The 57,671-nt window shown below is 73.2% G+C and carries 37 protein-coding genes and 2 pseudogenes (1 of these 39 running past the window's edge); 13 read left to right on the top strand and 26 right to left on the bottom strand.

From position 1 onward, the window contains the following. The 5 genes from yjfF to V6U77_RS10095 form a co-directional block, all read left to right on the top strand. A protein-coding gene (gene yjfF / locus V6U77_RS10115) for a galactofuranose ABC transporter, permease protein YjfF (protein ID WP_334605994.1) crosses the window boundary here: on the top strand, nucleotides 1-269 show its final stretch. 724 nt of this gene lie to the left of the window's left edge; 269 of the gene's 993 nt are visible here — the last part of the coding sequence; the start codon falls outside the window, past its left edge; its stop codon occupies nucleotides 267-269. A gap of 23 nt (nucleotides 270-292) precedes the next feature. Continuing rightward, nucleotides 293-1,795 carry an L-arabinose isomerase gene (gene araA / locus V6U77_RS10110; protein ID WP_334605993.1) on the top strand — a complete coding sequence of 501 codons (1,503 nt, stop codon included), beginning with the start codon at nucleotides 293-295 and terminating at the stop codon, nucleotides 1,793-1,795. 273 nt (nucleotides 1,796-2,068) lie between these two features. Then, on the top strand, nucleotides 2,069-3,058 hold the full coding sequence (locus V6U77_RS10105) for a LacI family DNA-binding transcriptional regulator (protein WP_334606030.1): 990 nt from the start codon (nucleotides 2,069-2,071) through the stop codon (nucleotides 3,056-3,058). Nucleotides 3,059-3,586: 528 nt separating this feature from the next. Continuing rightward, the gene (locus V6U77_RS10100; protein WP_334605992.1) at nucleotides 3,587-4,639 is read left to right on the top strand and encodes a S1 family peptidase; all 1,053 of its coding nucleotides are present in this window, start codon (nucleotides 3,587-3,589) and stop codon (nucleotides 4,637-4,639) included. A gap of 162 nt (nucleotides 4,640-4,801) precedes the next feature. Then, entirely contained in the window at nucleotides 4,802-5,695 is an 894-nt protein-coding gene (locus V6U77_RS10095; RefSeq protein WP_334605991.1) for an SGNH/GDSL hydrolase family protein, read from the top strand. Between the two features lie 247 nt (nucleotides 5,696-5,942). On the opposite strand, the gene V6U77_RS10090 is transcribed toward V6U77_RS10095, so the two are convergent. The 3 genes from V6U77_RS10090 to V6U77_RS10080 all read right to left on the bottom strand — a co-directional run bounded on the left by V6U77_RS10090 (nucleotide 5,943) and on the right by V6U77_RS10080 (nucleotide 10,035). Further along, nucleotides 5,943-6,770 carry an SDR family oxidoreductase gene (locus V6U77_RS10090; protein ID WP_334605990.1) on the bottom strand — a complete coding sequence of 276 codons (828 nt, stop codon included), beginning with the start codon at nucleotides 6,768-6,770 and terminating at the stop codon, nucleotides 5,943-5,945. 201 nt (nucleotides 6,771-6,971) lie between these two features. Then, a complete protein-coding gene (locus tag V6U77_RS10085) occupies nucleotides 6,972-7,919 on the bottom strand; it encodes a GNAT family N-acetyltransferase (protein WP_334605989.1) in 948 nt (315 codons plus the stop codon). A 124-nt stretch (nucleotides 7,920-8,043) separates the two neighbouring features. Then, nucleotides 8,044-10,035 (bottom strand): acyl-CoA dehydrogenase family protein, encoded by a 1,992-nt coding sequence (locus V6U77_RS10080; RefSeq protein ID WP_334605988.1) that lies wholly within the window; start codon nucleotides 10,033-10,035, stop codon nucleotides 8,044-8,046. A 310-nt stretch (nucleotides 10,036-10,345) separates the two neighbouring features. On the opposite strand from V6U77_RS10080, the gene V6U77_RS10075 reads away from it, so the two are divergent. Then, on the top strand, nucleotides 10,346-10,807 hold the full coding sequence (locus V6U77_RS10075) for a VOC family protein (protein ID WP_334605987.1): 462 nt from the start codon (nucleotides 10,346-10,348) through the stop codon (nucleotides 10,805-10,807). Nucleotides 10,808-10,999: 192 nt separating this feature from the next. Here V6U77_RS10075 and V6U77_RS10070 read toward each other — a convergent pair whose 3' ends face one another. The 3 genes from V6U77_RS10070 to V6U77_RS10060 all read right to left on the bottom strand — a co-directional run bounded on the left by V6U77_RS10070 (nucleotide 11,000) and on the right by V6U77_RS10060 (nucleotide 13,389). After that, a complete protein-coding gene (locus tag V6U77_RS10070) occupies nucleotides 11,000-11,587 on the bottom strand; it encodes a dihydrofolate reductase family protein (RefSeq protein ID WP_334605986.1) in 588 nt (195 codons plus the stop codon). 195 nt (nucleotides 11,588-11,782) lie between these two features. After that, the gene (locus V6U77_RS10065; protein ID WP_334605985.1) at nucleotides 11,783-12,994 is read right to left on the bottom strand and encodes an RNA polymerase sigma factor; all 1,212 of its coding nucleotides are present in this window, start codon (nucleotides 12,992-12,994) and stop codon (nucleotides 11,783-11,785) included. After that, the gene (locus V6U77_RS10060; protein WP_334605984.1) at nucleotides 12,991-13,389 is read right to left on the bottom strand and encodes a YciI family protein; all 399 of its coding nucleotides are present in this window, start codon (nucleotides 13,387-13,389) and stop codon (nucleotides 12,991-12,993) included. The genes V6U77_RS10065 and V6U77_RS10060 overlap by 4 nt, the downstream gene beginning before the upstream one ends. Before the next feature lie 402 nt (nucleotides 13,390-13,791). Here V6U77_RS10060 and V6U77_RS10055 point away from each other — a divergent pair, with 402 nt between their 5' ends. Both V6U77_RS10055 and katG read left to right on the top strand, forming a co-directional pair. After that, entirely contained in the window at nucleotides 13,792-14,220 is a 429-nt protein-coding gene (locus V6U77_RS10055) for a Fur family transcriptional regulator (protein WP_334605983.1), read from the top strand. 23 nt (nucleotides 14,221-14,243) lie between these two features. Further along, a complete protein-coding gene (gene katG / locus V6U77_RS10050) occupies nucleotides 14,244-16,520 on the top strand; it encodes a catalase/peroxidase HPI (protein ID WP_334605982.1) in 2,277 nt (758 codons plus the stop codon). Nucleotides 16,521-16,626: 106 nt separating this feature from the next. Here katG and V6U77_RS10045 read toward each other — a convergent pair whose 3' ends face one another. The 4 genes from V6U77_RS10045 to V6U77_RS10030 all read right to left on the bottom strand — a co-directional run bounded on the left by V6U77_RS10045 (nucleotide 16,627) and on the right by V6U77_RS10030 (nucleotide 18,969). Continuing rightward, nucleotides 16,627-17,325, bottom strand: coding sequence for a DUF1028 domain-containing protein (locus V6U77_RS10045; RefSeq protein WP_334605981.1), 699 nt, complete (start codon nucleotides 17,323-17,325; stop codon nucleotides 16,627-16,629). 121 nt (nucleotides 17,326-17,446) lie between these two features. Then, nucleotides 17,447-18,316, bottom strand: coding sequence for an AraC family transcriptional regulator (locus tag V6U77_RS10040; protein ID WP_334605980.1), 870 nt, complete (start codon nucleotides 18,314-18,316; stop codon nucleotides 17,447-17,449). A 96-nt stretch (nucleotides 18,317-18,412) separates the two neighbouring features. After that, nucleotides 18,413-18,547, bottom strand: a complete 135-nt coding sequence (locus V6U77_RS10035) for a hypothetical protein (protein ID WP_334605979.1) — start codon at nucleotides 18,545-18,547, stop codon at nucleotides 18,413-18,415. Nucleotides 18,548-18,696: 149 nt separating this feature from the next. Further along, nucleotides 18,697-18,969: a GlsB/YeaQ/YmgE family stress response membrane protein gene (locus V6U77_RS10030; protein WP_334605978.1), complete on the bottom strand. Its 273-nt coding sequence runs from the start codon at nucleotides 18,967-18,969 to the stop codon at nucleotides 18,697-18,699. Nucleotides 18,970-19,429: 460 nt separating this feature from the next. On the opposite strand from V6U77_RS10030, the gene V6U77_RS10025 reads away from it, so the two are divergent. Next, nucleotides 19,430-21,544, top strand: coding sequence for a cellulase family glycosylhydrolase (locus tag V6U77_RS10025; protein WP_334605977.1), 2,115 nt, complete (start codon nucleotides 19,430-19,432; stop codon nucleotides 21,542-21,544). 86 nt (nucleotides 21,545-21,630) lie between these two features. Here the strand turns inward: V6U77_RS10025 and V6U77_RS10020 are convergent, their stop codons facing one another. The 4 genes and pseudogenes from V6U77_RS10020 to V6U77_RS10005 all read right to left on the bottom strand — a co-directional run bounded on the left by V6U77_RS10020 (nucleotide 21,631) and on the right by V6U77_RS10005 (nucleotide 25,921). After that, on the bottom strand, nucleotides 21,631-22,905 hold the full coding sequence (locus V6U77_RS10020) for an MFS transporter (protein ID WP_334605976.1): 1,275 nt from the start codon (nucleotides 22,903-22,905) through the stop codon (nucleotides 21,631-21,633). A 37-nt stretch (nucleotides 22,906-22,942) separates the two neighbouring features. Then, nucleotides 22,943-24,094 (bottom strand): SagB/ThcOx family dehydrogenase, encoded by a 1,152-nt coding sequence (locus tag V6U77_RS10015; protein WP_334605975.1) that lies wholly within the window; start codon nucleotides 24,092-24,094, stop codon nucleotides 22,943-22,945. A gap of 827 nt (nucleotides 24,095-24,921) precedes the next feature. Further along, nucleotides 24,922-25,356, bottom strand: a pseudogene (locus V6U77_RS10010) (transposase); the annotation flags it as partial. Continuing rightward, a complete protein-coding gene (locus V6U77_RS10005; protein WP_334605973.1) occupies nucleotides 25,340-25,921 on the bottom strand; it encodes a DinB family protein in 582 nt (193 codons plus the stop codon). The gene V6U77_RS10005 and the pseudogene V6U77_RS10010, both read right to left, overlap by 17 nt. A 193-nt stretch (nucleotides 25,922-26,114) precedes the next feature. Between V6U77_RS10005 and V6U77_RS10000 the strand changes: the two genes are divergently transcribed. The 3 genes and pseudogenes from V6U77_RS10000 to V6U77_RS09990 all read left to right on the top strand — a co-directional run. Then, nucleotides 26,115-26,981 (top strand): aldo/keto reductase, encoded by an 867-nt coding sequence (locus V6U77_RS10000; RefSeq protein ID WP_334605972.1) that lies wholly within the window; start codon nucleotides 26,115-26,117, stop codon nucleotides 26,979-26,981. A gap of 65 nt (nucleotides 26,982-27,046) precedes the next feature. Further along, entirely contained in the window at nucleotides 27,047-28,315 is a 1,269-nt protein-coding gene (locus V6U77_RS09995) for an MFS transporter (protein ID WP_334605971.1), read from the top strand. 175 nt (nucleotides 28,316-28,490) lie between these two features. Then, a pseudogene (locus V6U77_RS09990) lies at nucleotides 28,491-28,850 on the top strand (hypothetical protein); the annotation flags it as partial. A gap of 178 nt (nucleotides 28,851-29,028) precedes the next feature. On the opposite strand, the gene V6U77_RS09985 reads toward V6U77_RS09990, so the two are convergent. The 6 genes from V6U77_RS09985 to V6U77_RS09960 are packed head-to-tail and all read right to left on the bottom strand — an operon-like array spanning nucleotide 29,029 to nucleotide 34,106. Continuing rightward, nucleotides 29,029-30,327 carry an SDR family oxidoreductase gene (locus V6U77_RS09985; protein ID WP_334605970.1) on the bottom strand — a complete coding sequence of 433 codons (1,299 nt, stop codon included), beginning with the start codon at nucleotides 30,325-30,327 and terminating at the stop codon, nucleotides 29,029-29,031. A 57-nt stretch (nucleotides 30,328-30,384) separates the two neighbouring features. Further along, nucleotides 30,385-31,908 (bottom strand): long-chain-fatty-acid--CoA ligase, encoded by a 1,524-nt coding sequence (locus tag V6U77_RS09980; RefSeq protein ID WP_334606029.1) that lies wholly within the window; start codon nucleotides 31,906-31,908, stop codon nucleotides 30,385-30,387. Between the two features lie 26 nt (nucleotides 31,909-31,934). Next, nucleotides 31,935-32,186, bottom strand: a complete 252-nt coding sequence (locus tag V6U77_RS09975; RefSeq protein ID WP_334605969.1) for an acyl carrier protein — start codon at nucleotides 32,184-32,186, stop codon at nucleotides 31,935-31,937. Nucleotides 32,187-32,188: 2 nt separating this feature from the next. After that, complete coding sequence (locus V6U77_RS09970; RefSeq protein ID WP_334605968.1) at nucleotides 32,189-32,461, bottom strand: acyl carrier protein; 273 nt, start codon at nucleotides 32,459-32,461, stop codon at nucleotides 32,189-32,191. Then, on the bottom strand, nucleotides 32,458-33,492 hold the full coding sequence (locus V6U77_RS09965; protein WP_334605967.1) for a hypothetical protein: 1,035 nt from the start codon (nucleotides 33,490-33,492) through the stop codon (nucleotides 32,458-32,460). The genes V6U77_RS09970 and V6U77_RS09965 overlap by 4 nt, the downstream gene beginning before the upstream one ends. Further along, the gene (locus V6U77_RS09960; protein WP_334605966.1) at nucleotides 33,465-34,106 is read right to left on the bottom strand and encodes a hypothetical protein; all 642 of its coding nucleotides are present in this window, start codon (nucleotides 34,104-34,106) and stop codon (nucleotides 33,465-33,467) included. The genes V6U77_RS09965 and V6U77_RS09960 overlap by 28 nt, the downstream gene beginning before the upstream one ends. A gap of 253 nt (nucleotides 34,107-34,359) precedes the next feature. On the opposite strand from V6U77_RS09960, the gene V6U77_RS09955 reads away from it, so the two are divergent. Beyond that, entirely contained in the window at nucleotides 34,360-35,415 is a 1,056-nt protein-coding gene (locus tag V6U77_RS09955) for an FAD-dependent oxidoreductase (RefSeq protein ID WP_334605965.1), read from the top strand. Between the two features lie 84 nt (nucleotides 35,416-35,499). On the opposite strand, the gene V6U77_RS09950 is transcribed toward V6U77_RS09955, so the two are convergent. The 6 genes from V6U77_RS09950 to V6U77_RS09925 form a co-directional block, all read right to left on the bottom strand. Further along, the gene (locus V6U77_RS09950; RefSeq protein ID WP_334605964.1) at nucleotides 35,500-36,375 is read right to left on the bottom strand and encodes a TauD/TfdA dioxygenase family protein; all 876 of its coding nucleotides are present in this window, start codon (nucleotides 36,373-36,375) and stop codon (nucleotides 35,500-35,502) included. Between the two features lie 22 nt (nucleotides 36,376-36,397). After that, on the bottom strand, nucleotides 36,398-37,066 hold the full coding sequence (locus tag V6U77_RS09945; protein WP_334605963.1) for a hypothetical protein: 669 nt from the start codon (nucleotides 37,064-37,066) through the stop codon (nucleotides 36,398-36,400). Next, complete coding sequence (locus tag V6U77_RS09940) at nucleotides 37,056-38,132, bottom strand: GSCFA domain-containing protein (RefSeq protein WP_334605962.1); 1,077 nt, start codon at nucleotides 38,130-38,132, stop codon at nucleotides 37,056-37,058. Before V6U77_RS09940 ends, V6U77_RS09945 begins: the two co-directional genes overlap by 11 nt. Further along, a complete protein-coding gene (locus tag V6U77_RS09935) occupies nucleotides 38,129-47,551 on the bottom strand; it encodes an amino acid adenylation domain-containing protein (protein WP_334605961.1) in 9,423 nt (3,140 codons plus the stop codon). The genes V6U77_RS09940 and V6U77_RS09935 overlap by 4 nt, the downstream gene beginning before the upstream one ends. Beyond that, nucleotides 47,551-51,606, bottom strand: coding sequence for a non-ribosomal peptide synthetase (locus V6U77_RS09930; protein ID WP_334605960.1), 4,056 nt, complete (start codon nucleotides 51,604-51,606; stop codon nucleotides 47,551-47,553). Before V6U77_RS09930 ends, V6U77_RS09935 begins: the two co-directional genes overlap by 1 nt. Next, on the bottom strand, nucleotides 51,603-57,671 hold a 6,069-nt coding region (locus V6U77_RS09925), incomplete at its 5' end, for an amino acid adenylation domain-containing protein (RefSeq protein ID WP_334605959.1). The genes V6U77_RS09925 and V6U77_RS09930, both read right to left, overlap by 4 nt.

Below are 57,671 nucleotides of genomic sequence, written 5' to 3'. Positions count from 1 at the left end.
TGTCGTTCTACACGCTCTCCGGGGCGCCGCTGATCGCCGTCGGCATGGAACTCGACGTGATCGCGGCCGTGGTCATCGGCGGCACCGTGCTCACCGGCGGGTCCGGCTACGTGTTCGGCACCGTGCTCGGTGTGCTGGTGCTCGGCGTGATCCAGACCCTGATCACCTTCGACGGGAGCCTCAACTCCTGGTGGACGAGGATCGTGATCGGTGGCCTGCTCTTCGCCTTCATCCTCCTGCAGCGCCTCATCGGCATCCGCTTCAAGTGACCGCCCTCCCGGAAGGCAATTGCATGGCAACCCAACCTGAACCCGAGGTCTGGTTCCTCACCGGCAGCCAGGGCCTCTACGGCGCGGACACCCTCCGGCAGGTCGCCGACCAGTCCCGGCAGATCGCCGCGCAGCTCGACGGCTCGCCGGGGATCCCCGTCCGCGTGGTCTGGAAGCCGGTCCTGACCTCCAGCAGCGACATTCTCAACGCGTGTCGGGACGCCGCCGTGCAGGGCGCAGTCGGGGTGATCGCCTGGATGCACACCTTCTCACCGGCCAAGATGTGGATCGCCGGCCTGGACGCCCTGCGGACGCCGCTGCTGCACCTGCACACCCAGGCCAACGTCCTGCTGCCCTGGGACGAGATCGACATGGACTTCATGAACCTGAACCAGGCCGCGCACGGCGACCGCGAGTTCGGCTTCATCCAGACCCGCCTCGGCGTGGCCCGCAAGACCGTCGCCGGGCACGTCAGCGACCCCCGGGTGACCGCCCGGATCGGCGCGTGGGCCCGGGCCGCGCTCGGGTACTCGGCGCTGCGGTCGCTGCGGCTGGCGCGTTTCGGTGACAACATGCGCGACGTCGCGGTGACCGAGGGCGACAAGGTCGAGGCGGAGCTTCGCTTCGGCGTCTCGGTGAACACCTACGGCGTCAACGACCTCGTCGCGGTCGTCGACCAGGTCGCTGAGGCGCAGGTCGACGACCTGGTCAAGGAGTACGACGACACCTTCCGGATCGACCCGCAGCTGCGCCAGGGCGGAGCGCGGCACCTCTCGCTGCGCTACGCCGCGCGTCTCGAACTGGGCCTGCGTGCGTTCCTCGACGAGGGCGGCTTCCGGGCCTTCACCACGAACTTCGAGGACCTCGGCGGCCTGCGCCAGCTCCCGGGCATCGCCGTGCAGCGCCTCATGGCCGACGGCTACGGCTTCGGCGGGGAGGGCGACTGGAAGACCTCGGCGCTGCTCCATTCGCTCAAGTCGATGACGGTCGGGGTCGAGGGTGGGACGTCCTTCATGGAGGACTACACCTACGACCTGACGCCCGGCGACGAGCTGGTGCTCGGCGCCCACATGCTCGAGGTGTGCCCGACGATCGCCGGCGACACCCCCAGGGTGGAGATCCACCCGTTGAGCATCGGCGGGCGCGAGGACCCCGTCCGGTTGGTGTTCGACGCCGCGCCCGGTCCGGCGGTGGTCCTCGGCCTCGCCGACATGGGGGACCGCTTCCGTCTGGTGGCCAACGAGGTCGACGTGGTGGCGCCGCCGTACCCACTGCGTCGGCTGCCGGTCGCGCGGGCCGTGTGGCGGCCCCGCCCGCACCTGGCCGGCTCGGCGGAGGCCTGGATCACCGCCGGCGCCCCCCACCACACCGTGCTGTCCCAGGCGGTGGGCGTCGAGGAGCTGCACGACCTGGCCGAGATGACGCGGACCGAACTGCTCGTCATCGACGAGCACACCGACCCGCGCCGCTTCGCCGACGAGATCCGGTGGAACCAGGCCTACTACCGGCTGGCCCGGGGGTTCTGACCCGCCCATGCGTCGCTGGTCCCGGTGATCCTCGCCGTACCCCGGGGGAGGCGGTCCGGCGACGCCGTGCCGGACCGGTGGGCTCAGCCGTGCTCTGGGCGACCGGACGGCTGGCGTAGACTGCTGACGTTCCAACCTCGGTCACCCGGCACACGTCGCCGTGGCGGATGGGAGGGCGGATTCAGCACCACGAAGGCCGCTCCCGTCGACGTCGACGTGCGCGATCGCCGACGGGCAGGCGGGGAAGGTGAGGCGGCCGTGCGTAGTCCCGCGATGACGGACGTGGCCCGCCTCGCCGGCGTCTCCCACCAGACGGTCTCCCGGGTTCTCAACGGGCACCCCAACGTGCGCGAGCAGACGCGGCTTCGGGTCCAGGCGGCGATCGCCGAGCTGGGCTACCGGCCCAACCGGGCCGCGCGGGCACTGGTGACCGGCCGGTCCCAGGTGATCGGTGTGGTCGCGCAGAACACCACCCTCTACGGCCCGGCGTCGCTGCTGGCCGCGCTGGAACAGGCGGCCGCCGAGGCGGGCTTCGCGGTCAGCGTCGGCAGCGTGAGCGACCTGGACCACCGGTCCATCTCCGCGGCGGTGGAGCGGCATCTCGCGCACCGGGTCGCCGGCATCGTCGTGATCGCGCCGGTGGAGTCGGCCGGGGAGGCCCTCGAACGACTTCCCCAGGACGTGCCCCTGGTCACCGTCGACGGTGACCCGCGCCGGCCGATTCCGCTGGTGACGGTCGACCAGGCCGCCGGTGCCCGGGCCGCCACGCAGCACCTCCTCGACGCGGGGCACCGCACGGTCTGGCACGTCTCCGGCCCGCCGGACTGGTTCGACAGCGCGGGCCGGATCGAAGGATGGCGGGAGGCCCTGCAACTGGCCGGCGCCGAGGTGCCGCCGCTGGTCCCGGCGGACTGGTCCGCGGCGGCCGGCTACCGGTGCGGGCAGATGCTCGCCCGGATGCCGGAGGTCACGGCGGTCTTCACCGCCAACGACCACCTGGCGCTCGGCGTGCTGCGGGCGTTGCACGAGCACGGCCGGCGGGTGCCCGACGACATCAGTGTGGTCGGCTTCGACGACGTGCCGGAGGCGGCGTACTTCATTCCGCCGCTGACCACCGTGCGGCCCGACTTCGCCGCGGTCGCCCGGGCGAGCCTGGACATGCTGCTCGCCCAGATCGAGTCGCCCGTCGCCGGCCCGTTGCGGCAGACGGTCGCACCGAGCCTGGTCGCCCGCCGCAGCGTCGCAGCACCACCGCGCCGCTAGGACTCCACCCCGGCCCGGAGACCGTCGCCCGCTCCGGTCGCGGCGGGCGAGGCTCTCAACCCTGACGCGCTCTGGGCCCTGACGCCGTGACCGACGGGCGCTCTCTCGCGCCGCGGTGGTCCCGACGTCGAGTGTGCGCTCGTGCGGTCCCGCCGGGGCCCGACGGCGTCCGTCGGCGGTGCCGGTCGGAGGACCGCCGGACCGGCGTCGGCAGCCTCGGCTCCTCGAAATCTGCCTTGTCCCGCCATGCGGTCGTCGGGGTGACCGGAGTTGGTCCGGCGGGTCGCGGGCCGGACTTGCTGACCTGCGAATGGTCGACGAATACCCCCTAATCGCCGCAGGCGCCACTCGTCGGGCTGTCCGGACCCAAGGTATGAGAAGCGGCTTAGTCCGGCCAACCATCACTCTTGCAATCAATATGAGACCTATGAATACTTCGACGCCTCCGGTCGGGTGGCCCCCACCAACCGATCGGGTGCCCGGGGCTACCTGAAAGGCAGCCCGTGCTCAGCTCCATGGAGGTACCACATGCGACTCTCCGGGTCTCCGCTGCGCCGCGTCACCGCACTGTCGGTGGCCGGGGCGCTGGTCGTCGGCACGCTGACCAGCAGTCCCGCTCAGGCAGCACCCGCTACGCCCGCCTCGCCAGGTCAAGCCACCGCGCTCGCCGCCGCACTCGGCGACCGCTCCGGTGGGGCGTACGCCGGGGCCGACGGCGCCATGGTCGTCACGGTGACCGACGACGCCGCTGCCCGCAAGGTCCGCGCGGCCGGCGCCACCCCGAAGCTCGTCACCCGCGGTGCCGACGACCTCGCCCGGGCCACCGCCGCCCTGGACAGCGCCGCGCGGGTGCCGGGCACCGCATGGTGGACCGACCCGGCGACCAACCAGGTCGTGGTCTCCGTCGACAGCACGGTGACCGGCGCGAAGCTCGAACGCGTAAAGGCCGTCGCCGAACGGCTCAACGGCACCGTCCGCATCCAGCGGGAGTCCGGCACCCTCAGCACCCGGGCCGCCGGCGGCGAGGCCATCTACGCCGAGGGCGGCGGCCGCTGCTCGTTGGGCTTCAACGTCCGCAGTGGGGACACCCACTACTTCCTCACCGCCGGGCACTGCACCGACATCACCGCCAACTGGTACGCCGACTCCGGGCAGGGCAACCTGCTCGGCACCGGCGGCACCGGCAGCTTCCCCGGTGACGACTACGGCCTCGTGCGGCACACCGACCCGGCCGCCGCCGACGGCAGCGTCTACCTGTACGACGGCACCACCCGCGACATCACCGGCGCGGCCGACGCCTTCGTCGGGCAGTCGGTGCAGCGCTCCGGCAGCACCACGGGTCTGCACGGCGGCGCCGTCGAGGCGACCGACGCCACGGTGAACTACGCCGAGGGCAGCGTCAGCGGCCTGATCCGCACCACGGTCTGCGCCGAGCCCGGCGACAGCGGCGGCGCGCTCTTCAGCGGGAGCACCGCCCTGGGCCTGACCTCGGGTGGCAGCGGCAACTGTTCCTCCGGCGGGACCACCTACTTCCAGCCGGTCACCGAGGCGCTGAGCGTCTACGGAGTGGAGATCGTCTGAGAGACGGCACAGCAGCGGGGCCGCCGGACGCACCGGCGGCCCCGCCGCCGTGTCCGCACCGACTCGCATGCGTCCGCCGCGAACAATCGCCATCGATATTGACGTTCGACGACGGCGCGGACAGAATCACGGCACCCACCATGATCCCCTCTGGGAGTTGCCATGACCCGTCCCCGCCTGCCGCTGCTCGCCGCGGCCGGCCGGCTGGCCGCGTTCGCCGCGGCCACCGCCGGTGTGCTGTTCGCCTTCGCCGTGCCGGCCAACGCCGCCGCACCCACCGGGCGCTACGTCGCGCTGGGTGACTCGTACACCTCCGCCCCGCTGGTGCCCACCCAGGTCGACCTGAACTGCCTGCGCTCCAACCGCAACTACCCGTCGCTGGTGGCCGCCTCCGCCGGCTCGTCGTCGTTCGCCGACGTGAGCTGTTCCGGGGCCACCACGGAGGACATCCTCGTCGGCGGCAACGGCGCACTGGGCATCTCGTTGCCGCCGCAGCTCAGCGCGGTCACCCCGGACACGAGCCTGGTCACCGTGCAGATCGGCGGCAACGACATCGGCTTCTCCGGCATCATCGGCGACTGCGCGGAGGCGAGCCTGAAGAGCCCGCTCGGCTCCCCGTGCAAGAACCGGTACACCGCCGGTGGCGTGGACCAGCTGCAGGCCAGGATCGCCGCCACCGCGCCGAAGGTGACCGCCGTGCTGCAGGCGGTCCGCCGGGCCGCCCCGGGTGCGCGGATCGTGGTGCTCGGGTATCCGGCGATCCTGCCGGACAGCGGCTACGGCTGCTGGCCCGTGGTCCCGATCGCCTACCAGGACGTGCCGTACCTGCGTGGCGTCCAGAAGTCGCTGAACAGGATGCTCGCCGACACCGCGGCGGCGAACAGCGCCAGCTACGCCGACGTCTACGCCCCGTCGGTCGGCCACGACACGTGCAGGAGCAGCAGCACCCGGTGGGTCGAGGGGCTGGTCCCGCAGAACGCCGCCGCCCCGTTCCACCCCAACGCCCGGGGCGAGCAGGGCATGGCCAACGCCCTGCTGGCCAACCTCAACAACTGACCGGCAACACCAACGGCGGGGAAGGAACGCGCTCTGCGCCGGGGCCGGGCGGCGGCCACGAGGGCTGCGCCCGGCCCACGCGCCGGACGCGGGTCGCACCGCTGACATAGGCGGGGCGGCGGGCGCTGCCCCGCCGGCCGGCGCGGGGGGGGGGCGGCCGCCCCCGGCCGGGCCGGCGGGCCGGACGGGAGCCGCACCGCCACCTCGCGCGCAGGGCTCCGCGAACTCGAGCGACTCCGGGCCGGTGTCACGCGAGGGTGTGGTGGCCCGCCTTGACCACCTGGTCGTACTCGCTGCGCCGGGCGTCGTAGGCGGCCTCCAGGAAGGTCTCCGAGTCCGGTCCCACCGGCAGCCGCAGCGGCGGCGACTCCATCTGGCCGAGCCGCCAGACCACGTCCGCGAAGAGCGCGGGGGAGTTCACCTCGATCTTGGTGTTCATGCCGCGCAGCGCGCCGAGCAGGCCGTCGCTGACGGGCGTGTAGTCCGCTATCCGGTGCTGCGGCATGACCAGATTGGCGCTGTAGCCGGTGGCGAAGCCGCCCGGCTGCAGGATGGTGACCTTCACCCCGAGGTGCCCGGCCTCGGCGGCCAGCGACTCGGCCGCCCCCTCCATCGCGAACTTGCTCGCCGTGTACGCGGCCAGCCCGGGGAAGGGGACCACACCGGCGACCGAGCTGACGAAGACCGCGTGCCCGCGGCGCTGCGCCCGCCACACCGGCAGTACGGCCCGGGTGAGCCGCCACGGCCCGAACACGTTGGTGTCGAACTGCGCGGCGAGTTCCGCGTCGGAGACCTCCTCGAAGGTGCCGAACTGCCCGTAGGCGGCGTTGTTGACCAGGACGTCGACCCCGCCGAAGGCGTCCACCGCCCGCTCGACCGCCGCCGCGCACTGCGCCGGATCCCGTACGTCCAGGGCGGCGGCCACCACGTTGCCGGGATGCCGGGCCACCAGTTCGTCGAGGGTCTCCGGCCGCCGGGCCGTCGCCACCACCTGTTCCCCCTCGGCGGCGAGCCGGGCCGCGAGGGCCCGACCGAGTCCGCTCGAACATCCTGTGATCAACCAACGCTTCGCCATCGCTCCTGACCTGCCCCTTCCGAAGGGTCACCCATCGGAAGCAGAGTGTCAGGAACGCCGCCGCCGGTGAAGGGACACCGACTGTCACCAACCGGATTCGTCGGGTACCCGGCGCACGGCCGGGCGCTGCTCGACCGCCCCGGCCCCGGCCCCGCCGACCTCAGCGGCGGGGGCGACGGGCGTGCCGCGCCGACGACACGGTCAGCCGGCGACGGTGCGGTGCAGCCGGAGGAAGGACTCGGTGAATCCCAGTGCCGGCCAGGTGCGCGACGCGAGCAGGTTCGTGACCCGCCAGTCGGTCACCACGCAGCCGAATCCACTGTCGACGGCCCAGTCGACGACGGCCTCGCCGAGTGCCCGGCCCACGCCCCTGCCGCGCGCCTCGGGAAAGACCGCGGCGAAGCCGAGGAATCCGGCGTCGTCCGGGCGGGCCAGGCTCAGATGCGTACTCGACCTCTCCAGAGCGCATCCGATGGCCGAACCGACCACGCGGCCGTCCGACTCGGCCACGAACGTGGCGAATCCGGTGTCGGCGATGCCCTCCTCCCACTCGGCCAGGTTCTCCTCGACGGTCGACAGCACGCCCGGGGAGAACGTCGGGGACGACCCGTGCTGCCGGGGAAGTTCGATGTCGAGTTCGGCAAGTGCCGGGATGTCCGCACGAACGGCCCGACGCACCGACAGCCCGGCGACGTCGGTCCGCGTCCGCGTCCTGACCGCAGGCCTGATGCCGTGCGCCTGCTGCTGGCCGAAACCGAGTCGGAACCAGGCCCGGACGAGGTCGGCGTCGTACGCCGGCACCAGCACGTAGTGGGCCGTCCGGCCCTCTCCGACCCATCGGGTGGCCGCCGCCGCGTACAGGTCCCGCATCACCTCCGCGTCGGTCACCGCCTGCCCCGCCGCTTCCACCCAGATGTTCGGCCCCCACACCGACGACGACTTCGGGGAGCCGAGGACGAAGCCGACCGGGGCGCCATCGCGCAGTGCCACCGCACCCGATGCCTCGGTCGTCTCGAACGCCGCGGTCAGCTCGCGCCGCGCGGCGTCGACCTCGCAGAACCGCGCGGACAACAGCGGCTCGGCCATCCTGTGCCGGCGATGCCGGTCGGCCAGCAGCACGCCGCACGCGGCCAGATCATCGGATTCCATCGGCCGTACGCTGACTCGGGACATGTCCCAGGACGGTACCCACCGGCCCGTCGGTCGGCATCGGATTTCCGGGGCGGGCAGCGACCGGACACGTCGCCGCGGATCTGCCGCGACGCGTCCCGTTCTACGCCGGCACCGCCTGCGGCTCACCGGCGGCGTCGTGCGCGGCCATGGTCTCCTGCCGGCGGGGTTCCTCGCGCAGGATGGCGCAGTGCAGCCACGCGTCGGGGATGGCGAAACCGTCCACGAGGGTCCGCATGTGCGGGCGCAGCTCCTTGAGTAGTCCGTTCACCACGCCGGTGATCGCCTTGCTGCGGGCCGGCGTGAGACGGCCGTGCTCCAGGAACCATCCCTTGTCGGCCTCGATGACGCTGAGCGCGTACAGGTCACAGACCCGGGACAGCAGCGCCTGGACCGCCGGGTCCGGGGTGTCCTCGATGCCGGCGACGAACGCCTCCAGGGTGACCCGGTCGACGTGCGCGGCCGCGACGGCGAGGACGTGGTCCTGGACGTCGTTGAAGATGTCGAAGGGGCGGTCCTTCTTCGTGGCCGCGCCGTTGCGCAGGCGGCGGACCGCGCCGTCGAGGAGGTGCCGCTCGCGGTCCTCGAAGGCCTTGAGCTGCCAGCCGCGGTCGGTGACGGCGACCTCCTCGTCGCGGCCGGGCACGGCGCTGATCAGCCGCTCGATGAGCGACCGCGCGGCGGTGCGTTCGAGCATCATCTCGCGGACCTGTTCGGCGACGAAGGAGGCGCGTCCCCAGCCGTCCAACGAGCCGAACTCGTCCCGGTAGCCGGTGAGCAGCCCCTTGGCCACCAGCTGCAGCAGCACCGTGTTGTCGCCCTCGAAGGTGGTGAAGACGTCGGTGTCGGCCTTGAGGCTGGGCAGCCGGTTCTCCGACAGGTAGCCGGCGCCGCCGCACGCCTCGCGGCACATCTGGATGGTGCGGGTCGCGTGCCAGGTCTGCGCGGCCTTGAGGCCGGCGGCCCGGGACTCCAGCTCCCGTTGCCGGTGCTCGTCGACCGGCCCGTCGCCGCCCTGCACGTCACTGAGCGCGGCGACCAGTTCGGCCTGGGCGAAGTGCAGGGCGTACGTGGTGGCCAGCGCGGGCAGCAGCTTGCGCTGGTGGGCCAGGTAGTCGTTGAGCAGCACCTCCCGGTCCGCGTCGGGCGTGTCGAACTGGCGGCGGATGTCGCCGTAGCGCACCGCGATGGTCAGCGCCGACTTGGTGGCCGCCGACGCCGCGCCGCCCACGCTCACCCGGCCCCGGACCAGGGTGCCGAGCATGGTGAAGAAGCGCCGGGAGTCGCTCTCGATCGGGCTGGAGTACGTCCCGTCCTCCGCGACCTGCCCGTAGCGGTCCAGCAGCATGTCCCGCGGCACCCGGACGTGCTCGAAGCTGAGCCGCCCGTTGTCGACGCCGAGCAGGCCGGCCTTTGGCCCGGCGTCACCGATGCTCACGCCGGGCATCGCCTCGCCCTGCGCGTCGCGGATCGGGACCAGCCACGCGTGTACGCCGTGCCGCTGTCCGTTGGTGATCAGCTGCGCGAAGACCACGGCCATCCGCCCGTCCCGGGCCGCGTTGCCGATGTAGTCCTTGCGGGCCGCCTCGTGCGGGGTGTGCAGATCGAAGGTCTGCGTCCGCGGATCGTACGTGCAGGTGGTGCGCAACTGCTGGACGTCGGAGCCGTGGCCGGTCTCGGTCATCGCGAAGCAGCCGAAGACCTCGCCCGCGACGATGTCCCGCAGGTAGGCGTCGTGGTGTCGCCGGGTGCCGAGGGCCGCGACCGCGCCGCCGAACAGGCCCCACTGCACGCCTGCCTTGACCATCAGCGACAGGTCGACCTGTGCCAGCATCTCGCTGGACACGATCGAGCCGCCGACGTCGGACCTGCCGCCGTACTCGGTGGGGAAGGCCGACGCGATACCCAGCCCGACGGGGAGCTCGGCGAGCAGCCGGGTGATCCGCTCCCGTGCCTGGTCGCCGGTCTCGCCGTACACGGGCAGGAAGCGGGCGTCGAGGTGGTCCCGGTGGGCGTTGCGTACCTCGGCCCACGGTCCGTCGAGCACCTCCCGCAGGCGGGCGAGGTCGATGGGGTCGGACGCGTGATCGGGCATGGTCACCCCTCGAAATAGCGGCATATGGGTACAGTCCGTACCCGATCAAGAGTACCGGCCCGTCACCGGGGCCCGCCGAGCAAGACCGCGGTGAGACGGAACACGCGTACCCGCGGCCCGGCGTCGTGGGCGTACGCGGCGTCGATCGGCAGTAATTGTCGTGGGGCGGATTCGCGATCCCGGGCAGGCGTCGAAGTCGCACCCGATGAGCGGATGTCGTCGCCCAGCGCGTCGAGTGCCCGCCGAAAAGGAACGTCGGTCGAAAGGGCGTTCCCGAGCCGATCGAGCCTGCGGCCCTATACTCCGGGACATGACGCTTCAGCGAATGGACCACGTCGGTATCGTCGTCGAGGACCTGGATGCCGCCGCCGCGTTCTTCGTCGAACTCGGAATGGAGCTGGAGGGGCGAGGACCGGTCGAGGGACGCTGGGTGGACCGTGTCGTCGGAATCGACGACGTGCGGGTGGAAATCGCAATGATGCGGACCCCGGACGGCCACGGGCGGCTCGAACTGACGAAATTCGAAGCGCCTGCGGCGACCAGCGCCGAGCCGGAAATCGCACCGCCGAACACGCTGGGCATACGTCGTATCATGTTCGCCGTCGACGACATCGAGGACGTCCTCGCCCGGTTGCGTACCCACGGCGCCGAACTGGTCGGCGAGGTGGCGCAGTACGAGAACCGTTACCGGCTCTGTTACGTCCGCGGCCCCGAGGGCATCATCGTCGCCCTGGCCGAGCAGCTCTCCGTCGTCGATCGAACAGCGCCGTAGTTTCCGGCAGGCAGATCCCGGTCCCGGACGCGACGGCGAGCGGGTGCCGCTCGGCGTCGCGTCCGGGGACCGGGCGAGGGGCCCGGACCGCGGCGAGGGCCGGCCGTGGGGGCCGCTGCGCGAACTCGCCGGCGACGTGGCACCCACCGGGCCGCACCGCTCGCCGAGGCGTGCGTACGTCGTCGCCCCCGCTCAGGGCGTCTGCCGCACCCCGTACCGGACGAGCACGGTGTCGAAGCCGTCGAACACGCGCACGTCCAGTCGCCGCAGCGCGACCGGGTGATCGAGCAGCGGGGTGCCACCGGCGAGAGCGGCCGGGCCGTACAGCACGTGGAGCTCATCGACCAGGCCCTGCCGGAGGAGGGCGTTCCACGTGGTGCGGCTGCCCCACGTCACGATCTCCCTGCCGTCCTGTTCCTTCAGGCTGGCGACCTCCCTGGGGGCGTCCGCCCGCGCGATGATGCGGGTGTTGTCGGCCCACGGATGACCGGCCGCCGGAGGGGACGCGTGGTCGGAGATGACCACCTTGTCGACGACGTTGTACCGCTTCGAGAACTCTCGGTCGGCCTCGAAAGCGGAACTGTCGTTCGCGACGTGGGGCCAGTGACCCGAGAACATCGCGTAGGAGTTGGCGCCGAGCAGCACCGTGTCGGCCGCCTGCATCCGCTCGAGGTTGTACGTTCCGAAGCAGTTCTCCATCGGCACGGCCATGAGGTCGCGCCCGGGGCCCTCGAAGAAGCCGTCCATCGACACGGCGCTCACCACGACGAGTTTGCGCATGCTGGTCCCTTTCGTTGATCTTGTGGGGTCGGTTCGCAGCGAGGCCGCCTCGACACGGCCCTCCCTCCGCCCGCCCGTCCTGGCTCTCGTGGGTAGGACGGAGCGGACGATCGGAATTCGACATCGTGTCCAGGGGGCGTGCCGTGCGGCCGCAGGACGGCGGCCGACACGCACTCGCGCCGCCAGCCGTGCCTGTCAACCACACAGCCGGGCGGCCTGGGCGAAGAGGTACCGCCGTTCGGGGAGACTGGTGGTGCGGTCGGCGGCTGCCCGGTAGCGCGTGCCCGCGGCGTGCGTGTCGCCGAGCATCTCCAGCAGGTGTCCGCGTACCGCGTCGAGCCGGTGATGGCCGCCCAGCTGTTCGTCCAGCGGCTCCAGGAGCGTCAGGCCGGCCGCCGGGCCGTGCACCATGGCTGCCGCGACGGCCATGTTGAGTGTGACGATCGGGTTGCCCGACAGCCGCCGCAGTGCTTCGTACACCGCCAGAATCTGCGGCCAGGCGGTCTGCCGGGCGCTCGGGGCCTGGGCGTGCAGCGCGGCGATCGACGCCTCCAGCTGGTACCTGCAGATCCGGCCGCGTGACATGGCCGCCGTCACCAGGGCGACGCCTTCGGTGATGAGCGGACGGTTCCACCGGCTGCGGTCCTGCTCGTCCAGCGGGACCAGCTCGCCGTTCGGGCCGGTGCGGGCGGGTCGACGTGCGTCGGTGAGCAGCATCAGCGCCAGCAGACCGGTGACCTCGCTGTCGTCGGGCAGTCGGGAGTGGGGCATCCGGGTCAACCGGATCGCCTCGTCGGAGAGGTCGGCGCGGTGCAGTCCGGTGCCGGTGCTGCTGGTGTGGCCCTCGTTGAACAGCAGGTAGAGCACCTGCAGCACCGAGTCCAGCCGCTGTGGGTGATCCTCGCCGGTGGGCATCGTGAACGGCACGTCCGAGGCCTTGAGTCGTTGCTTCGCCCGGCTTATCCGCTGCCCCATCGTATTCTCCGGCACCAGGAACGCCCTGGCGATCTGGGCGGTCGTGAGTCCGGCGATCGCCCGCAGCGTCAACGCGATCGCGGACGCCGGCGTCAGGGTGGGGTGACAGCACAGGAACAGCAGCGTGAGGGTGTCGTCGTGACCGGGGACCTCCGCGGCCGGCGGTTCGAGGCGGGCCACTTCCTGTTCGCGGCGGCGCCTGGCCCGGCTGCTGCGGATCTGGTCGGTCATCTTGCGCATGGCCGTCTGGATCAGCCAACTCCGCGGACTGTCCGGGATGCCGTCCCGCGGCCAGTGCAGAGCGGCTGCCAGCGACGCCTCCTGCACCGCGTCCTCGGCGGTGTCGAAGTCACCGGTCCGGTGGATGAGGACGCCCAGTACCTGTGGCGCGAGTTCGCGCAGCAGTTCTTCCAAGCGCGTGGCGTGACTCATGACCCGGCGGACACGCAACCCCGCACCTGGCGTACTTCGATCGGTTGCCGTAGCGGCCGGCCGCCCGGTCCGGGCGCTGCCGAGACCTGTTCGGCGATCTCGATGGCGCGGGCCTCGGACTCGACATCGATGATGCGGTAACCCGCGAGCAGTTCCTTGAACTCCGGAAACGGGCCGTCGGTCACCACCGTGGCGCCAACGCCGTCCGAGGTGACGAATTTGGCCAGGTCCGGGCCGGTGAGACTCTGGACGTCGATCAGCTCACCGAGTTCGGTGAGTCGCCGGTTCAGTTCGTTCTGGAACTTCAGATGGGCTTCCACGTCCTCGGCCGGCCAGTTCGCCATCGGCTCGACGTTCTCCGTGCCTGGATAGTTCTGCAGCAACAAGAATTTCATGTCTGCGCCTCCCACGGATGATCGCCACACATCCGGCAATGGTCGCCGTGACGCTACCAGCACCATCCTCTCCGGCCCCGGAACGGCGGATCGCGCCGTTCGGCACGCGTCGAGCGGTACGTCCGATCCGGTGCGGACCCGATCGAAAGTGCCAGCGTCGCCGGTCGATCGCTCGCGGATGCCCCGTCAGGGGTCGCCCATGTCGACGGCAACGGATCCGCGCGAACACCGACGGCCGTCCACGTGGTGCGCCGACCGCCGGGGACCGCCGCCAGTCAGGTGCTCGGCAACGGGCCGCCCGAACCCTGGGTCTCCCGCCGGGCCGCGGGCGGGGTCGAGTCGAGTTGAGTTGAGTTGAGCAAAAACTTGATCCATTCCAGAAGAGTGGAATAGGTTCAGCACATGACGCCCGACTTCGAGACCCAGCTGCGGGCGGTCTCGTTGCGCGTGACCCGACCCCGGTTGGCGGTGCTGGCGGCGCTGCGTGAGCACCCGCACGTCGACACCGACACCGTGATCGCGCTGGTGCGGGCGGATCAGCCCACGGTCTCCCACCAGGCGGTGTACGACGTGCTGCGGGCGCTCACCGACGCCGGTCTGGTGCGGCGTATCCAACCCGCCGGGGCGACCGCCCGGTACGAGTCCCGGGTGGGCGACAACCACCACCACGTCGTGTGCCGCTCCTGCGGCGCGATCGCCGACGTCGACTGCGCCGTCGGCGGCGCCCCCTGTCTCACCGCCTCCGAGGACCACGGCTTCACGGTCGACGAGGCGGAGGTCGTCTACTGGGGCACCTGCCCCGACTGCGCGACCGAACGCACCTCCCAGTGATCCGCCAGGTTGAAGGGAAGTAGATGAGCGACACCCAGGACAACACCCCCGCCAGTGCGCAGGGCGTGGACAAGAAGGCTGCTGCCGGTTGCCCGGTCGCACACGACTCCGTGACCGCGCACGGCAGCGAGAGCGAGAACCCGGCGATCGACTCGCCGGCCCCGAAGACCGGGGGTCGTCCGCGTACCAACCGGGACTGGTGGCCCAACCAGCTCGACCTGTCGGTGTTGCACGCCCACTCGTCCAAGGCGAACCCGCTGGGCGAGGGCTTCAGCTACGCCCGGGAGTTCGCCAAGCTCGACGTCGAGGCCCTCAAGCGGGACATCGTCGAGGTCCTCACCACGTCGCAGGACTGGTGGCCGGCCGACTTCGGCCACTACGGCGGCCTGATGATCCGGATGAGCTGGCACGCCGCGGGCACCTACCGTATCCACGACGGTCGCGGCGGCGCCGGCGACGGTGGGCAGCGGTTCGCCCCGCTCAACAGCTGGCCGGACAACGCGAACCTCGACAAGGCCCGCCGGCTGCTGTGGCCGGTCAAGCAGAAGTACGGCCAGAAGATCTCGTGGGCCGACCTGCTCGTGCTCGCCGGCAACGTCGCCCTGGAGTCGATGGGCTTCAAGACCTTCGGCTTCGCCTTCGGCCGGGAGGACGTCTGGGAGCCCGAGGAGATCTTCTGGGGCCCGGAGGACACCTGGCTCGGCGACGAGCGCTACGTCTCCGAGAAGGAGATGGCGCCGGAGGTCGGGGCGACCGAGATGGGTCTGATCTACGTCAACCCGGAGGGCCCGAACGGCAACGCCGACCCGCTCGCGGCGGCCCACTTCATCCGCGAGACCTTCGCCCGGATGGCCATGGACGACGAGGAGACCGTCGCCCTCATCGCCGGTGGCCACACCTTCGGCAAGACCCACGGCGCCGGCGTCGCCGACGACCACGTGGGCCCCGAGCCCGAGGGCGCCCCGCTGGAGGCGCAGGGCCTGGGCTGGCTGAGCACTTACGGCAGCGGCAAGGGCGCGGACACGATCACCAGCGGTCTCGAGGTGACGTGGACCGACGTGCCGACGCAGTGGAGCAACCGGTTCTTCGAGATCCTCTTCGGCCACGAGTGGGAGCTGACCACCAGCCCCGGCGGCGCGAAGCAGTGGGTCGCCAAGGACGCCGAGGCGATCATCCCGGACGCCCACGACCCGTCGAAGAAGCACAAGCCGACGATGCTCACGACCGACCTGTCGCTGCGCGTCGACCCGGCGTACGAGAAGATCTCGCGCCGTTTCCTGGAGCGTCCGGACGAGTTCGCGCTGGCGTTCGCCAAGGCCTGGTACAAGCTGCTGCACCGCGACATGGGCCCGGTCAGCCGCTTCCTCGGGCCGTGGGTCCCCGAGCCCCAGCTGTGGCAGGACCCGGTGCCGGCCGTCGACCACGAACTCGTGGGCGAGGCCGACGTCGCCGCCCTCAAGGCGAAGGTCCTCCAGGCCGGCCTCACGGTCGCCCAGCTCGTCTCCACCGCCTGGGCCTCGGCCGCCAGCTACCGGTCCACCGACAAGCGCGGCGGCGCCAACGGCGCCCGGATCCGTCTCGAGCCGCAGCGCAGCTGGGAGGTCAACCAGCCCGAGCAGCTCGCGATGGTCCTGGAGACCCTCGAGGGCGTCCGGCGGGAGTTCAACTCCGCCGGCGGCGCGCAGATCTCGCTCGCGGACCTGATCGTGCTGGCCGGCTCGGCCGCCGTCGAGAAGGCGGCGCGCGACGCCGGCGTCGAGGTGACAGTGCCGTTCCACCCCGGCCGCACCGACGCCTCGCAGGAGCAGACCGACGTCGAGTCCTTCCGGGTCCTCGAGCCGCGCGCCGACGGGTTCCGCAACTACCTGCGCCCCGGCGAGAAGACCCAGCCGGAGGTGCTGCTCCTCGACCGTGCCTACATGCTCAACCTGACCGCGCCCGAGATGACCGTCCTCGTCGGCGGCCTGCGTACCCTCGGGGCCAACGTCGGCGGCACCGGGCACGGCGTCCTCACCGACCGCCCCGGCGTGCTCACCAACGACTTCTTCGCCAACCTGCTCTCCCCGGGGACCCGGTGGAAGGCGTCGGAGTCCGACGAGCACGTGTACGAGATCCGCGACCTGGGCACCGACGAGGTGAGGTGGACCGCCACCGCGGTCGACCTCATCTTCGGCTCCAACTCCCAGCTACGGGCCCTCGCGGAGGTCTACGCCAGCCAGGATGCGCGCGACAAGTTCGTGGCGGACTTCGTCGCGGCCTGGACGAAGGTCATGGAGCTCGACCGGTTCGACCTCGCCTGATCCGGCAGCACCGACGAGCCCCGGCCGACCCACCAGCGGTCGTCCGGGGCTCGTTCCGCGCCGACGACGGTGTGCGGAGCCCGGCCCGCGCCGCCGTGTCCGTGGCTCAGGAGGGCCTGTCCCCGTGCTGGCCGAGCGCCTGCCGGGCCGCCTGTCCCATCGGGTCGGCCCGGGTCGGCAGCTGTCGGATCGCCGGCAGCAGTTCCTCCTCGAAGACGCCGTGCAGCCGGCGCAGTTCCCGTGCCGGCTGCCCGGCGTCGTCGACCCGCAGGTCCCACAGCGGATAGGGCTCGTCACCGATCACGGTGACGGTCGCCGACCGCGCCCCGTGCCGGTCGCCGCCGCTCTCCTCGCCGACCTCGATGGCCCGGACGAGCCGCTCCGCCAGGTCGAGGTCCCGGCTCTCCTCGAACACCTGGATGATCCCCGTCAGGGTGTCCGGGCCGACCAGGCGGTTGCCCTGCACCGCGTAGTCCGGCCCGGTGCGGTGCCCGGACCAGTCCGGCGTACGGGAGCCGGTGAAGGCGTACGAGCGGCCCTGGTCGTCGACGATGCCGACCTGTCGTACCTCCCGGCCCGGATCCCGGGCGAGCAGCTCGGTCACGACGTCCCGCGGCGAGCGGTCCTCGGCGAGCAGTGGCAGCCCGTCGTAGGCCAGGAACGGGTTGTGCAGGGCCTGGGTGGCGACGGCGCCCACACCGGGGCGGACGTGAGCCACCAGCTTGCCGACCCCCGGGGTGGCTGTCAGCGCTCCCACACCGAGCTGGCCGGTACGCGGACACCGTGCGGCGATCGAGAAGGTCACCGTCGCCAGGTACCCGCACGGGCGTCTGGCATGCCCACCCCGGCACCGGCCCGGCTCCCGCCGTGTGGCCTGCGAGGACCGGGCCGGCTCGCCTGACGCCGTCCCGGCCCCCGGAGATCCGTCAGGTCGGTTCGACGGGCAGCCACAGCTCGCAGGTCGCGGTGCTGAAGTCGTCGGCGCGTTCGAGCACCGCGACGATCGACGGACCCGGCCGCAGGCGCCACGGGTTGGCGGGGAACCACTCGGTCGCGGTGGCGGCCCAGGTGGTCTGGAGCGCCTGCGGATGGGGCCCGGTGGTGCGGAAGACGGCCCAGGTGCCGGCCTGCACCTCGATGGCGTCGAGGTCGTCGGGGACCGGCGTGTCCGTGGCGATGGCGACCCCGTGCAGGTAGGTAAGTTCGCTGCCCTCGGTGGCGTCGGGGTCCAGGTCGTCGCTGACCTGCAGCAGGCCGCCCGGCTCGGTGTCGCCGAGGGCCTTCAGCCGGAGATGCTCCGTGTGCGGCAGCGCGGCGACGTGCTGCTGGATGTGCGGATTGACGCCCTGGTGGATCAGCGGAACGCGGGCTGCGTGCCCGACGAGCCGGAACGCGGGGCGGTCGACGACGCGGGTGTCCATGGGGGTGCTCCCTTCGACGGTCAGGCGGAACCTGAGCTGTGGTTGTGTGCGAAGGGGGCCTCCGTCGCGGCGAACGTCGCCGGGGCCGGCGCCGTGGACCGCCCGGAACGCGCGCCCGAACGCCTCGGTCGAGCCGTACCCGTGCCGGACGGCGATGCTCAGCAGGCCGTCCCCGCCGCGCACGACGTCGGCGGCGGCGACGGTCATGCGGCGTCGGCGCACGTACTCCGACAGCGGCATGCCGGCCAACGACGAGAACATCCGGCGCAGGTGGTACTCGGTGGTGCCGAGCGCCCGGGCGAGCCCCTGGACGTCGAGTTCTTCGGTGAGGTGCTCCTCGACGTAATCGACGAGCCGGTTGAGTGCCGAGATCATGAGGCCTCCTTTCGACGTCGAGCCTGACCGACGGCGACCCGGCCGCGCCCGACCGCTGTGGCCCGATCCGATCGTCCGACCGGGCGACGCCTGCGGTCAGGTCCTGCCTCGCGACGGTGCGGTCCCGCCGCGCGGGTCGGCTGTCGTACCGAGCGGCGTCCAGTAGTCGCCCGACGGGTCCTGGGCGGTGAGCCATCCGGGCGGGGCCACGTAGTGAACCCGGAAGGTCATGATCCGGATGCCAGCCGTCCTGGCGGTGACGATCCGGGCGTACGCACCCGCCGCAGGTCGCGCGCCGGTGCTGTCCGCGGGAGCAGACCCGCCGACAGCATGCGTCGGCCCGCCCCCCTGGGGGACGGGCCGGGCACACGTCGTTCGGGTCAGCGGATCCGGCGTCGGCCGTAGGCACCCGCGACGACGGCCACACCGATCGCGGCGAAGACGACCTGGATGGCCAGCTCGATCCAGTCGATGCCCCTGGTGTCGTCGACGCCGAGAGCGCCCGCTACGAGCGTGCCGAGGATCGCGGCGACCACACCGATGAGCAGGGTCAGCCAGATCGGGATGCTCTGCTTGCCCGGCACGACCAACCGGCCCAGCGCGCCGATGATCAGACCGATGATGATGGCGGTGAAGAAGCCGGTAACTTCCACGAGAGTCGTCCCTCCAGAGCGTTTGCCGTCGGCTCCGATCTTGCCCGGTGGCGGGGCCCTCGAAACCCCCGTCGCGCCATGCATCGGGCGTCTCAGCAGGGGCGGAGCGGGGGGAACCGGTGTCTGGCGGGCTCGTGGCGGTCCTCCGGGCGGGGGATTGAGCTCGCGGCTGTGGCCGGTGTGAGCCGCCGTGGCGGGGTCCGTGCCGGCGTCTGCGGCGGCCTGTGGACCGCGCCGCCGCGCCTGGGGACTCTCGGCACCGCCCCCGTGAGCGGGCGGGCCGGGGACTGCCGGGCGGCCTGCGGGCCGACGGGGGGAACCACCTGTCCAGATAGAGGTATGACGATTGACAAAGTTTGCATTCCAAACTTAATCTGCGGTTCGCGGTCGGGTGCCGGGCGCGGGCGGGGCGGCACCTGCCGTGATCCCGTCCCAGCGGCATCCCAGGCGAGGAGCGGTCATGGCCGAGACACGAGACCGGACGAGAAGGACCCGATGGCGGCTGAGCCTGTTCACCAGCGCCCTCACGCTGCTGTCGGTGGGTCTCGGCCTGACGTTCGCGGTCAGCGCGCACGCGGCGGCCGGCTGCCGGGTGGCGTACACGACCAACCAGTGGCCGGGGGGCTTCACCGCGAACGTGGCGGTGACCAACCTCGGTGACCCGGTCAACGGGTGGCGACTGACCTGGGCGTTCCCCGCCGGCCAGCAGGTGACCTCGGCGTGGAACGCCAACGTCACCGCCCTCGGCGCCGACGTCACCGCCACCGACGTCGGCTACAACGCCGCCATCGGCACCAACGGCACGGCGTCGTTCGGCTTCAATGGCTCGTGGTCGGGGAGCAATCCCGCCCCCACCGCGTTCGCCCTCAACGGCGTCACCTGCACCGGCGGCGTCGGCCCCACCACCGCCCCGCCGACGACGGCCCCGCCGACCACCCCGCCGCCCACCACACCGCCACCGACGGGGGACCCGCTGGCCTACGTGGCCGCGATGCAGCCGGGCTGGAACCTCGGCAACACGTTCGACGCGGTCGGCAGCGACGAGACGGCCTGGGGCAACCCACGGGTCACCCAGGCGCAGCTCGACGCCATCCGGGCGCAGGGCTTCAACAGCATCCGGATCCCGGTCACCTGGAGCAACCACCACGGCCCCGCGCCGGCGTACACCATCGATCCGGCGTGGCTGAACCGGATCAAGGAGGTCGTCGGCTGGGCGCTGGACGACGGTTTCTACGTGATGATCAACCTTCATCACGACTCCTGGCAGTGGATCCACGAGATGCCGACCAACCGGACCACGGTCCTCAACCGCTACAACGCGCTCTGGAGCCAGATCGCGACCGCTTTCCGGGACGCCTCGCCGAAGCTGCACTTCGAGAGCGTCAACGAACCGCAGTTCACCAACAGCTCCGGCGACGCCCAGAACGCGCAGCTGCTGCACGAGCTGAACACGTCGTTCCACCGGATCGTGCGGGCGTCCGGGAGCAACAACGCGACCCGGATGCTCGTGCTGCCGACCCTGCACACCTCCTCGGAGCAGACCCGCGTCGACGAGCTGGCGAGCACCTTCGCCCAACTCGGCGACCGGAACCTCATCGCCACCGTGCACTTCTACGGCTACTGGCCGTTCAGCGTGAACGTCGCCGGGGGCACCCGCTTCGACGCCACCGCCCAGAAGGACCTGACCGACTCCTTCGACCGCGTCCGCGCCGCCTTCGTCGCCAAGGGCATCGGTGTGGTCATCGGCGAGTACGGTCTGCTCGGCTTCGACCGGCACACCGGCACCATCCAGCAGGGCGAGAAGCTCAAGTTCTTCGAGTTCCTCGGCTGGTACGCCAGGACGAGACAGATCACCACGCAGCTCTGGGACAACGGGCAGCACTTCGACCGGACCGCCTTCCGGTGGAAGGACCCGGAGCTGTTCGCGCAGATCAGGTCGAGCTGGACCACGCGCTCCGGGACGGCGTCCGCCGACCAGGTGTACGTGCCGCGTACCGGCCCGGTCGCCGCCCGGTCGCTGACGCTGAATCCGAACGGCACCACCCTGCAGGGGCTGCACCAGGGCGGCACCGCCCTCGTGCGGGGCACCGACTACACCGTCTCGGACAACCAGCTCACGCTCACCGCGAGCACGCTGACCCGGCTCGTCGGCAGCCGTGCGTACGGCGTGAACGCCACCCTGCAGGCGCGGTTCTCGGCGGGGGTGCCGTGGCGGATCGACGTGGTCACGTACGACCCGCCGGTGTTGTCGAACGCGACCGGCACCACGGCCTCGTTCGCCGTGCCGACCCAGTTCCGTGGTGACCAGCTCGCCACCATGGAGGCGAGGTACGCCGACGGTCGCAACGCCGGCCCGCACGACTGGACGCCGTTCAAGGAGTTCGACGTCGCCTTCGCCCCCGACTACCCGGGCAACCGCATCACGCTGACCGAGGCGTTCTTCGCGGCGGTCGACGACGGTGCCCGGGTGACCCTCACCTTCCACTTCTGGAGCGGTACGACCGTCACCTACCACGTCACGAGATCGGGCGGCAGCGTCACCGGCGTCGCCACCGCCGCCGCCCGGGTGGGCTGAGCGCGTACCGCCGCCTCTGCAACGGGAAACGGGCCGTGACGGCCGCCGTCACGGCCCGTTCCGCGCCTTCCGGCCGACGGGGGCGCTCACCCGCGGCGGTCGTCCGTGCCCGGCTCCGCGGCGCCGGCACGCGCACCAGGGGGATCGCTGAAGGTGCTGACACCGGGGACCAGCAGCGTGAGGGCGCTGGCCGCGGCGGTCAGCACGGCTGCCGCGACGAGGGTGGGCCGCATCCCGAACGCCACGACCGCAGGCCCGGTGAGGGCGTACCCGACCGGCAGCAGGGCGAAGGCGCTGAGCTGGTCCAGGGCGAGGGTCTTGCCGAGCACCTCGGTGGGGATCTCGCGTTGCAGGGCGGAGAGCCAGTAGAGGAAGTAGATCTCCACGACGAATCCGCCGACGGCGAAGCAGACGGCCGTGACCGGCAGCGGCAGGGCGAAGGCGAGGCTGGCGGGCAGGGCGGCGTAGGTGGTGAGGGCGAGCATGCTGACCGTGCCGGGCCGCCGGGGCCGCCACCTGCCGGCCAGCGCGATGGCGGGCAGGGCGCCGGCGGCGGCAGCGGCGAGGACGACCCCGTAGGCGAGTTCGCCGCCGAGGCGTTCCGAGGCGATCAGCGGCAGCAGCGTCAGGCTGGGCGCGGTGCCGGCGAAGAGCTGGACGGCCACGGCGGCCATGACGGCGGCCACCCAGGGGCGGCGCCGGACGGTGGCGATGCCGGCCGCGGCGTCGGCAAGCACGCTGGTCCGGGCCCGGGTGCCGGCGGCGGTGTCGCGCACGCCCAGCACCGCGAGGGCGCCGGTCGCGAAGAGGAGGCCGGCCAGGCCGAGCGCGGCGTGGATGCCGATGGCGGTGACGATCGCGGCGCCGGCGAGCGCCCCGAGGAGCGTCGCCGAGCGTTGGACGGCGGAGACCAGGGCGTTGCCGCGTACCAGCAGGTCGGCGGGGAGCAGGGCCGGGACCAGGGAGCGCATGGCCGGCCGGGACAGGGACTCGGCCACGCCGGACAGCGCGGTGACGATGCCGAGCGCGGCCAGGGGCAGGCCGTCGAGGGCGAACAGCGTGCCGACGACGACGGTCGTACGCATCAGGTCGGCGGTGAACAGGATCCGGGGTCGCGAGACCCGGTCGGCGAGGATGCCGCCGGCGAGCAGGCACACCACCAGGGCGATCGCCCGGCCGGCGAGGATGACGGCGATGGTGCCGGCGCCGGCCCCGCGCTGCACGGCGTACAGCGCGAACGCCACCGGCAGGATCTGGTCGGCGACCGCCCCGGCGGACTGGCTGGCCCACACCCGCAGGAACCGCGGATGGTGGCTGAGCTTCCCCACCGGCACGGTGGCCGGGCTGGTGGCGGCGCTCACGGCGTACGACGGGGGACGCCGGCGCGGTCGGTCGCGCTCATCCGAGCTGGTCCGGGCCGGCCGCCAGGTCGGCGGGTGACCGGTGCGTGCTGGCGGCGAGGCGGGCCGGTGGCGGGTACTCCGGTCCCACGGGAAGGGTGCCGTCGCCGGGAGCGGGGTTGCCGGCGGAGAGCAGGTAGGTGGCGAACTCGTGGTCGCCATCCACCCCGAGCATCGCCTCGACGCCGCTGTCGTGGAACGCCACCGTCTGGAAGGGCGCCAGGTTCAGTGCGGTGCAGGTCAGCGCGAACGTCTGACCGTAGTGGCCGGCGTCGAACATCCACAGCCGGTAGGCCCGCGGGTGCCGGTACTTCCAGGACAGGCGGGCGGCGACGGTGGTGGTGAGGCAGGTGAAGGCCCCCTGGTAGGAGGGCTCCTGCTCGTAGGCCAGGGCGGCGATGCGCTGCCGGTCGACGCCGGCGTCGAGGAGTTCGAGGCGGTGCACCTCGGGAGCGTAGTGGTAGAGGCCGGGCGGCACCCCGGTGACGTCGTAGACGGCCACGTAGCACTCGACCTCGTGCCGGCCGCCGGCGGAGGCGCTGATGCGCCCCTGCTGCGGGCCGAAGGCGCCGCCGTCGAGGAAGCGCTGGGGCGCGAAGGTGCAGGCCAGCACGGTGGCGAGCGCGTCGATCCCGACCGGGGTCCCGGCGAACGCGCGGTGGGTGCGCCGGGCGGCGAACACCTCCTCGACGGGCGTACGCAGCGGCAGGACGCGCCGGGGGAGGTGCACGGCCGGGGCGTGCGGGTATCGCTTGAACGGTGCCGGGGGCTCGCCGTCGGCGGCGATCTGCGCGGCTGTGGCGTCGCGGCGCGGCGAATCCACGAGGTAGTTGGCGTCGCGGGCCTCGGTGTGCATGCGGGACGCGACCGGACCCCAGTGCTGCCAGACGGGCGGGACGGCGGCGTCGTCGGTGTCGGCGACGAGGATGCCGGCCTCGTGGAGCTGGTGGAGCGCCCGGGTGGCGGCCTCGGCGGCCTCGTCCCCGAAGTGGGCGGCGACCTCGTCGACGTCGGTGTAGTCGTCCAGGCGCTGCAACAGGGTGAACAGGTCGAGGGTGACGCGCAACCATCGGCGCTGGCCGGGCAGGGCGACCATCAGCGCATCGCTGTCCCAGCGGCAGATGAGCTGGTCGCGGCGGCGTACACGCATTCCGATGCCTTTCCCACGCACGATGAACGGAAAAGGTGCCGGACCCGCGTGCGGGTCCGGCACCGGGCACGTCAGACGGCCCCGTGGTTCAGGATTTCCTCGTTCGTCTCGACGATCACGATGTCGAAGGCCATGGCTCGTACCTCCTCTCCGGCGCGGTGGGCTCGTGCACCCCTGGACGGCACCGTCTCCGCCGGCTTTCGAGACGGGCGTACGGGGGAACCTCAGTGCCGCGGAAACGCGTCCGGGATGTCAGCCGGTCGGCTGGCGTCGGCGGCGGGGGAGTCGCCTTCGGTGGCCTTCACAGAGCCCGTCAAGAATGCGGAACAGGTCTCCGGTCGGCGCGCCGTCATGACAACTCCTCTCATCCGTTCTCGCTTGCGACATAGAGAAGGTAGCGAATGCGTCGACCTCTTGCCAAGGGGTTGACCGTCGTTCATTAGTGGACGTGCAGCGGAAGTCCATGGGAATGCGAGGTGGTCATGAGGAATCCTCCAGGAGACGGCGTCAGGTGGGCCCAAAGGCGGCCGGGAACCGGCTCCGAACAGGAAATTACCGGCCGGTGGACGGGGAATTGGTCGCTTGGTGTGCACAATCGTTTATGGCGAGGGCGGGCGCCGCGACGATCCCATTCGTGAAGCCCGTCGCCATTCGTGGCCACGCTGCGCATCGACGCGTTCGGCCCTAAGGCGTGTTTCATGAACCGGTCAGAGCCACTCAGTGATGATCGTAAGTTAGGACGGCGTGGAGGCGGACTGCCAGTTTCTCGTAGCGGCTGGCGACGCCGCGGTTGCTGCGGCTGGTGTAGGCATTGTCGGCCAGGACCAGGTCGGGGCCCCGCCCCGAGAGCGGCCCGGCGCACGATCGGCCGGCTCGTCGTGCACGCCGCCGGGCGGTTCCTTCTGCAGATGCCCGTCGGTGCGGGCGCCGGCGGCGTGTTGGTGGGCGCGGCTGGTCATCGAGTCCACGCTCATCGTCCAACCGATCCGGCCCTGCGCATCGCCCGCGGCCTGCAACGCCGACAGGATCTTGTCCCAGGTCCCGTCCCGCTGCCACCGGCGGAACAGGCCGTGGACGGTGGGCCAGGGCGCGTGCTCAGCCGGGACGTCCCGCCATGGGGCGCCGATGCGGATCCGCCGCCGGATCCCATCAATGAGCTGTCGTTTCTCCCACTTCGGCGGACGACCTGTCCTCGGCGCGGCAGGCAGCAGCGGAGCCAGAGCAGCCCACTGCCCGTCGGTCAGGTCATGCCGCCTCGTCAGCCGTCCTGGTGGCCTGCTCGACCTTCGCGCAGTAGGCTGCACGGGCTTCCTCGTCGATCTGGTTCTCGTGTTCGGCGCGCAACCCGGTTCGGCCGTCGAGGCCCTCGCGCAGGATATCGGCGTGCCCGGCATGCCGGATGGACTCGCCGAGGACATGGACCATGATGGCGAACAGGTTCGTGTCGGCATAAGGCTCCGGCCACCACGGCACGTGGCCGGGGGCGTCGAGGGGAAGCGCGTTGATCGTCGCGTCCGAGTGTTCCCACGTGCGCCGGTAGAACGCGATGATCTGATCGCGGGTCTCGTCCTCGGTCGCCCACAGATCGCTGCCGTTGGAGTCCTGCCACCGGGGCAGCGGTTCCGGGGAAGGGCGGTCGAAGACCTCGCCGAAGTACCTGGCCTCGACGGTGGCCACGTGTTTGACCAGGCCGAGGAGGTTGGTCCCGGTCGCTGTCAAAGGTCGGCGGGCATCGTATTCGGGCAAGCCGTCGAGTTTCCAGAGCAGCGCCTTGCGGTCCCGCCGCAGTCTCCCGTGCAGGTTGGCTTTCGCGAAATCATCGATCATGCGGCACGAGCCTGCCATGGGTTACTCGTGGTCTCAAGATCCCGTACGTGGTCCGCAACGAGTCCTCGGTATGAGATTGGGACTCCACCGGCGGAGCGCTTCCTACGATAGATAAGTTAGCAGTGATCTTGCGCGAGCGGTATCGGGCGGGCGACCGACTGCGCAGGTCAGCGGCGGTGGCTAGGTTCGCCCAATGCCCATTAGCGTGATCACTGCGGCGTCCGCAGGCACCTGGACGCTCGGCGACCTGACTGTCAACCGAATCGGATTCGGCGCGATGCGCCTGACGAGCACCGGCAGTGCGGCGAGCGACCGCGACCGGGCGGTCGGTGTGCTGCGCCGGGCGGTCGAGCTCGGTGTGAACCACATCGACACGGCGGCGTTCTACTTCTCGCCGCTCCGGTCGGCCAACGAGATAATCAACACGGCGCTCTCGCCGTACGTCGACGACCTGGTCATCACCACGAAGGTCGGGCCGGGCCGTGACCCCTCGGGGGAGTGGCTGCCGCTGGCCCGGCCGGATGAGCTGCGCGGGCAGGTCGAGGAGAACCTGCGTCAGCTCGGGCGCGATCATCTGGATGTCGTGAACCTGCGCCAGCACGGCCTGGAATCGGTCGCGGAGCACTTCGGCGCGCTGGCCGACCTGCGCGAAGCCGGCCTCATCCGGCACCTCGGCCTGTCCAACATCCGCCCGCAGCACCTCGCGCAGGCACTGGCGATCGCCCCGGTGGTCTGCGTGCAGAACCCGTACGGCGTCGACACCCGACGCATGCACGACCAGTTCGTGCGCACCTGCGGCGAACAGGGCGTGGCATTCGTGCCGTTCTTCGCGATCGCCGGCGACGCGCGTGAGGCCGGCGGCGTGGCCGCCAACACGGCTGTGCAGGCCATCGCACACGCGCGCGGCGTGACGCCGGCGCAGGTGCGGATCGCGTGGACCCTCAGCCGCGGGCCGCACCTGCTGGCCATTCCCGGCACCAGCAACCCCGACCACCTGGTCGAGAACCTGGCCGCCGGGGCGCTGGTCCTGTCCACCGATGAGCTGGCCAGCCTCGAGTAGCGGCGCGCCGGAGGGGCAGAGCCCTGCCACGAGTCCACCGTCATCGACGAGAGGCCCCCGTCACTTTGCAGACAGCGACGACGTCGATTCCCCTCCCGCCCCCGAACAGTTCCTGGCTTGTTGCCCGAGGACTCATCCCCGCTCACGGCCCTCGGCGCGTTCTGGCCGTCGCGACCTTCATCAACATGCTCGGAAGCGGCCTCTTCATGGCCAGCGCCGTGCTCTTCTTCACCCGCTCCGTCGGGCTCCCCCTCACGCAGGTCGCCCTGGGCCTGGGCGCCGCCGCACTCGTCGGGACGGTCGCCGGGATCCCGGCAGGGCATCTCGCCGATCGGCGCGGCCCGCGCGAGATCTATCTGCTGACTCTGGTCATCCGAGCCGTCACCACAGCCGCCCTGGCCTTCGTCCACACGTTCTGGCTGTTCGTCGTCCTGGTCTGCCTGACCCAGCTCGCCCACTCGGCCGGCGGGGCGTCTCGCGGCCCGCTGGTGCGCGGCTTCGGCGGCACGAACCCGGCCCCGTACCGTGCCTATCTTCGTTCGGTTGCCAACCTCGCCGGATGCTGCGGAGCCCTCGCCGCCGGCGTCGCAGTGCAACTGGACACCCGCGCCGCCTACCTGGCCCTGATCGCCGGCAACGCGATCAGTTTCGTGGCATGCGCCGCCATCATCGCCCGACTGCCCTCGCTACCGCCGATCCCGGCACCCCAGATGACCGGGCGCTGGATCGCACTGAAGGACAAGCCCTACATGGCAGTCACCGTGCTCGACGCCATCATGGGAGTTCAGGGCCAGGTACTGGTCTTCGCACTGCCGGTGTGGATCATCTCGCAGACCAACGCCCCGCGCTGGTTCGTCGGGATGGCCGTGCTGGTCAACACCGCCCTCGTCGCGGCGCTCCAGGTCAGAGCCAGCCGGGGGATCGACACCGGTCCAGCGGCGGGACGGGCCATACGTCGCTCCGGGTGGGCGTTCCTGATCGGGATGGCCCTGATCGCCGCCACGTCGAATATGCCCGGATGGCTCGCCGTCACGGTGATGACGCTGGGGGTCGCCGCGCACACCGTCGGCGAGCTCTGGCACGCGGCGGGCTCGCTCGAGCTGCAATTCCGACTCGCGCCTGCACACGCACAGGGGCAATACACGGGAATCTCCGGGCTCGGCACGGGCCTTGGCAACGTCGCCGCCCCTTCCATCCTGGGTCTGCTCTGCATCGCCTGGGGCGCCCCCGGCTGGCTGCTGATGGGCGGCATCTTCGTCGCGGTCGGGCTCGCCGCACCGGCGGTCGTCCGGTGGAGCGCGCGAACACGTCCAGACCCAGCGGAGGCCGTCTAGGGGCCAGCGACCCGGCACCGCAACCGAACCAGCCGGAGGCTGACCGAGCCCAGCGCGGCGGCCAGGCAACACAGCGGGAGCTGCAGCGCCGCGAGATCCGGACGACATGAGGCCTGCGTCGAAGTCCGTGTGACGGCCTGAGTTGGCTGACGGTCTCATCAGCTGCCGAAGATCGAAACCAAGGACCCGCCCGGACCGGGTCCTAGCCGAGTCCTGGCCGCAGAGATCCTCGCCGGCCGCCGCGTTCAAGGCGTACACGTCGAAAGTGAACCGGGCCCACCTGCGCCGCCGCGGCATCACTGCGACCATCCCCAGCAAGGCCGACCAGGACGCCCACCGGCGGGCCAACGGGGCCCAGGGTGGCCGACCGCCGGCCTTCGACCCGCACCTCTACCAGCAACGGCACGCTGTCGAATGCGGCATCAACCGGCTCAAGCGCAACCGGGCCGTGGCCACCCGCTTCGACGAGCTCGCCGTCCGCTGCGAAGCACGCTTCACCTCGCTGCCATCAACGAGTGGCTGTGACGGACTTTGATGCAAGCCCTGATTCGGCCGCTCGACGCGATCGTCGGCCGCGTCGAGCTGGCGACGCTTTCTCAGGGCCGGGTGACCGGGGCGCAGGCGCAGGCGGCCGGTCGCCCCCGGCAGTGGAAAGCAGCCGGCCGCTGCCCCACCCTGAGGGGAAGCGGCCGGCTGCCGGGAGAGGCGGGGCGTCAGACCGCCCCGACGGGGACCGGCTCGGGGGCGGGAGCCGGAGCGGGGACGCCCGCGCCGACGGCGACGGGAGCCGGCGTCTGCTCGGGCAGGTACCTGCCGAGCTTGCGGATGCGCCTGGCGTTGTTCTCCATGACGTCGATGGACGGCAGGTCGGCGTCGATCCGCACCGTCGTCGGGTTCGACGCGGCGGTGTGGATGTTGTTCAGCAGGGTGTGGAACGAGCGCGGGAAGAGCGAACTGACGAACTTCGACTGCTGCCGGCCGCGCCGGATGCTGGCCACGGGCTTCGACCAGTCGACCTGGCCGAGCCGGAACCGGTGCTGCCGGACGAGTTCGCGGCGGAACGTCGTCCACGGCACCAGCTTCAGCTTGAACCGCTCGGCGATCTCCTCGGTGGTCACCGGGGTCACCGGGTAGCTGATCACCCGCGGGGCGGCCGACAGGGCGTTGGCCACCACCGAACGGGCCAGCACGTCGCCCGCCACGACCGGGCTGGTGACATCCGAGTCCCAGACCATGCCGAGCTGCAGGACGTGCGAGATCATGTTCCAGAACGAGTACTCCATCCCGGGGTCCTTGAACCCGGTGCTGGGACCACCCAACGCGAACGGCGCCTGGTAGATGTGGATCGGCACGCCGTCGCGGTTCGCCCGCAGGCTGATGTGCTTGACGACCCACTTCATCCGGCTGTAGCCGGTGTAGAAGAAGCTGTTGCGGTAGAAGTCGCGCCACTGCTGGTAGACCTCGCTGCCGACCGAACCGATGACGTGCAGCGTCTTGAACCGCTTGCGCAGGCAGAACTCGGCGAGCCGCAGCGTCGGCAGGACCTTCTCCTCGCGGTACCGTGAGTAGGGGTAGTCGTGGGTCGTCGCCCCCGCGGCGTCGATGACCACGTCGACCTCGGCGAGCAGCTCGTCGTAGGCGGCGGGGGCGAGCCCCATCGCCGGCTCCAGGTAGCTGCCCTCCAGGACCGTCAGCTTCCCGGTGTCGGGCAGCTCCATCTTGTACTTGCGCAGCTGCCGGGCGATGCGGTCCTCCCCGGACTTGTCGCCCTTGGGGCGCACCAGGGCGTAGACCGTCGCGACCCGGGCGTCGCCGAGCAGTTCGCGCAGCATGTGCATGCCGACGTATCCGTTCGCGCCCAGCAGGAGCACGTTCCTCGGCTCGTCGTCGCCACGGCGCGGAAGCCTCTTCGCGACCGCCCGCGGGTCCTCCGAGTAGGCGAGCGAGATCCGGTTCGGGTTACCCGTCGAGAGGGCGATGCGGTCACTGTGGTGTCGCAGGGAAATGTGCATGGGTCCGCCTTTGCATGGGAGTGAGGGTCGTGGAGCCAAGAGGGACCGACCGGGCCGTCAGGCCACGCGCCGGTCCAGGTGCCGCCAGAACCTTTCACGCAGCTCTCGTCGGAGGAGCTTTCCGCTGGGGTTGCGGGGCAGCTGGTCGACGAACTCGAAGCTCGCCGGGATCTTGAAGTCGGCGATCCGTCCGCGCAGGAAGGGCGTGAGATCGCGTGCGGTCGCGGGCTGGTCGGGGTGGGTCACCACGAAGCAGTGCACGACCTCGCCCCAGTGCTCGTGCGGCACGGCGACGGCGGCGGCCTCGACCACGCCCGGGTACGCGCAGACCGCGTTCTCGATCTCGGCCGGGTAGACGTTCTCGCCGGCCACGATGATCGTGTCCTTGATCCGGTCGCGGACGAACAGGAATCCCTCGTCGTCCACGTAGCCGGCGTCGCCGGTGTGCAGCCAGCCGTCGACCAGGGTCGCGGCGGTGGCGTCGGGCAGGCCCCGGTACTCGATCATCCGCGCCGGGGTCGACAGGCAGATCTCGCCGACCTCGTACGGGGGAAGGAGCCGGCCCGTCCCGTCGATGATCTTCACGCCGAAGCCCGGGTACGGCCGGCCGGCCGCCTGCATGCGCGGCCCGCCGACGACGTGTTCCGCCGGCGGCAGGCAGACCGCCGTGTTGCCGCTCTCGGACAGGCCGTAGATCTGCGCGAACTCGCAGTCGAACATCTCGATGCTGCGGCCGAGCAGCGCCTCGGAGATCGGCGACCCGCCGTAGACGATCTTGCGTAGCGAGACGAAGTCCTCCCGCCTGGGCCGGGGCGGTGCGAGCATCATCTGCAACTGGGCGGGTACGACGCACGCCGTGGTGACGCCGTGCCGCCGGATGAGACGGACCGCCTCGTGCCCGGCGAACACCCGGACGGACACGTTGGTGACGCCCGCGCTGAACCCCTGGATCGACCACCAGAGCCCACCGATGTGGAAGCCCGGGATGCCGATCAGGCTCACGTCCTCCGGCCGCCAGTCGATCCAGTCCAGGCCCTCGGAGGCGAGCGCGTCGCGCACCGCGAAGAAGCTGCGGTGGGCCAGTACGACACCCTTGGGGTTGCCCGTCGTGCCGCTGGTGTACACCTGCGCCAGCGGCTGCTCCTCGGTCCAGGACGGGTCGAGGTCGCCGTCCTCGTCGGCCTGCCAGTCGGCGAAGCCGGCCAGCGGCACCACCTCGCGCAGCTCGGGCAGGTCCGGCCGCAGCGACTCGACGGTCTCCAGGAGGTCCTCGTCACAGAAGAGCACCGTGCTGCCGGAGTCGCGCATGATGTGGCGGATCTCGCCGGCGCGCAGCCGCCAGTTGATGGGGACCAGCACGGTGCCGGTCTTGGCGCAGGCGAACAGGACGTCGTAGTAGTGCTCCGACTCCTTGCCGAGGTAGGCGACGCGGTGCCCGGCCGTGACGCCGGCGCGTCGCAGGGCGTGCGCCGTGCGGTTGCTCGACCGGTGCAGCCCGGCGTAGCTGACCGTACGGTCCTCGCAGTGCACCGCCGGGTGGTCGGGTCGCTGCGCCGCGTGGAAGGCGACGACGTCGTGCACCGTGCGCAACCGCGGGTGGTACGCCCTCATCGGCCCGTGCCCTCCGCGACCGGCAGTGTCTCCTCGAGGAACCGCACGATCGCCGGACCGGACGCCAGGGCAGGCAGCAGGTTCGGGTCGATCTCGATGCCGAACGCGTTCTCGAGCGCCATCATGAGCTGGATCTGGCGCAGCGAGGTCCAGCCCTCCACGGTGTCCGGGTCCAGTCGCTCGGGCAACTCGTCCGGTGCGACGCTGAAGACCGACGCGATCACCTCGCGGACGCGGTTCTGCAACATTGCTACTCCTTGGGTGTCGCGCCGAGGCCCTGCCCCGGGGTGAAGAAACGTCGCGTGATGCGGGAGATCGTGCGGAAGTCGTCCGTGCTCACCTCGTCGAGGGAGATCTCCGTGCCCAGCTCCGCCTCGATCAGGTAGAGCAGCTCGACGAAGTGCATCGAGTTGAGGACCCCGGTGTCCACGAGGTCGTCGTCGACCCCGACGGAGTCGATGTCCGGACACCTGGCGCGCAGGAACGCGGTGAGGAACTCGGGGACCGCTCCGGTCGTACTCATGGCCTCTCCTCGGGGCGCGTCGGTGCGGGCAGGATCTTCGTGGTGACCCGGGCCGCCGCCGGCTCGCCCGCGCACCGGTGCTCGGCCACCACCCCGCCGGTGGACAGGCCGGTCGGGATGAGCCGGTTGGTGCGCAGCGCGACGGCAGGGTCGCGCAGCAGCGGGTTGGTGTCCCGCACGGTGGCGGAGAACAGCGCGAAGACCGGGTCGACGACCTTGGTCGCCCCGTCGGCGTCCTCGACCTCCACCCAGGCGTGGACCAGGTCGAGCATGCCGACCACCCAGCCGATCCGGGTGACCGCCGGGATGCCGGCCCGGAGGCAGAGCTGGGCGAGGTAGCGGCTCGCCGAGTCGCAGCTCGCCACGCCGTGCCGGGCCACCAGGTCGACGTCGTCGCGCAGGGCCTCGGGCAGCTTGACCCAGCGCAGGTCCATGGCGGCGAACTCGGCGACGATGGCGCGCAGCTCGGGGGAGCGCAGCTCGGCCCGCTCACCGCGGGTGTGGACGGTGGCGGTGACGGCCAGCTCCGAGCCCGTGCACACGACGGTGTCGCCACTGGGTGCGGCAACGCCCCAGGCGGGTTCGACCGTCAGGTCGTGCACCGCGCCGCCGCAGCGTTCGGGGCGCGGCAGGGCCAGCATGCTGGTCGGCGCCGGACCGCACGCCTCGGCGCCGCACGCGACCCGCAGCGCGAAGCGGGAGGCGCGGGGCGCGAGCAGATCCTCGGTCGCCGAGCGCATCCACCGCAGCGAGTAGGCGAAGGCCTGCTCCGGCACGGTCGTGCCGGTGCCGGAGTGCAGCGCCAGGTTGAACAGGTCGCGCGAGTCGAAACGCTCCTCGCCCGGGTCGCCGCCGGCGGGGAGCCCACGGTCCAGCAGGATGGACAGCGTGCGGTCGTCGCAGCCGAGGAGCTGTCGTGCCGAGGCACGGTCGACGTCGTCGAGCCGGTGCTCGGACGGGACCGCGAAGAGCGTGTCCAGCCCCCGGCACAGTCCGGCCGCCGTCACGACCGTGCCGCCCGGTCGCGCCACATCGTCCTGATGACGCTGCCGGTGCTCAGCACGTACTCGTCCACCGACGTCCAGCCGAGCATCTCGTTGATCTGCACCTGCTCCGGGCCGGCCGAGGTCTCCAGGTAGCCCGGCAGGCCGAGGGCCTCGGCACGCGCCTGGCCGGCGCGCATGAGGACGTAGCCGACACCGACCGAGTCGACCCGGCGGCCGAGCACCGCGAACCACACGTGCGGGCGGTCGGGGCGCATGCGGTCCAGCGCGTTGGAGATCCGGACCGCCTCCACCACGGCCCGCGGCCCGGCCAGCAGGCACGCCACGGAGCGCAGCGCCCATCCCCACCACGGCGTGGTGCGCTCGTCGCCGTAGAGGACGAGGATCCCGTCGAGCCGGTCGGCGCGGTACGCGGCCAGCGTGATGCCCGAGCTCATCAGCTGGGCGATCACCAGCTCCGCCAGGTAGAGGGCGGTCAGCGCCGACCTGCGCTGCCACCGGGGCAGCGATCCGGCCGCGGCCCAGATGGCGCCGTCCTCGTACGCCTCGGCGAGCAGCCGCGCGCCCGCCCACAGTTGCCGCCACGGCAGGTCCCGGACCTCGAGCCGGGGCTCCGGCCGCGCGATTGTCTGACTGTTCACATTGCACCCCACGTCCGGACGGAAGCCCGCTGACCTGGGTGAATCTATTGGTCGTGGGTAATCCGCCAGTAACAAGCAGGCCCCTCCGGCGGTGTGCGCGCCGATGCCCGCCGGAGCGACGGCGCCACCCCGCGGCGCGGGCTGCGTGCCGGCTGCTCCCTTCCGGCGGGTCGGTCCGGATGCGAGACTGGGTCGTGTCGCCAGACGACGTCGGGAACCCGCCGGAGCACCAGCGCGCCGCGTCGGTGCCGTCGTGATCGGCGGCCACTGGGAGGTCGTCGTGGTCGGCGGCCGGATCGCCGGGGCGTCCACCGCCTGGGCGCTGGCGCCCTACGCGCAACGGATCCTCGTGCTGGACGCCTCGCGGCCCACCGCGTTCTGGCCGCAACAGTCCACCTGGGATCGCGACGGCAATCTCGCCTGGGCCGAGCTCGGCCTGCTGGAGACGGTCCTGGCCTGCGGCGCCCCGCGCACGTACGGCGACACGCAGCGCATCGGCGAGGACGTCGTCGAGCGGGTCTACCCGCGCGTGGACGCGTACTCGTACCGGATGAGCGTGCCCCGTGAGGTGCTGGACCCGGCGCTGCTGGCCGCCGCACGCAGCCGGGGCAACGTCACCGTGCTGCGCCCGGCCCGGGTACGGGACCTCACGATCGACGCGGGCCGGGTACGCGGGGCGACCGTGCGCCACGGCGGCGTGGACAGCCGGGTCACCTGCGACCTGCTGGTGCTGGCCGACGGCCGGCTGTCGCACAACGCGCAACGGGTGGGGGCGGGCGCCTACCGGGTCGTCGAGTCGCCGTGGTTCGCCCTGCTGGCGTACTACGAGAACCTGCCGCTGCCCACGGACCGCTCGTACTTCTCGCTGCAGGACCGCAGCGTGCTCATCTCGACGCCCTGCGGCGACAAGCAGTGGTGCGTCGCGCTGGACCTGCACCAGAGCCTCATCGACGAGACCGGCCGGCACCCGGCGCGCTCGTACGAGCGGATGGTGCGCGACGACCCGCGCCTCGGCCCCGCCGTCGCCGTCGGCCGCCGGAGCACGTCGATCGGCGGCGCCGGCCGGATGCGGATGCTGCGCCGGCCGATGAGCGGGCCGGGCTGGTGCCTGGTCGGCGACGCCGGCTACCACCTGGACCCGGTCACCGCGCAGGGCACCCGGGCGGCCCTGGTCACGGCCCGGATCCTGCGGGACCGCGTCGCGGGGGCCGGCCGCGTCGTGGGCGCGGACCTGACCGGCCTGACCGACGAACGCGACGCCGCCCTGGAGGCCGACTGGGCCTACACCGAGCAGATCGTGCGCGGCTGACCGACGCCCGAACGCCCGACGCCCGAACGCCCGTTGCCTGGCCCGGACGGTGCCCGGACCGGCCGGCGGGGGGACGCGCGCCGGCTACCCGGTCGGGCGGCTGCCGTTGATGGTCACCCGCTGGCCGTAGCGGGAGTGCGGGTAGTAGTCCCACACGGCGTGGTGCTGGGTGCAGCGGTTGTCCCAGAACACCAGCGTGTTCGGCGTCCAGCGCACCCGGCAGCTCAGGATCGGCTGCTGCGCGACCCAGGCGAAGAGCATGTCCAGCACCGCCCGGCTCTCCGGCCGGGACAGCTGCACGATGTGCGAGGTGAAGCCAGCGTTGACGAAGAGCAGCGGACGGCCGGTCTCCGGGTGGCGTACGACGACGGGGTGCTCGCTCTTCGGCACGACGTACTCCGGTGGCGGGGTGTGGCCCTGCCACGGGATCAGGCCGTCGTGGACCGCGGTCAGCCCGTCGAGGAAGGCCCGCATCGGCGGGGAGAGCATCTCGTACGCCAGGTGCATGTTCGCCCAGAGGGTGTCGCCGCCGACGCCGATCTCGGGCGTCCGGGTGACGTAGAGCATCGAGCCCAGCGACGGCTCGGCCTCGGCGGTGCCGTCGGTGTGCCAGTCCTCGCCGGCCACGAAACGCGACTCCCGGCCGGCGCTGATCTCGAGGACGGCCGGGTCGCCGCCGTCGAGGTCGGCGAGGGGCTGGCGGCGCAACTCCCCGAAGTGACCGGCGAAGCGTTTGTGGTCCTCGGCGGAGAGCACCTGGTCGCGGAAGACCAGCACGTGGTGGGCGAGGAAGGCGCGCCTGACCTCGGCCAGCTGCGCGTCCGACAGGTCGGTCGCGAGGTCGAGGCCGGCGACCTCGGCGCCGATCACCGGGGAGATGGGCGTGACGGTGATGGTGTCGTAGCGCTCCGGCGGGCGGGTCGTGGCCCGCTCGACGGCGGCGAGGACGTGCTCTTCCATGCGTTGCCTCCTGGATTCGGTGTCACAGTCCCCGGGCCAGCAGATCGGCCACGATCAGCCGGCCGAAGGCGAGGTTGCCGTGGATCGGGTCGTCCGGCTCGCAGAACGCGGCCCGCTGCCGGCCCGTGCCGTCGGTGACCCGGGCCCGCAGGTCCACGACCTCCACGCCGAGGGCGACGAGCGCGCGGCGCATCGTCTCCTGGGCCGCCATGAAGACCAGCGGGTCGGACATCCCCGGCACCCGCTGCGGCGGCAGCACCGCCAGCACGCGCAGCCCCAGACCGCGGGCGTGGCGGTAGAAGGCCAGCGCGTCGCGGGCCATCGCGCGCACGATGTCGTCGAAGAGCCCGCCCGCCAGGAAGCCCGCCGGGAACGCGCCGTCGCCCGCCCGGTAGATGGCCCAGTTCTGCGTGGTGGCGAAGAAGTGGGCGCTGAGGCCGAACGTCGAGACCAGCGGGACGGCGAGCTGCCCGATGTCGGCCACGCCCAGCCTCGACAGGAAGCCCCGGTGATGCTCCTGCACGGCGGCGTCGCGGAACACCAGGCCGTCGTCGCGGACGTCGAAGAAGCCGACGTTGAAGTCGCGCCCCGAGCCGACCGCTCCACCGACGAAGGGCACCCCGGCCGCCGTGGCCGCGCGGGCGATGGGCCCGGCGTGCGAGTCGCCCAGCAACAGGAACCTAGCCGGCACGGTAGTGGTCGAGGACGGCGTCGTCACAGTAGAGGTCACCTCCGTCGGCGGAATCGGTGGCGTCGGCGCGACGGTCCGCCGCCGTCGTGGGCCGATGCGTCGGCCCGGACTCCCCGCGTTGCCGTTCGAGGGCGTCGAAGAAGTGGCGCATGACGAAGGCGACCCCCGCCGGCGTCACGTCGCGCAGGTTCGGCGCGAAGAAGGCCCCCCGGAACGGGAAGCCGGAGATCAGCTCGTACGAGGGGAAGTAGTCGACGTGGTCGAGTTCCTGGGCGAGCTGGCCCGCCGCGGCCCGCAGCACCGACTTGGAGTAGGTGGTGGCGCTCAGCGCGTGCGCCCCGGTGGCCGTCGCGGTGAGCGGCACCGGCGACACGGTCAGCAGGACCCTGAGCCGGGGGTTGGCGGCGCGCAGCAGCGCGACGGCGGCGGCGAGGTCGCGGTGCACCTCGGCCACGGTGAAGTTGTGGAAGACGTGCCGCCCGGCGTCGAAGGTGCCCCGGACGGTACCCGGGCAGACCGGGTGGACGGTGCCGGTGGCCACGTCGCGCCAGGCCTCGGTCAGACCGAGGGTGAAGATGAGGCAGCCCGCCTCGGCGACCGCCCCCCGGATCGCCGTCAGGGTGGACCGGCGGGCGGCCAGGGTCGTCTCCGCCGAGGCGTAGCCGTCGGGTTCGACCGACGGGCGGTACGGGTCGAAGAACCGGTCGCCGTCGCGCCAGACCTCGTCGGGCCCCGGGTCGTCCGTCAACGCCCAGCTCAGCCACTGCCGCAGCGTGGCGGCGGTGTAGATGGCGCCGGTGCGGAAGGAGAACGCGCCGTAGTGGCGGGCCCGGCGCTCGGCCTCGGTCAGCCCCGGCGGGGGCAACTCGGCCTCACGCCAGTTCATCCCCTCGTCGAGCAGGGCGGGACCGAGGTGGCGGGCGAAGCAGGAACCGGCGGTGAGGACCGCGTCGTCCGGGGCGAGTCCGAACTTCGGCGTCCACACCTCGCCGATGGCCAGCATCTCCGGCTCGGCCACCGCGCTGCGCCAGAACGACCGCGACGGCAGCGACTGGTACGGGTTCATCGCGCCGCCTGCGGGTCGGTGGCGGGCTCCGCCTCGTTGACGGCCGCGGCCACCGCCCGGACGTGCGGCGCCCTGACGATGCCGTAGTGGGTGGTGTCGACGAGGTGCCAGGCGAGCCCGGCCAGGTGCGTCCGCCACTGCCGGGCCTGCTCCTGCGGGGGACCGAGCGCCGGCAGGCCGGCCGTCGGGCGGCCCGCCAGCCAGAGCCGCCCGGGCGTCCCGGCCAGCCGGGGCAGGGTGTGCTGCGCCATGCTCGCCAGGTTGGCCCGGCAGCAGCGCGCCAGCGCGTCCGCGTACGCCGCCGCCGCGGTGTCCGCGCCGGTCGCCGCCCCCAGTTCGTGGGCGAAGAGCGCGGCGAGCCGTTCCTCGTCGTACGCCCGGAAGGTCGCCGCGGCGTCCGGCGGCGGCGGGTCGAGCAGGTAGAGCTCCTCCGCCGGCTGGCCGGCGGCCTCGGCCTCCGCCGCCATCCCGAGCGCCACCCAGGCCCCGAACGACCACCCGCCGAGCCGCCAGCGCCAGTCGCCGGAGGGGAAGCGGTCCCGCAGCGCGGCGTGGTAGCGCGCGGCCCGCTCCGCGAGCGACCAGGACGGCTGCCCGGGACGTGCCAGCGCGGGGTCGGCGATCACGCAGACCGTGAGCGCCGGGTCGAGCGCCGACACCAGCGGGCGGTACGCCTGTACGTCGCCGCCGACCGGGTGGACCAGGCAGAGCACCGTACGCCCGCGCCCCGCCTGCCACACCTGCACCGCCACGGCGGGCTCGGCGGGTCCGGCGGCGCGGACCGGCTCGCCGAGGAGCCCCAGCACCTCCGTCAGGCTCACCCGGTGGCTCAGCTGGGACAGGCTGAGGCTGACGCCGAACCGCTCCTTGACCCGGTCGATCAGGTCCAGCAGCAGCAGCGAGTCGGCCCCCAGGTCGTAGAGGGACGCGGCCGGGTCGAGCCGCTCGGTGCCCAGCCAGTCCCGGAGCCATCCGCCGACCTCCTCGACGGCCGGGCGGGGCGGCGGGGCGGGCGTGGCGACCTGCGGGCCGGCCGGTGGCGCGTAGAAGCTTCGCGCCCGCTCCAGCGCGGTGGTGCAGACGAGCAGGTGTGGCAGCCGCAACCACAGGGCCCGCGCGAAGAGCCGGCGTCCCTCGTCGACGGAGAGACCGACCGCCAGGTGCGCCCGGTGCCGGGCGTCGGTGGGCAGGGCGTCGCGGGCCAGGCCCACCTCGCTCCAGACGTCCCAGCCGATCGAGATGCGCAGCGTGGTGTCGGTGTCGTTCGCCCGGTGCCGGGCGAAGCCGTCCAGGAGCCCGTTGGTGGCGGCGTAGTCGAGCTGGCCGACGCCGCCGAGCTGCGCCGACATCGACGAGCAGTAGACGGCGAACGCCGGCCGGTGCAGCGCGACCAGCCGCTGCACGAGCAGCGCGCCGTTGGTCCTGGCGGCCGTGGCCCGCCGCATCGCGGCCGCGTCCCGCCGGCCGATCAGCCCGCCGGCCGCGATCCCCGCCGCGTGGACGACCCCGTCGACCCGCCGGGCGCCGAGCCGCGCCACCAGTTCGTCGGGACCGGTCTCGGCCAGGTCCACCTCGACGAGGTCGACGCGGTCGGCCCAGGGCGCCAGCTCGGCCGGCAGCGGCCCGCGCCGCGCCAGCAGGACCACCCGGCAGTCGCCCTGCTCCAACAGCCACGCGGCGATGCTCCGCCCGATGCCGCCGGTGCCGCCCAGCACCACGTAGACGGCCGGCCCGGCCGACGGCGGTCGCGTCGCCGGCGGTGCCGGCGGGCGGACCGGCAGCAGCGCCTGCTCCCACCAGTAGCCCCCGCGCAGCGCGAGTCGCCGCGGCGGCGGTGCCTGCTCCGTCAGCAGGGCCGCGAGCGCCGGCGCCCAGCCGGCCGGATCGGGGTCCGGCAGGTCCACCCAGTGGCTCTCGACGTCACCCTCCTGGGGTGCGACCTCGCACACCCCGGCGAGCAGGGCCAGCTCCGGCCGGCCCACGTCGCCGTCCACGGGCTGCGCCTGCCGGGACAGCCACCAGGCCCGCAGCCGGGGCCGGCCGGATCCGGCCGCGGCCGCCAGCAGCGCCGCCGGGGTGTCGACGCAGGCCCGGTACGCGTGGGCCAGCGCGTCGGGGCCGACCGGCCCGTCGACGGCGAGCGGCAGCGCGTGCAGCCACTCGACGTCGTCCCGCCCGGCGGTGGTCGGTGAGGCGGCGTCGGCGCCGCCCAGCGCGTCGAGCAGCCGGCGCAGCGAGTCGGGGTCGGCCGGGTCCACCCGGTAGCTGTCGGGACCGAGCCGGGCGAAGCCGTCGGCGGCGGTGGCGGTCACCACCCGGGCGTGGGACGCCGCGAACGCGCGCAGCGCGGCCGGCGACGGCGGCTCCGCCGCCATGATCACGAGCGTCCTCCGAAGGCGGGCGCCGGGATCGGTCCCCGCGTGCCGCCAGCGGACCCAGTGCGGCTGGTGCAGCCACTCGGCCTCGGGCAGCCGCACCGGCCACGGCTGATCGCCCGGCGCGGCCCCGCCCGCCGAGGTCCCGGGGTCGGGCCGGGCCATGCCCGACGGGGATGTCGCCCCGGCCGGGAGGCCCGCCCCGGTGGGGGACGTCGCCCCCGTCGGCGGGGCGGCGCGGGCGAACTCGTGGTCGACGAGCGTGAACGCGGGAGGGGGGAAGTCCCAGGGCGGCTGGGCCGGCCCGGCCGGCCACCGGATCGGCCGTCCGGCCAGCCAGGCGGCGACGAGTGCGGCCGCCGGCGGCGTACCGGAAGGGTCGGTCACCACGACGGGCGCCGCCTCGACCGGGGTGACCTCGACGGCGGTCGCGGTGCGCAGCCAGGCCACGGCGGCGGCCGCGTCGGCGCAGACGGCCGCCGCCCGCCACCGGCCCGGCGTACGGCCGGCCTGCAGGTGGCGCAGCACCCGGTGGTAGGCCTCGGGCCGCGTCACCAGGTAGTCGGCGACCCGGTCGGCGTCGGCGCGCAGGCCGGCCGCGCTGCCGCTGGCCAGCACCATCACCGGTACGGCAGCCGGCGGCGGCCCGCCGGCGTCGACCGGCTCGGCCGCCTCGCAGACCAGGTGGGCGTTGGTGCCGCCGATGCCGAAGCTGCTCACCGCCGCCACGCGCGGTCGGTCGACCGGCCACGGCCCGGACTTCGTCGGGACGTGGAACGGGGCCGGATCGGGACCCAGCCGTGGACTGAGCCGGCGGAAGTCGACGTTCGGCGGGATCCGGGCGTGGTGCACGGCCAGCACGGTGCGCACGAGGCCGACCACCCCCGCCGCCGCACCGAGGTGACCGATCTGGCTCTTCACCGAGGCCAGCGCGGTGCGGCCGGACTCGGCCAGGTCGAACGCCTGGCACAGCGCCGCCACCTCCACCGGATCGCCCAGCTCCGTGCCGGTGCCGTGCGCCTCCACGTAGCCCAGGTCGCGCCCGACGCGCCCGCTGCGCCGCAGCGCGGCACGGATCACCTCGCGCTGACCGGCGACCGAGGGCGCGGCGAAGCCGAGCTTCTCCGCGCCGTCGTTGTTGACGGCCGAGCCGGTGATCACCGCGTAGACGGTGTCGCCGTCGCGCCGGGCCAGCCGCAGGGGCTTGAGCACCACCACACCCACCCCGCTCGCGGCGACGGTGCCGCCGGCGTCGTCGCTGAACGGCCGGCAGTGCCCGTCCGGGGAGAAGATGTGCTGCGGCTGGTAGCGGTAGCCGGCGGTCAGCAGCGGGTCCACCAGTACGCCGCCGACCAGCATCACGTCGCCGTCGCCCTGACGCAGCAGCCCGGCCGCGACGTGGACCGCCACCAGCGAACTCGCGCAGGCCGCCTGCACGGTGAAGGCCGGCCCGGTCAGGCGCAGGTGGTAGGCCACCTTCGTGGCGAGGAAGTCCTTCTCGTGGTGCAGCGCCAACTGGAAGGAGTCCGGCAGCCGCGCCGGATCGGCGTCGCGCAGCATCGTCTGGAAATAGGTGTTCTCGCCGCAACTGGCCAGCAGGCCGACCCGACGCGCGGCGGGATCGGCGATGCCCGCGTGCGCCAGCGCCTCGACACAGCTCATCAGCAGGTGCCGTTGCTGCGGATCCATCAGCCGCGCCTCCTGCGCGCTGATGCCGAAGTGCCCCGGGTCGAAGCCCAGCGGCCTGGCCAGCTGGCTCCGGGCACCGACCAGGCCGTCGGCGGCCTCGAAGTGCTCGATGCCCCGGTCGCCGGCCTCCACCATCGCCCAGAAGGCGGCCAGGTCGTCCGCGCCGGGCAGGCGGACGGCCATCCCCACCACGGCGACCGGCTCGTCCGCCGGGCCCGCGGCGGTCGGGTCCCGCCCGGTCACCGCCGCCCCGGCCGCCCGGTGCGCCGTCAGGGGCCGATCGCCGGCCGCAACGACGACCCCGGTGGCCGGTGGCGCGGTCCCGGTCGCCGTCGGCGTCGCGTCGGCGGCTGGCGTCACCTCCGCCGCTTCGTCCGGCGTCGCCGGGACGGCGGTGGCCCGCTGCCCGGTGAGGAACCGGGCGAGGCGGCGGATGGTGACGTGCTCGAAGAGGTCGGGGATGGTCAGTGGCAGCCCCTCGGCGGCGCAGCGCAGGTGGAAGCGCATCAGGTCCAGGCTGCCCGCGCCCTGGTCGAAGAAGCGTCGGTCGGGCTGGACCGGTCTGCCGAGGACCTCCGCGAAGAGCCCGGCCAACCGCGCCTCCAGGGCCGACATGACCGGCACCGGCGCGGCGGCGCCGGGGCGCAGCTCCTCGCCCGGCGCGGTCGACGCGCGACGGCGGTCCAGCTTCCCGCTGGCCGTACGCGGCAGCTCCGCCAGCCGGCGGAACCGGTCCACCCGCACGTACGCGGGCAGCAGCCCCGCGAGATGACCGGTCAGCTCCTCCGGGGTCGGCGCCTCGGCCCGGAACTGCAGGCAGGCGACCAGGTGCGGATGGTCGTGGACCACCACGGCGTTGACGACCGCCGGGTGCGTCAGCAGGGCCGCCTCGACCTGGCCCAGTTCCAGCCGGTGCCCGCTCACCTTCACCTGCTGGTCGTCGCGGCCCAGGTAGTGCAGCAGGCCGTCCCGGTCGAACCGGGCCTGGTCGCCGCTGCGGAAGAACCAGCCGAGGCCGGGCAGCTCGACGAAGCGGGCCCGGTCGAGCGCGGGGTCGTCCAGGTAGCAGGGGGCCACGAACTCGCCGCCGATCAGCAGCTGCCCGGGGCAGTCCGGCGGCACCGCCTCGTCGGCGGAGTCCACCACCCGCAGCCAGGCGTTGGCCACGGGGCGGCCGATGGCCGGGCGGGTCGGCCAGGTGGCCGGGTCGCCGTCGAGGCAGAGGCTGCTGACCACGTGGGTCTCGGTCGGGCCGTAGTGGTTGAACAGGCGCGCGCCGGGCAGCCCGGCGAACCAGCGGCGGATGCTGTCGGTGCAGATCAGCTGCTCGCCGGCGGTGACGACCTCCCGCAGCCGTGCCGGGTACCGGCCGAGGCGTACGCCGTGCTCGGCCAGGAGTTGCAGGGCGACGTACGGCAGGAAGATCCGCTCGATGCCGGCGGCGTCGAGGTGCTCCAGCAGGGCCGGCATGTCCTGTCGTCGCCCGGGCCGGGGCAGGTGCAGGGTGCCGCCGCCGCAGAGCGTGCCGAAGATCTCCTGGAAGGAGACGTCGAAGGAGAGCATGGAGAACTGCAGGGTCGCCGCCCGGCCCGCCAGGCCGCCGGCCTCGCTCTGCCAGCGCAGGAGGTTGCCCAGAAGGACGTCGCCGACCTGCACGCCCTTGGGCGTACCGGTCGAGCCGGAGGTGAACAGCGTGTACAGCGGGCGGCCGGCGTACGGCGGCGCGACGGGCGTCGCCGCTCGGGACAGGAGCACCGGGTGGCGGGGGTGCCTGCCCTCGTCGATCGCGTCGAGGGCCGGCTCGTCGCCGGGCGCCAGCAGCACGCAGAGCGGATCGACCTGGCCCAGCACCTGCCGAAGCAGCGCCGGCGGGTACGCCCGGTCGAGCGGCACGACGGTGAGGTTGAGCCGGGCCGCCGCCAGCAGCGCCACCACGTGTTCCACCGACGGCTCGAAGAACAGCACGAGGTGGTGCCGGCCGTCGGTCGACACCGGATGGTCCCGCATCAGCTCGCCGGCGAGCGCCGCGGCGTACGCGTCGAGGTCGGCGTAGCTGAGGCGACGGTCGCCCGCGACCAGCGCGGTCGCGGCCGGCTCCGCCCGCACCCGCCGGGCGAACGCCTCGGCCACCGTGGGGAACACCGACGGCGTGCGCGGGCCCCGGCCCGGCTCGGGCAGGCCGCGGCGGTAGGGCCGCACGAGCTCGGCCAGCGTGCTCGTGCCGGTGCCGACCAGCGCGTCGAGCCCCCGCCGGAACAACTCGGCCGCCGCGGCGACGTCGGCGGCGTCGAAGTGGTCGTCGGCGTACTCCCAGAGGCAGTCGAGGCCGGAGCCGTGCGCGACGATCGAGAGGGTCAGCGGGCACTTGGCGTCGGTCGGGGCCAGCCAGACCGGCCGGGACGCGCAGCCGGGCAGCGCCAGCGCGGAGAAGTCGGTGTTGTCGAGCACGAAGAGGAAGTCGAACAGCGGCGCGTCGGCGCCGAAGTCGTGGTCGGCGACGGCGTGCGCGAGCGCCACGTCCTGGGCGTCGAGCACCGCGCGTACGGCGTCGGCCTGGCGCCGCAGCTGCGCCCGCAGCTCCTCCCGGGGGGCCAGCGCCAGGGGCAGCAGCACCGTGTTGGCGAACATGCCGACGCTGGCCTCGAAGTCGCCCACGGGCCGGTTCGCCACGGGGCTGGCGACGCGGGGGTGGGTGCGTCCGGTCAGCCCGTGCACCGCCCAGCCGAAGAGCGTCAGCAGCAGCGGGAACCGGGTCAGCCCCAGCTCGGCGCCGAGCCGGTCGAGCGCGTCGCGGCGCGCCGGGTCGATCACCGTCCGGAGCAGGTGGTCCCCGCCGCCGCGCTGCCGGATCGGCCGCAGCGGCGCGGCGACCTCCGCCACCTGGGCGTAGTGCCCGCGCAGGGCGTCGCGCCGCGCCCGGTAGGCCGGGTGGGCGAACCAGTCGGCCTGCCACCGGGCGTAGTCCAGCGGGGTCGCGACGGGCGGCACGCCCTCGTCCACCGTCGCGCCGGCCAGGGCCGCCGCGTACGCGGCCGACAGGTCGTGGAACAGCACGTCGAGCGACCAGCCGTCGACGGCGATGTGGTGCAGGTGCAGCAGCAGCACCCCGCCGCCGGCGCGGGCCAGCCAGTACGCCCGCAACATGCGCGGCTGCCCGAGGTCGAAGGGCACGGCGAAGAGGGCGCGGGCGCGCTCGCGCCACCCGGCCGCGCCGCCGTCGTCCCCGCCGGGCTCGCGCCACGGGTCGTAGGGGTCGCCGACCTCCTGGCGCAGCCCCTCGGGCGCGGTGCGGAAGGCGGTCCGCAGCGCCGGATGCCGCGCCACCACCCGGCGCAACGCCTGCCGCAGCGCGCCGACGTCGACCCGGCCGCGCAGCGCGAAGGCGAGCCCCACGTGGTAGGCGGTGGACGCCGGTGAGCGTTGCTGCAGCAGCCAGAGCCGCTGTTGCTCCGAGGTGGCGGGCGCGGACCGGGCACCGGCCGGGGCCGCCGGCACCGGGTACGGCGAACCGGTCGTGGCGCGGGCCGCTTCGACGGCCGCGGCCAGCCCGGCGAGATCGCCGCCCAGCACCACCGCCTGCGGCACCTCGGCGCCCCAGCGCCGCTGGATCTCGAAGCGCAGCCGCAGCGCCTTCAGCGAGTCCCCGCCGCTGGCGATCCACCGGTCCTCCGGCCGCAGGTCGGGCACGCCCAGTACCTCGCCGGCCAGCCCGAGCACCGTCCGCTGCCACGCCGCGCCGGACACGCCACCCGGATCACCGTCGCGTTCGTCGCGTTCGTCGCGGGGGTGCGGGTCGGCGCGCCCGGCGCGTATGTCGTGCGGGTGCGGGTCGGCGCGCCAGGGCGGGTCGGCGCACCGCAGCAGCGCGTCGGAGTCCACCTTGCCGTTCGCGGTCAGCGGCAGCGCCCCGACGCGGTGGACCCGGTGCGGGCGCAGGTACGGCGGTAGGGTCGCGGCGAGGTGCCGGTCGAACTCCGCGAACGACAGGTCGGCGGCGGTCACCAGGTACGCCAGCAGCTCGTTCGTCCCGTGCGCCGGGTCCCGCCGGGTGCACACGTACGCCTGCCGGATGCCCGGGTGGGCGAGGATCTGCCGCTCCACCTCGCCGGGCTCGACCCGGAAGCCGCGCACCTTGACCTGCCGGTCGATGCGACCGACGTACTCGATCCGGCCGGCGGCGTCGGCGCGCACCAGGTCGCCGGTGCGGTAGTGGCGGCCGGCGGTGTCGTCGAGCCAGGGCAGCCGGACGAAGCGGGCGGCGGTCTCCTCGGGCAGGTTGCGGTAGCCGGCCGCCAGCGCCGCGCCGCCGAGGTACAGCTCGGCGACCTCGCCCGGCGCGGCGAGGCGGACGCCGTCGACGACCAGGTGCGCGTCGGTGCCCGGCAGCGTCCGGCCGATCGGCACCACCTCCGCGTCGAAGTCGCGCGGGATCGGATGGCACAGGGCGAACGTGGTCGCCTCGGTGGGCCCGTAGACGTTGTGCAGCCGGGTGCGGCTGGTCGGGTTGTCGCGGTACCAGCGGCGGATCAGCCGGTCGTTGAGCTGCTCGCCGCCGACCAGCACCTGACCGACCCCGGCGAAGCAGTGCGGCAGCTCGTCGACCACCGCGTTGAACAGCGCCACCGTGATGAAGAGCGTGTCGATCCGCTCCCGGCGCAGCGCGGCGTCGAGCAGGTGCGGCGTGGCCACCGTCTCGTCGTCGAGCACGACGCAGCAGCCGCCGGTGAGCAGCGGCACCCAGACCTCGAAGCTGATCGCGTCGAACGCCGGGTTGGCGAGGCTCGCGTAGCGGGCCGCCGGGGGCAGCGCGACGTAACCGGGCCGGGCCAGCCGCAGGACGCCCGCGTCGCGTACCTCCACGCCCTTGGGGCGGCCCGTCGTGCCCGAGGTGTAGAAGACGAACGCGACCGGTGCGGGGGCGATCTCCGGTGACGGCTCCCCGTCCGCGCCGGGCGGGGCGTCCACCGGCAGCAGCGTCGTCACCGGCACCGGCCGGACCCCGTCGGGCAGGTCGTCGGGCGCGTCCGGGCCGTGGACCACCGCCACGGCGGCCGAGTCGCGCAGCATGTGCTCCCGGCGCCCGGGCGGGCTCTGCCGGTCCAGCGGCACCACGGTCGCGCCGAGCCGCAGGATGCCGAGCATGACGCAGACCAGCCGCCAGCCGCGCGGCAGGTGCACCGCGACCGCCTGCCCCGGGCGGGTCCCGGCCCGGCGCAGGGACCGGGCGACGGCGGCGCTGGCCGCGTCCAGCTCGGCGTAGCTCAGGCGCCGTCCGCCGTCGAGGACCGCCACCGCGTCCGGCGTACGGCGGGCCTGCGCGAGCACCGCCGCGGCGAGACCCTGATCCTGCGCCATCACGCCTCCCGTACGGCCGGCGCCGGCGCGCGGGCGGCGCAGATCCGGTCCATCTCGCCCCGCAGCAGCGCGGCGACCCGCAGCACCACCTCGCTCTCGAGGATGTCCCAGTGGTCGCAGTGCACCCGCTCCAGCAGGAAGTCGGCCTCGCCCCGCCGACGCCAGAAGGCGCGCACCTCGCGCAGGAAGCTCTCCTCCCGCCCGGCGGTGGCCTGCAACAGCACCAGCCGCGCCGGTGACGCGGGGGTCGGGTAGTCGCGCATGGTCGAGCGGTTGTGGTTGTAGACGCGGTGGTACTGGTCGATCTGCTCGTCGTCGATGCCCGGGTACATCCCGTTGAACTTGACGAGCTTGTCGCGGAACTCGGCCATGTCCACCGGCTCGATCGCGCCCCGGTGGGCCGGGTCGTCCGTGCCGAGGGTGTCGAGCAGGACGACGCTCAGCCCGCGATGCCCGGCGAGGGCCAGCCGGCGTCCCATCTCGTACGCGACCAGCCCGCCGTAGGAGAGGCCGGTGAGCACCACCGGCCCGTCCAGCAGGTGCGCGACCTGTCGCAGGTAGGCCTCGGCCATCGCCTCGACCGTGGGCAGGAAGTCCTCGCCGGGGTTCACCCCCGGGGACTGGATGCCGTACACGCCGAGGGACTCCGGCAGCGCCTTGGCCAGCGACAGGTAGCAGAACGCGGTGCCGCCGGCGGGGTGCACGCAGATCACCCGGCCGGCGCCGTCACCCGGTCGGAACTCGATGAGGTTGCTCGGCGGCCGGCCCGAGGTGCCCCGCCGCAGCCGGCCGCCGAGCGCCTCGATCGTCGGGTGCAGCATGATCTCGTGGACCGGCAGCGGTTCGCCGAACGCCTCGCCGATCGCGTGGGCCAGCTTGATCGCCGAGATCGAGGTGCCGCCCACGTCGAAGAACCGGTCGTTGATGCCGATCTCCGGATGCAGCAGCAGGCGCTTCCAGATCTGGTAGAGGGTCAGCTCGATCTGGTCGCGCGGGCTGGCCAGGTTGACCTGCCAGGGCGCGCCGGCCCGGGCCAGCCGCAGCACCTCGTCCCGGTCGAGCTTGCCGTTGGCGGTCAGCGGCAGCCGTGGCAGCTCCACGAAGAGCGACGGGACCATGTAGCCGGGCAACCGCCGCGACAGCGCCTCGCGCCACTCGCTGACCAGCAGCGGCGCCGCCCCGCCCCGGGCCACCCCGGCGACCAGTCTCGGCTCTCCGGCGGCGTCGGAGTCGACCAGCACCGCCGCCTCGCGTACGTCCGGCCGGTCCCGCAGCGCGGCCTCGATCTCGCCCAGCTCGATCCGGAAACCCCGGATCTTGACCTGGCCGTCGCGGCGGCCGAGGTACTCGATGTTCCCGTCGGGCAGGAGGCGGGCCAGGTCGCCGGTGCGGTAGACCCGTTCACCGGGCACGAACGGGTCGGGTACGAACCGCTCGGCGGTCGCGCCCGGCCGGCCCAGGTAGCCGCGGGCGACGCCGGCACCGCCGACGTGGATCTCGCCGGTCACGCCGACCGGCACCGGCTCCAGCCGCTCGTCGAGCAGGTAGACGCGGGTGTTGGCCACCGGCCGGCCGATCGGGCACCGCCGGGCCGTCGGCTGCGGGTCGAGGTAGGCGGTGCTGTAGACGGTGGTCTCGGTCGGCCCGTACCCGTTGAGGACCCGCAGGCCGGGCAGGGCCTCCTGGATGCGGTGCAGGCCCTGCTCGGGAAGCGGCTCGACCCCGACCAGCAGCTGGCGCAGCGCCAGCCCGGCCAGGCGGGCGGTCGGGTCCTCGTCGATCCACCGGACGAAGGCCGGCGGCAGGTAGGCCTGCACGACGCGGTGCTCGCGCAGCCAGCCCGTCAGCGCCGCCGGGTCGGCGCGCAGCTTCTCGGGTACGAGGTGCAGGGCCCCGCCGGTGGTCAGCGGCAGGAAGATCTCCTGCACCGAGACGTCGAAGCCGACGCTCGACCAGAGCGCCGCCGCCTCGCCGGGCGCGGCGCCGAGCCGCGACACCCAGTCGTCGAGCAGGTTCACGATGCCGCCGTGCGCGACCGCGACGCCCTTGGGCCGGCCCGTCGAGCCCGACGTGTAGATCACGTAGGCCAGGTTGGCCGGGTGCACGACGACGCCGGGCGGGCCGTCGTGGCGCCCCTCGGCCTCCACGGCGGCCAGGTCACCCTCGTCGAGCACCAGCGCCGGCGCCGCGTCGGCGACCATGCCGGCGAGCCGCTGCGGCGGCAGGGCCGGATCCAGCGGCAGGTAGGCGGCCCCGGCCTTGAGCACGCCCAGGATGGCCACGATCAGTCGGGCCGAGCGACGGGCGTGCAGGCCGACCACCTGGTCGGGGCGTACGCCCCGGGCGATCAGCGCGTGCGCCAGGCGGTCGGCCCGCCGCTGGAGCGTGGCGTGGTCGAGGCGCTCGTCGCCGTCGGCCACGGCGAGCCGGTCGGGGTGCCGCCGCGCCTGCGCCGCGATCCGCGCCACCACGTCCGTCGGGCCGGTGGTCGGTCGCGCGGTGCGGTTGAACTCGACCAACAGGCGGTGCCGCTCGTCCGGGCCGAGCAGCCGCAGCGCCCCCACCGGCACCGACGGATCGGCCGCGACCTCGGCGAGCAGGCGGACGAAGTGCCCGGCCAGCCGGGCGATCGTCGCGGCGTCGAACAGGTCGGTGTTGTACTCGAAGACGACGTGCAGCTCGTCGGCGTGCTCCATCACCTCGACCGACAGGTCGAACTTCGCCGCGCCGGTGCTGCTCGCCAGGGGCCGCAGGGCCAGGCCGGGCAGCTCCGGCCGGCCGCGCGGGATGTTCTGCAGCACCAGCATCACCTGGAACAGCGGCGAGTAGCTGGTGTGCCGTTCCGGGTTGAGCGCGTCCACGAGCTGCTCGAACGGCAGGTCGGGATGGGCGTACGCGTCGAGCAGGTGCCGGCGGACGTCGGCCAGCAGCGCCGCGAACGGCTGCCCCGGGTCCAGCCGGTTGCGGATCACCACCGTGTTCACGAAGTGGCCGATCAGGCCCTCCACGTCGCGGTGGTTGCGGTTGGCGAACGGGGTGCCGACGCAGACGTCGTCCTGCCCGCTGTAGCGCCACAGCAGCACCGACAGGGTTGCCATGAGCGTCATGAAGAGCGTCGCGTCGCCGGCCCGGCCCACCTCGCGCAGGCCCCGCAGGACCGCCGCGTCCACCGTCGTGCCGTGGGTCTCGCCCCGGTAGCGCTGCACCACCGGGCGGGGCCGGTCGGTCGGCAGGGACAGCAGCGCGGGCGCACCGGCCAGCGTCCGCGTCCAGTAGCCGAGTTGGCGCTCCAGCTCGCCGCCGAGGTGCCGGCGCTGCCACAGCGCGTAGTCCGGGTACTGCACGGGCAGCTCGGCCAGCGCGGCGGCCTCGCCCCGCGCGTACGCGCCGTAGAGGGCGGTGACCTCGCCGATCAGGATGCCGACGGACCAGCCGTCGGCCACCATGTGGTGCACGGTGAGCAGCCAGCGGTGCTCGTCGGGACCCAGCCGGAGCAGCGCGCCGCGCACCAGCGGGCCCGTGGCCAGGTCGAACGGCGCCCGGGCCTCCGCCTCGGCGGCCTCGTCGGCGCGGCGCGACCGCTCCGCGCCGGAAAGCGCGGTGAGGTCCGTGACCGGCAGGGCGACAGGCCCCGCCGGCCGCACCAACTGGCAGGGTTCCCCGTCGACCAGGGCGAAGACGGTACGCAGCGCCTCGTGGCGGCGCACCACCTCGGTCAGGGCGCGGGTCAGGGCCGGCACGTCCAGGGCGCCCACGACGTCGAACGCGACCGGGTTGTTGTAGAAGGGGTTGCCGGGGGAGAGCTGGTCGAGGAACCAGAGCTGCCGTTGGGCGAACGCGACCGGTACCGGCGCGTCCGGTCGTGGCCGGCGGGGGATGGTGTCCGCGTCGGCGCCGGTGAGGATCGCGATCAGCTGTTGCTTGTGCAGCTTGATCTCGGCCAGCAGGTCAGGCGTGAGGACCTCGCGGGAGCCCGTGAGGCGCAGGCGGTCGCCGTCGACGCGCAGCCCCACCGCGTGCCGGTTGAGCGTGTCGAGCAGCTCGTAGGCGTTCACAGCTCGACCGTGATGGTGTCGGTGGTCGGGGCGTCGGGCTCAGACGGTTCCGCCCCCGGACGGCCGCCGCCGAGCAGGGCGTAGACCGGCCGGTGGGAGGGTTCGAGATCGAACAGGGCGGTCAGTCGCGCCGTGTCCAGCGCGCCGATCCCGCACAGGCCGAGTCCGCTCTCGGCGGCGGCCATCGTCAGCAACTGGGCCATGGCGCCGGCCTCGATGGCGGTGAAGGTCGCACTCTGCTCCTGGTAGAGGGGTTCGATGGCCGCGCGCTGCGCCACCAGGAACAGCGCGAACGCGGCGGCCTCGAAGACGGGCCGGTTGACGAAGTAGTCGAAGGCGTCCGGGCTCAGCTCGCGGTCGCGGCCGAGCGCCACCAGCCGGTGTGCCGCCGGGTCGTGGTAGTACGCCCCGCCCGGCACCCCGTCGACCCGCCCCGCCTTGACGAGGACGTACGTCTGCACGGCGTAGGTGCCGCCGGCCGAGCCGTACTGGAACTTGGCCCGGCCGTCGACCTCCCGCTCGCGCAGGGCGGCCAGCAGGCGGCCGAGCGCCTCCGCCGGCACCGGGTCCGCCTCGAAGCGGCGCACCGAGCGGTAGTCGGTGTGGCGCCGCTCGTACGCCGGGTCGGCCGGCGCGGCCAGCGCGACCGCCGGGGTGTCGGACGCGAAGCCGCGACGCCCCCGCCCGTCCGCCGTGAACGCGGCGCGCGCGGCCGGGTCCTCGACCACGGTGGCGGCCCGCTGCGCGGTCGCGACGACGGCCCGCTCGGCGGTGTGCTCGCGGAACATCCGCAGCAGGTCGGCGAGGGTCGGCTGGCGCATCAGCCGGGCCAGCTTCGGCCGGAAGCCCAACGCGCCGGAGAGGGCGTTCGCGATCCGGACGATGTCGATCGAGGTGGCGCCGAGCAGCAGCAGGTTGGCGTCGGGCGCGACGACGGGCAGGTCGAGGATCTCGGCGACGATCTCCACGAGCCGCCTCTCGGCCGCGTCGGTGAGCACCGGCGCCTCGACGGTGACGTCGCTCGACGGCTTCGGGTCGGGGAGCCGGCCGCGGTCGACCTTGCCGTTGGCCGACAGCGGCAGCGCGTCGAGGACGGTGAACGACGCCGGCACCATGTACGCCGGCAGCCGCCGCTCCAGGTACGCGACCAGGGCGGCCGGGTCCGGCGCGGGACCGTCCGGCACCACGTACGCGGCCAGCCGCTTGTCGCCCTGCGCCTGGCCGAGCAGCCGCAGGGCGGCGGCGCGTACCCCGGGGTGGCTCTCCAGCGCCGCCTCGATCTCGCCCAGCTCGATGCGGTAGCCGTGCACCTTGACCTGGCCGTCCTCGCGGCCGAGGAACTCGATCGTCCCGTCCGGACGCAGCCGGCCCAGGTCGCCGGTGCGGTAGAGCCGCTCGCCGGTGACGGGGTGGACGACGAAGCTGGCCGCCGTCGCCGCCTCGTCGCGCCAGTAGCCCCGCGCCAGCCCGGCGCCGCTGATGTAGAGGTCGCCGGTGGCCCAGGTGGGCCGGGGGCGCAGGGCCTCGTCCAGCACGTGGACGCCCTGGTGATCCAGCGCGCGGCCGTAGGGGATGCTGCGCCAGGCCGGGTCGACCTCGTCGACCGGGTGGTGGATGGACCAGATCGACGCCTCGGTGGCGCCGCCGAGGCTCTCGACCCGGATCCCGGGCAGCGCCTCGCGCAGGCGGTCGGGCAGGGTGAGCGGGATCCAGTCCCCGGAGAGCATGGCCAGCCGCAGCGACGCCGGCAGCGGGTGGCCGGCGTCGGCGTGGTCGAGCAGGATGCCGGCGAGCGCGGGCACCGAGTTCCAGACGCTGACCCGGTGGGCGTGGGTCAGCTGCCACCAGTGGGCCGGATCGCGGGCCAGCTCGGGGTCGAGGGTCACGACCGCCGCGCCGGCCGCGAGCGTGCCGAAGATGTCGAAGACGGAGAGGTCGAAGCTGAGCGCGCTGACGGCCAGGACCCGGTCGGCCGGCCCGACGTCGAAGCGCGCGGTGACGTCGAGGAGGGTGTTCACCGCGCCGCGATGGTCGATCGCCACCCCCTTCGGCGTGCCGGTGGAGCCGGAGGTGTAGATCACGTACGCCAGGTCGGTCTCGGTCAGGTCGACCGGTCGCAGCGCCGGCCCGTCCACGCCGAGGGCGGTCGCGTCCACCACCAGGCGCTCGACGTCCTCGGGCAGGGCCACCCCGTCCGACCCCACCAGGGCCAGCCCCGCCCCGGCGCGCCGGAGTATCCGCTCGACCCGCTCGGCGGGCGACTCCGGGTCGAGCGGCAGGTACGCGCCCCCGGCGTGCAGGACCGCGAGGGTGGCGACGACCTGTTTCCAGCCCCGGTCGAGCAGCACCGCGACCAGCTGGCCGGGCCGGACGCCCCGCTCCTGGAGCCGCCCGGCCAACCGCCGCGCCTCCACGCGCACCGTGGCGTGGTCCAGGCGCCGGTCGACGGCGAGCACCGCGGGCGCGGTGGGGGTCGCCAGCGCCTGCCGGTCGGCCAGCTCGTGCAGGAGCCCACGACCGGCGGGCGGGGCCGCCGGCACCGGCGGGGCGAGCGGCCCGTCCACGGTGGTGTGCCAGGCGTCCGGCTCCGCCAGCCGGCCGAGCAGCGTCCGGTACGCCGCGAACATCTCGGCGACCAGGCCGGCGGGGAAGAGCTCGTCGATGCTGTCCCAGTTGACGTGCAGCCGCCCGCCGGCCTCCAGCACCGTGTGGTCGATCCACACCTGCGGGGTCTGGGTGATGCCGTGCACCACCTCGCCGCCGAGCGCCGCCGCGAGGCCGCTGTCGCCGACGTCGGGGGCCGCCTCGGCCAGCGTGCTGTTGAACACGATCGGCAGGGCCGCGTGGCGGGTGCCCCGGGCGCGGGCGAGTTCGCGGTTGACCCGTACGCCGCTGACCGCCGAGTGGTCGATGTCCTGCCAGAGCTGCTCCTGCACGGCACGGGCCCGGGTCGCGAAGTCGACCCCGGCCGGCACGTCGAACTCCAGCAGCACCAGCGAGGTGAAGTCGCCGATCACCGCGTTGATGCCGGGGTGCAGCGGCAGCCGGTTGAACAGCGGCAGGCTCAGCGTGAACCGCGGCTGGCGGCTCCACCGCGCGAGCACCTGCGCGAACGCGGTCACCAGCAGCACCGACGGGGTGATCCCGTGCCGGCCGGCGATCGCCTTCAGCCGGCTCCAGCGCTCCGCCGGCACCACCTCGTCGTAGCGGGTGAAGCGCGGCCGGTCGACGCTCTCCGGCTGCCGATGCAGCGGCAGCCGCGGCGCGGGAGCCAAGGCGGCGACCCGCTCCCGCCAGTAGTCCAGCGCCCGCGCGTAGCGCGGGGTGTGACGCAGGGCCCGTTCGGCCAGGACGTAGTCGCGGAAGGTCACGGTGAGCGGCGGCAGGTCGACGTCCGGGTCCGCGTAGAGCAGCGCCAGCTCGTGTTCCAGGATCTGCCCGCTGGCCGCGTCGAGGATCAGCGCGTCGAGGCTGACGTGCAGCCGCGCCTCGCCGTCGAGCAGCGTCACCGCGAACTCGAACAGCGGCCAGCGGCCGGCGTCGAAAACCTGGTGGGACATCCGCTCGCGGGTCTCGCCCAACCGGCGGGCGGCGCTCTGCGCGTCGAGCCCGCGCAGGTCCTGCCGGGCCATCGCGTACGGCGGCACGCTCGGCAGGACCCGCTGGACGCCGTCGTGGAAGACCGCGCGGAGCATGTCGTGGCGGTCGATCAGCCGGCGCAGCGCGCGGGTGAAGCGCTCCTCGTCGAAGTCGCGCAGCCGCACCTCGCTGTAGCCGTGCGCGCCCACCCCGCCGAGTTCGATGGTGGACCCGCGACCCACCCAGTAGGCCTCCTGGATGTCGGTGAGCGGGAACGGCTCGTGCCGGCCGGTGGGGTCCGCGACGAGCGGCGGCAGGGCGTCGACGGTGGGGGCGTCGGGCTGCGTCAGCTCGGCCGCGAGGTCGGCCAGGACCGGCTTGCGGAAGAGGCTGCGCAGCGACAGCCGCGCCGACATCCGCTCGTTGATCGCGTGCACCAGCCGGGTCGCCAGGAGCGAGTGCCCGCCCAGCGCGAAGAAGTCGTCGTGCGCGCCGACCCGGTCGCGGCGCAGCACCTCGGCCCAGATGGCGGCCATCCGGGCCTCCCGGTCGTCGCGCGGCGCGACGTAGGCGGTGGCGACGTCGGCCTGCTCCGGCGCGCGCAGGGCCCGCCGGTCCAGCTTGCCGTTGGCGGTCAGCGGCAGCCGCTCCAGCACCACCCAGCGGGTCGGCACCAGGTGCTCGGGCAGCCGGCGCCGCAGCCGCTCGCGGGCCGCCTCGGCGGTGACGTCGCCGACCAGGTAGCCGACCAGGTGCGGGTCGCCGGGGACGTCCTCGCGCAGCAGGACGGCCGCCTCGCGTACGCCCGGGACGTGCCGCAGGGCGCTCTCCACCTCGCCCGGCTCGACCCGGTATCCGCGTACCTTGACCTGGTCGTCGGCGCGCCCGACGTACTCGATCGTCCCGTCGGCCCGGCGCCGGACCAGGTCGCCGCTGCGGTACATCCGCTGGCCCGCCCCCGCGAAGGGATCCGGCAGGAACCGTTCCGCGGTCGCCGCCGGCCGGTTGAGGTAGCCACGGGCCAGACCGGCGCCGCCGATGTAGAGCTCGCCGAGCACGCTGGTTGGCACCGGTTCGCACCGCTCGTCGAGCACGTAGAGCCGGGCGTTGGCGATCGGCCGCCCGATCGGCGGCAGCGCCGGCCAGTCGGCCGCCGTCGCGGTGGGCAGCGCGAACTGGCTGACCACGTGGGTCTCGGTCGGGCCGTACTGGTTGTAGAGGTAACCGCCGCCGAGGCCGGCCACGAGGGCGCGCACGTCGTCGTCGACCCGTAGCGCCTCGCCGGCGGTGACGATCTCGCAGCCGGACGCGAGCGGGGCGACGGCCCCCGTGAGACCGGCCAGCTGGTGCAGCACGGCCGCCGGCAGGAACGCCCGCCCCACCCCCTGCTCGGCGAGGACGTGGCGGAGCTGGCCGAGGTCGCGGGCGCGCTCCTCGCCGATCAGCACCAGCGTGCCGCCCTGGCAGAGGGTGCTCCAGATCTCCTGCGCGGAGACGTCGAAGCCGATCGACGCGAACTGGAGCACCCGTTGCGGCGCGGGGCTGCCCGGCGCGGCGTAGCGGAGCTGCCAGTCGATCAGGTTGTCCAGGCACCGCCAGGTCTGCGCCACGCCCTTGGGGCGGCCGGTGGAGCCGGAGGTGTGGATGACGTAGGCGAGGTGGTCGGGTCGGGTGCCGGGGTCGGGGCTGGTGGTGGGTTGGTCGGCCCAGTGGTGTGCGTCGGCGTCGAGGTCGATGAGGGGGGTGGTGGTCAGGCCGTCGAGGGTGGTGCGGGTGGCGTGGTGGGTGAGGACGGCGATCGGGGCGCCGTCGGCGAGCAGTTCGCCGAGGCGTTCGGTGGGGTGGGCGGGGCCGAGGGGAAGGTACGCCCCGCCGGCCTTGAGGACGGCCAGCAGCGCGACGATCAGCTCCGGCGACCTGCGCAGGCAGACCGCGACGAGGGTGTCGGGGCCGACGCCGTGCCCGCGTAGGTGGTGGGCGAGTCGGTTGGCGCGCGCGTCGAGGTCGCGGTAGGTGAGCGAGGTGCCCTCGAAGGTCACGGCCACCGCGTCGGGGGCCGCGGCGACCCGCTGCGCGAGGCGGTCGACGACGCCCCGCTCCACCGGCGACGGTACGGCCTGGCGCAACGCCTGCTCCCGTTCCCGCTCGTCGAGCAGGGTGAGCTGGTCGATGGGCTGGTCGGGGTGTGCGACGAGTTGGGTGAGGACGTGGTGCAGGTGGCGGATGTGTCGCTGTGCGGTGGCGGTGTCGAAGAGTGCGGTGGCGTACTCGAGGCTGCCGGTGATGCGGCCGTCGTGCTCGGCCAGCGCGAGCGTGAGGTCGAACTTGGCCGTGGTGTGCGGCGGCGGCAGGGCGGTGACCCGCAGGCCCGGAAGGGTCAGCTCGCCGTCGTCGGTGTTCTGCCAGGCGAACATGACCTGGAACAGGGGGGTGTGGGCGAGGTTGCGGGTGGGGTTGACGGCTTCGACGACGTGTTCGAAGGGGAG

It is taken from the genome of Micromonospora sp. CPCC 205546, from assembly GCF_036902715.1.
GTDB lineage: Bacteria > Actinomycetota > Actinomycetes > Mycobacteriales > Micromonosporaceae > Micromonospora.
The sequence above is the reverse complement of the archived record's forward strand: the minus strand, read 5'-3'. Positions and strand labels throughout refer to the sequence as shown.

Bases quoted from the DNA above. Each gene is read 5' to 3' on its own strand.
- V6U77_RS10085 (WP_334605989.1), bottom strand. From the start codon at position 7,919: ATGGAATCCGATGATCTGGCCGCGTGCGGCGTGCTGCTGGCCGACCGG.
- V6U77_RS10095 (WP_334605991.1), top strand. From the start codon at position 4,802: ATGACCCGTCCCCGCCTGCCGCTGCTCGCCGCGGCCGGCCGGCTGGCC.
- V6U77_RS10055 (WP_334605983.1), top strand. From the start codon at position 13,792: ATGACGCCCGACTTCGAGACCCAGCTGCGGGCGGTCTCGTTGCGCGTG.
- V6U77_RS10075 (WP_334605987.1), top strand. From the start codon at position 10,346: ATGACGCTTCAGCGAATGGACCACGTCGGTATCGTCGTCGAGGACCTG.
- V6U77_RS10000 (WP_334605972.1), top strand. From the start codon at position 26,115: ATGCCCATTAGCGTGATCACTGCGGCGTCCGCAGGCACCTGGACGCTC.
- V6U77_RS10015 (WP_334605975.1), bottom strand. From the start codon at position 24,094: ATGCGTGTACGCCGCCGCGACCAGCTCATCTGCCGCTGGGACAGCGAT.
- V6U77_RS10105 (WP_334606030.1), top strand. From the start codon at position 2,069: ATGACGGACGTGGCCCGCCTCGCCGGCGTCTCCCACCAGACGGTCTCC.
- V6U77_RS10040 (WP_334605980.1), bottom strand. From the start codon at position 18,316: ATGATCTCGGCACTCAACCGGCTCGTCGATTACGTCGAGGAGCACCTC.
- V6U77_RS10065 (WP_334605985.1), bottom strand. From the start codon at position 12,994: ATGAGTCACGCCACGCGCTTGGAAGAACTGCTGCGCGAACTCGCGCCA.
- V6U77_RS10060 (WP_334605984.1), bottom strand. From the start codon at position 13,389: ATGAAATTCTTGTTGCTGCAGAACTATCCAGGCACGGAGAACGTCGAG.
- V6U77_RS10025 (WP_334605977.1), top strand. From the start codon at position 19,430: ATGGCCGAGACACGAGACCGGACGAGAAGGACCCGATGGCGGCTGAGC.
- V6U77_RS09940 (WP_334605962.1), bottom strand. From the start codon at position 38,132: ATGAACCCGTACCAGTCGCTGCCGTCGCGGTCGTTCTGGCGCAGCGCG.
- V6U77_RS10100 (WP_334605992.1), top strand. From the start codon at position 3,587: ATGCGACTCTCCGGGTCTCCGCTGCGCCGCGTCACCGCACTGTCGGTG.
- V6U77_RS10070 (WP_334605986.1), bottom strand. From the start codon at position 11,587: ATGCGCAAACTCGTCGTGGTGAGCGCCGTGTCGATGGACGGCTTCTTC.
- V6U77_RS09985 (WP_334605970.1), bottom strand. From the start codon at position 30,327: ATGCACATTTCCCTGCGACACCACAGTGACCGCATCGCCCTCTCGACG.
- V6U77_RS09950 (WP_334605964.1), bottom strand. From the start codon at position 36,375: ATGGAAGAGCACGTCCTCGCCGCCGTCGAGCGGGCCACGACCCGCCCG.
- araA (WP_334605993.1), top strand. From the start codon at position 293: ATGGCAACCCAACCTGAACCCGAGGTCTGGTTCCTCACCGGCAGCCAG.
- V6U77_RS10035 (WP_334605979.1), bottom strand. From the start codon at position 18,547: ATGACCTTCCGGGTTCACTACGTGGCCCCGCCCGGATGGCTCACCGCC.
- V6U77_RS09975 (WP_334605969.1), bottom strand. From the start codon at position 32,186: ATGTTGCAGAACCGCGTCCGCGAGGTGATCGCGTCGGTCTTCAGCGTC.
- katG (WP_334605982.1), top strand. From the start codon at position 14,244: ATGAGCGACACCCAGGACAACACCCCCGCCAGTGCGCAGGGCGTGGAC.
- V6U77_RS10080 (WP_334605988.1), bottom strand. From the start codon at position 10,035: ATGCCCGATCACGCGTCCGACCCCATCGACCTCGCCCGCCTGCGGGAG.
- V6U77_RS09970 (WP_334605968.1), bottom strand. From the start codon at position 32,461: ATGAGTACGACCGGAGCGGTCCCCGAGTTCCTCACCGCGTTCCTGCGC.
- V6U77_RS10090 (WP_334605990.1), bottom strand. From the start codon at position 6,770: ATGGCGAAGCGTTGGTTGATCACAGGATGTTCGAGCGGACTCGGTCGG.
- V6U77_RS09935 (WP_334605961.1), bottom strand. From the start codon at position 47,551: ATGGCGCAGGATCAGGGTCTCGCCGCGGCGGTGCTCGCGCAGGCCCGC.
- V6U77_RS10005 (WP_334605973.1), bottom strand. From the start codon at position 25,921: ATGATCGATGATTTCGCGAAAGCCAACCTGCACGGGAGACTGCGGCGG.